The 57671-nt window shown below is 54.2% G+C and carries 50 protein-coding genes, 6 tRNA genes and 1 other RNA gene (1 of these 57 cut by a window edge); 29 read left to right on the forward strand and 28 right to left on the reverse strand.

The annotated features are described in order from the left end of the window. A protein-coding gene (gene acrD, locus MUU51_RS15270; protein WP_258968064.1) for a multidrug efflux RND transporter permease AcrD crosses the window boundary here: on the reverse strand, positions 1-2914 show its 5' portion. Its footprint begins 200 nt before the window's first position; the window shows 2914 of its 3114 coding nt (coding positions 1-2914); its start codon is at positions 2912-2914; its stop codon lies beyond the left edge, outside the window. Positions 2915-3132: 218 nt separating this feature from the next. On the opposite strand from acrD, the gene nudK reads away from it, so the two are divergent. Together nudK and MUU51_RS15280 are read left to right on the forward strand one after the other, a co-directional pair. Then, positions 3133-3708 (forward strand): GDP-mannose pyrophosphatase NudK, encoded by a 576-nt coding sequence (gene nudK, locus MUU51_RS15275; RefSeq protein ID WP_159769946.1) that lies wholly within the window; start codon positions 3133-3135, stop codon positions 3706-3708. Positions 3709-3784: 76 nt separating this feature from the next. Next, complete coding sequence (locus MUU51_RS15280; RefSeq protein WP_159769949.1) at positions 3785-4831, forward strand: DUF1176 domain-containing protein; 1047 nt, start codon at positions 3785-3787, stop codon at positions 4829-4831. Positions 4832-4917: 86 nt separating this feature from the next. Here the strand turns inward: MUU51_RS15280 and tkt are convergent, their stop codons facing one another. Both tkt and tal read right to left on the reverse strand, forming a co-directional pair. Further along, entirely contained in the window at positions 4918-6912 is a 1995-nt protein-coding gene (gene tkt, locus MUU51_RS15285) for a transketolase (protein WP_258968065.1), read from the reverse strand. 20 nt (positions 6913-6932) lie between these two features. Next, positions 6933-7883 (reverse strand): transaldolase, encoded by a 951-nt coding sequence (gene tal, locus MUU51_RS15290; protein ID WP_159769955.1) that lies wholly within the window; start codon positions 7881-7883, stop codon positions 6933-6935. 275 nt (positions 7884-8158) lie between these two features. Here tal and maeB point away from each other — a divergent pair, with 275 nt between their 5' ends. After that, entirely contained in the window at positions 8159-10438 is a 2280-nt protein-coding gene (maeB, locus tag MUU51_RS15295) for an NADP-dependent oxaloacetate-decarboxylating malate dehydrogenase (protein ID WP_159769958.1), read from the forward strand. 40 nt (positions 10439-10478) lie between these two features. On the opposite strand, the gene hemF is transcribed toward maeB, so the two are convergent. Both hemF and amiA read right to left on the reverse strand, forming a co-directional pair. Continuing rightward, positions 10479-11378 (reverse strand): oxygen-dependent coproporphyrinogen oxidase, encoded by a 900-nt coding sequence (hemF, locus tag MUU51_RS15300; protein ID WP_258968066.1) that lies wholly within the window; start codon positions 11376-11378, stop codon positions 10479-10481. After that, positions 11378-12247, reverse strand: coding sequence for an N-acetylmuramoyl-L-alanine amidase AmiA (gene amiA, locus MUU51_RS15305; RefSeq protein ID WP_258968067.1), 870 nt, complete (start codon positions 12245-12247; stop codon positions 11378-11380). The genes hemF and amiA overlap by 1 nt, the downstream gene beginning before the upstream one ends. A gap of 213 nt (positions 12248-12460) precedes the next feature. On the opposite strand from amiA, the gene MUU51_RS15310 reads away from it, so the two are divergent. From MUU51_RS15310 to MUU51_RS15325, 4 genes are all read left to right on the forward strand, one after another. Further along, complete coding sequence (locus tag MUU51_RS15310) at positions 12461-12886, forward strand: GNAT family acetyltransferase (protein ID WP_159760603.1); 426 nt, start codon at positions 12461-12463, stop codon at positions 12884-12886. Then, the gene (locus tag MUU51_RS15315; RefSeq protein WP_258968068.1) at positions 12873-13322 is read left to right on the forward strand and encodes a DUF2919 domain-containing protein; all 450 of its coding nucleotides are present in this window, start codon (positions 12873-12875) and stop codon (positions 13320-13322) included. The genes MUU51_RS15310 and MUU51_RS15315 overlap by 14 nt, the downstream gene beginning before the upstream one ends. Before the next feature lie 62 nt (positions 13323-13384). Next, positions 13385-13972, forward strand: coding sequence for an RpoE-regulated lipoprotein (locus tag MUU51_RS15320; protein WP_159769970.1), 588 nt, complete (start codon positions 13385-13387; stop codon positions 13970-13972). 106 nt (positions 13973-14078) lie between these two features. Further along, the gene (locus tag MUU51_RS15325) at positions 14079-14978 is read left to right on the forward strand and encodes a Dyp-type peroxidase (RefSeq protein WP_159769973.1); all 900 of its coding nucleotides are present in this window, start codon (positions 14079-14081) and stop codon (positions 14976-14978) included. 57 nt (positions 14979-15035) lie between these two features. Here the strand turns inward: MUU51_RS15325 and nudI are convergent, their stop codons facing one another. Further along, positions 15036-15461 carry a nucleoside triphosphatase NudI gene (gene nudI, locus MUU51_RS15330; protein WP_258968069.1) on the reverse strand — a complete coding sequence of 142 codons (426 nt, stop codon included), beginning with the start codon at positions 15459-15461 and terminating at the stop codon, positions 15036-15038. A 181-nt stretch (positions 15462-15642) separates the two neighbouring features. Between nudI and cysP the strand changes: the two genes are divergently transcribed. The 9 genes from cysP to pdxK all read left to right on the forward strand — a co-directional run bounded on the left by cysP (position 15643) and on the right by pdxK (position 26543). Beyond that, positions 15643-16656: a thiosulfate ABC transporter substrate-binding protein CysP gene (gene cysP, locus MUU51_RS15335; protein WP_258968070.1), complete on the forward strand. Its 1014-nt coding sequence runs from the start codon at positions 15643-15645 to the stop codon at positions 16654-16656. Then, positions 16656-17489, forward strand: a complete 834-nt coding sequence (gene cysT, locus MUU51_RS15340; protein WP_159760587.1) for a sulfate/thiosulfate ABC transporter permease CysT — start codon at positions 16656-16658, stop codon at positions 17487-17489. The genes cysP and cysT overlap by 1 nt, the downstream gene beginning before the upstream one ends. Further along, entirely contained in the window at positions 17489-18364 is an 876-nt protein-coding gene (cysW, locus tag MUU51_RS15345; RefSeq protein ID WP_258968071.1) for a sulfate/thiosulfate ABC transporter permease CysW, read from the forward strand. The genes cysT and cysW overlap by 1 nt, the downstream gene beginning before the upstream one ends. Then, positions 18354-19454: a sulfate/thiosulfate ABC transporter ATP-binding protein CysA gene (gene cysA / locus MUU51_RS15350; RefSeq protein WP_159769982.1), complete on the forward strand. Its 1101-nt coding sequence runs from the start codon at positions 18354-18356 to the stop codon at positions 19452-19454. The genes cysW and cysA overlap by 11 nt, the downstream gene beginning before the upstream one ends. Before the next feature lie 236 nt (positions 19455-19690). Next, positions 19691-20554: a helix-turn-helix domain-containing protein gene (locus MUU51_RS15355; protein ID WP_258968072.1), complete on the forward strand. Its 864-nt coding sequence runs from the start codon at positions 19691-19693 to the stop codon at positions 20552-20554. A 151-nt stretch (positions 20555-20705) separates the two neighbouring features. Next, positions 20706-22010 carry an MFS transporter gene (locus MUU51_RS15360; RefSeq protein ID WP_159770005.1) on the forward strand — a complete coding sequence of 435 codons (1305 nt, stop codon included), beginning with the start codon at positions 20706-20708 and terminating at the stop codon, positions 22008-22010. 27 nt (positions 22011-22037) lie between these two features. Beyond that, entirely contained in the window at positions 22038-24719 is a 2682-nt protein-coding gene (locus MUU51_RS15365; RefSeq protein ID WP_258968073.1) for a glycoside hydrolase family 78 protein, read from the forward strand. A 70-nt stretch (positions 24720-24789) separates the two neighbouring features. After that, positions 24790-25701: a cysteine synthase CysM gene (cysM, locus tag MUU51_RS15370; RefSeq protein ID WP_110509075.1), complete on the forward strand. Its 912-nt coding sequence runs from the start codon at positions 24790-24792 to the stop codon at positions 25699-25701. 5 nt (positions 25702-25706) lie between these two features. Beyond that, positions 25707-26543, forward strand: coding sequence for a pyridoxine/pyridoxal/pyridoxamine kinase (gene pdxK / locus MUU51_RS15375; protein ID WP_258968074.1), 837 nt, complete (start codon positions 25707-25709; stop codon positions 26541-26543). Positions 26544-26606: 63 nt separating this feature from the next. On the opposite strand, the gene crr is transcribed toward pdxK, so the two are convergent. The 5 genes from crr to cysZ all read right to left on the reverse strand — a co-directional run bounded on the left by crr (position 26607) and on the right by cysZ (position 31464). Next, positions 26607-27116 (reverse strand): PTS glucose transporter subunit IIA, encoded by a 510-nt coding sequence (gene crr / locus MUU51_RS15380; protein ID WP_110509079.1) that lies wholly within the window; start codon positions 27114-27116, stop codon positions 26607-26609. A 40-nt stretch (positions 27117-27156) separates the two neighbouring features. Beyond that, complete coding sequence (gene ptsI, locus MUU51_RS15385) at positions 27157-28884, reverse strand: phosphoenolpyruvate-protein phosphotransferase PtsI (protein ID WP_110509081.1); 1728 nt, start codon at positions 28882-28884, stop codon at positions 27157-27159. A gap of 44 nt (positions 28885-28928) precedes the next feature. Further along, positions 28929-29186: a phosphocarrier protein Hpr gene (ptsH, locus tag MUU51_RS15390; protein ID WP_110509083.1), complete on the reverse strand. Its 258-nt coding sequence runs from the start codon at positions 29184-29186 to the stop codon at positions 28929-28931. Positions 29187-29565: 379 nt separating this feature from the next. Continuing rightward, a complete protein-coding gene (gene cysK, locus MUU51_RS15395) occupies positions 29566-30537 on the reverse strand; it encodes a cysteine synthase A (protein WP_258968075.1) in 972 nt (323 codons plus the stop codon). A 171-nt stretch (positions 30538-30708) separates the two neighbouring features. After that, positions 30709-31464 (reverse strand): sulfate transporter CysZ, encoded by a 756-nt coding sequence (cysZ, locus tag MUU51_RS15400; protein WP_159770017.1) that lies wholly within the window; start codon positions 31462-31464, stop codon positions 30709-30711. Between the two features lie 230 nt (positions 31465-31694). Between cysZ and zipA the strand changes: the two genes are divergently transcribed. From zipA to MUU51_RS15415, 3 genes are all read left to right on the forward strand, one after another. Beyond that, complete coding sequence (zipA, locus tag MUU51_RS15405) at positions 31695-32732, forward strand: cell division protein ZipA (RefSeq protein WP_258968076.1); 1038 nt, start codon at positions 31695-31697, stop codon at positions 32730-32732. 69 nt (positions 32733-32801) lie between these two features. Next, entirely contained in the window at positions 32802-34817 is a 2016-nt protein-coding gene (gene ligA / locus MUU51_RS15410) for an NAD-dependent DNA ligase LigA (RefSeq protein ID WP_159770020.1), read from the forward strand. A 1-nt stretch (position 34818) separates the two neighbouring features. Further along, on the forward strand, positions 34819-35037 hold the full coding sequence (locus MUU51_RS15415) for a DUF3820 family protein (RefSeq protein ID WP_125353576.1): 219 nt from the start codon (positions 34819-34821) through the stop codon (positions 35035-35037). Here the strand turns inward: MUU51_RS15415 and MUU51_RS15420 are convergent. Continuing rightward, complete coding sequence (locus tag MUU51_RS15420; RefSeq protein WP_258968077.1) at positions 35034-36032, reverse strand: bile acid:sodium symporter family protein; 999 nt, start codon at positions 36030-36032, stop codon at positions 35034-35036. The two genes, MUU51_RS15415 and MUU51_RS15420, sit on opposite strands and share 4 nt — an antisense overlap. An 89-nt stretch (positions 36033-36121) precedes the next feature. On the opposite strand from MUU51_RS15420, the gene MUU51_RS15425 reads away from it, so the two are divergent. Then, positions 36122-37048, forward strand: a complete 927-nt coding sequence (locus tag MUU51_RS15425; protein ID WP_159770026.1) for a LysR family transcriptional regulator — start codon at positions 36122-36124, stop codon at positions 37046-37048. Here MUU51_RS15425 and MUU51_RS15430 read toward each other — a convergent pair. The 6 genes from MUU51_RS15430 to MUU51_RS15455 form a co-directional block, all read right to left on the reverse strand. After that, entirely contained in the window at positions 37039-37383 is a 345-nt protein-coding gene (locus MUU51_RS15430) for a FlxA-like family protein (protein WP_159770780.1), read from the reverse strand. The genes MUU51_RS15425 and MUU51_RS15430 overlap by 10 nt on opposite strands. A gap of 82 nt (positions 37384-37465) precedes the next feature. Beyond that, positions 37466-37602: non-coding RNA, RtT sRNA (locus tag MUU51_RS15435), on the reverse strand. A gap of 31 nt (positions 37603-37633) precedes the next feature. After that, positions 37634-37709 (reverse strand) — tRNA-Lys (locus MUU51_RS15440). A 4-nt stretch (positions 37710-37713) separates the two neighbouring features. After that, a tRNA-Val gene (locus MUU51_RS15445) sits at positions 37714-37789 on the reverse strand. A 39-nt stretch (positions 37790-37828) separates the two neighbouring features. Beyond that, positions 37829-37904, reverse strand: a tRNA-Val gene (locus MUU51_RS15450). A gap of 53 nt (positions 37905-37957) precedes the next feature. Next, positions 37958-38033: transfer RNA gene (locus MUU51_RS15455), tRNA-Val, on the reverse strand. 258 nt (positions 38034-38291) lie between these two features. Between MUU51_RS15455 and gltX the strand changes: the two genes are divergently transcribed. Next, the gene (gene gltX / locus MUU51_RS15460) at positions 38292-39707 is read left to right on the forward strand and encodes a glutamate--tRNA ligase (protein ID WP_159770029.1); all 1416 of its coding nucleotides are present in this window, start codon (positions 38292-38294) and stop codon (positions 39705-39707) included. Positions 39708-39749: 42 nt separating this feature from the next. On the opposite strand, the gene MUU51_RS15465 is transcribed toward gltX, so the two are convergent. Both MUU51_RS15465 and MUU51_RS15470 read right to left on the reverse strand, forming a co-directional pair. Continuing rightward, on the reverse strand, positions 39750-40145 hold the full coding sequence (locus MUU51_RS15465) for a YfeC-like transcriptional regulator (RefSeq protein WP_159770032.1): 396 nt from the start codon (positions 40143-40145) through the stop codon (positions 39750-39752). Then, positions 40145-40507 (reverse strand): YfeC-like transcriptional regulator, encoded by a 363-nt coding sequence (locus MUU51_RS15470; RefSeq protein ID WP_159770035.1) that lies wholly within the window; start codon positions 40505-40507, stop codon positions 40145-40147. Before MUU51_RS15470 ends, MUU51_RS15465 begins: the two co-directional genes overlap by 1 nt. A 219-nt stretch (positions 40508-40726) precedes the next feature. Between MUU51_RS15470 and MUU51_RS15475 the strand changes: the two genes are divergently transcribed. The 3 genes from MUU51_RS15475 to MUU51_RS15485 all read left to right on the forward strand — a co-directional run bounded on the left by MUU51_RS15475 (position 40727) and on the right by MUU51_RS15485 (position 43313). Continuing rightward, positions 40727-40802: transfer RNA gene (locus tag MUU51_RS15475), tRNA-Ala, on the forward strand. Between the two features lie 42 nt (positions 40803-40844). Further along, a tRNA-Ala gene (locus MUU51_RS15480) sits at positions 40845-40920 on the forward strand. Between the two features lie 212 nt (positions 40921-41132). Beyond that, the gene (locus MUU51_RS15485) at positions 41133-43313 is read left to right on the forward strand and encodes an EAL domain-containing protein (RefSeq protein WP_258968078.1); all 2181 of its coding nucleotides are present in this window, start codon (positions 41133-41135) and stop codon (positions 43311-43313) included. Positions 43314-43395: 82 nt separating this feature from the next. Here the strand turns inward: MUU51_RS15485 and MUU51_RS15490 are convergent, their stop codons facing one another. Beyond that, a complete protein-coding gene (locus tag MUU51_RS15490; RefSeq protein ID WP_159770041.1) occupies positions 43396-44598 on the reverse strand; it encodes a NupC/NupG family nucleoside CNT transporter in 1203 nt (400 codons plus the stop codon). Between the two features lie 317 nt (positions 44599-44915). Here MUU51_RS15490 and MUU51_RS22260 point away from each other — a divergent pair, with 317 nt between their 5' ends. Then, positions 44916-44972: a hypothetical protein gene (locus MUU51_RS22260; RefSeq protein ID WP_420805094.1), complete on the forward strand. Its 57-nt coding sequence runs from the start codon at positions 44916-44918 to the stop codon at positions 44970-44972. Then, positions 44953-46191 (forward strand): Nramp family divalent metal transporter, encoded by a 1239-nt coding sequence (locus tag MUU51_RS15495; RefSeq protein ID WP_159770044.1) that lies wholly within the window; start codon positions 44953-44955, stop codon positions 46189-46191. The genes MUU51_RS22260 and MUU51_RS15495 overlap by 20 nt, the downstream gene beginning before the upstream one ends. Positions 46192-46239: 48 nt before the next feature. Here MUU51_RS15495 and MUU51_RS15500 read toward each other — a convergent pair whose 3' ends face one another. Both MUU51_RS15500 and mgrA read right to left on the reverse strand, forming a co-directional pair. After that, the gene (locus MUU51_RS15500) at positions 46240-46596 is read right to left on the reverse strand and encodes a DUF2502 domain-containing protein (protein WP_159770047.1); all 357 of its coding nucleotides are present in this window, start codon (positions 46594-46596) and stop codon (positions 46240-46242) included. Positions 46597-46720: 124 nt separating this feature from the next. Continuing rightward, the gene (gene mgrA / locus MUU51_RS15505; RefSeq protein ID WP_258968079.1) at positions 46721-47719 is read right to left on the reverse strand and encodes an L-glyceraldehyde 3-phosphate reductase; all 999 of its coding nucleotides are present in this window, start codon (positions 47717-47719) and stop codon (positions 46721-46723) included. Between the two features lie 174 nt (positions 47720-47893). On the opposite strand from mgrA, the gene MUU51_RS15510 reads away from it, so the two are divergent. After that, positions 47894-49555 carry an alpha-keto acid decarboxylase family protein gene (locus MUU51_RS15510; RefSeq protein WP_258968080.1) on the forward strand — a complete coding sequence of 554 codons (1662 nt, stop codon included), beginning with the start codon at positions 47894-47896 and terminating at the stop codon, positions 49553-49555. 6 nt (positions 49556-49561) lie between these two features. Here MUU51_RS15510 and MUU51_RS15515 read toward each other — a convergent pair whose 3' ends face one another. Further along, positions 49562-50794 (reverse strand): ion channel protein, encoded by a 1233-nt coding sequence (locus tag MUU51_RS15515; protein WP_159770056.1) that lies wholly within the window; start codon positions 50792-50794, stop codon positions 49562-49564. A 204-nt stretch (positions 50795-50998) separates the two neighbouring features. Here MUU51_RS15515 and glk point away from each other — a divergent pair, with 204 nt between their 5' ends. Continuing rightward, a complete protein-coding gene (gene glk, locus MUU51_RS15520) occupies positions 50999-51964 on the forward strand; it encodes a glucokinase (protein ID WP_159770059.1) in 966 nt (321 codons plus the stop codon). Between the two features lie 43 nt (positions 51965-52007). Here the strand turns inward: glk and MUU51_RS15525 are convergent, their stop codons facing one another. Together MUU51_RS15525 and MUU51_RS15530 are read right to left on the reverse strand one after the other, a co-directional pair. Beyond that, entirely contained in the window at positions 52008-52742 is a 735-nt protein-coding gene (locus tag MUU51_RS15525) for a LytR/AlgR family response regulator transcription factor (RefSeq protein ID WP_258968081.1), read from the reverse strand. Between the two features lie 9 nt (positions 52743-52751). Continuing rightward, a complete protein-coding gene (locus MUU51_RS15530) occupies positions 52752-54449 on the reverse strand; it encodes a sensor histidine kinase (protein WP_159770065.1) in 1698 nt (565 codons plus the stop codon). 386 nt (positions 54450-54835) lie between these two features. On the opposite strand from MUU51_RS15530, the gene alaC reads away from it, so the two are divergent. Further along, positions 54836-56074: an alanine transaminase gene (gene alaC, locus MUU51_RS15535; protein ID WP_159770068.1), complete on the forward strand. Its 1239-nt coding sequence runs from the start codon at positions 54836-54838 to the stop codon at positions 56072-56074. 69 nt (positions 56075-56143) lie between these two features. Here the strand turns inward: alaC and ypdK are convergent, their stop codons facing one another. After that, positions 56144-56215 carry a membrane protein YpdK gene (gene ypdK / locus MUU51_RS15540; protein WP_110509655.1) on the reverse strand — a complete coding sequence of 24 codons (72 nt, stop codon included), beginning with the start codon at positions 56213-56215 and terminating at the stop codon, positions 56144-56146. Positions 56216-56644: 429 nt separating this feature from the next. Continuing rightward, positions 56645-57445, reverse strand: coding sequence for a hypothetical protein (locus MUU51_RS15545; protein WP_159770071.1), 801 nt, complete (start codon positions 57443-57445; stop codon positions 56645-56647). Positions 57446-57671 lie beyond the last annotated feature (226 nt).

The raw sequence follows: 57671 nt of genomic DNA on the forward strand, positions 1-57671 counted from the left end.
TGGGGCGCAGACGCTGGCGACAGGCATGCAGCGTGGCTTCCAGCAAATCCTGCCCTTTCTCATTCATCTCGTTGGCAAACTCGACGATAAGAATGGCGTTCTTCGCCGACAGCCCGATAACCGTCAACAGGCCGACCTGGAAGTACACGTCGTTTTCAAGCCCGCGCATCCAGGTAGCGAGTAGCGCGCCGATCACCCCGAGCGGCACCACCAGCATTACCGAGAACGGCACCGACCAGCTCTCATACAGCGCCGCCAGACACAGGAACACCACCAGCAGCGAAATCGCATACAGGGCAGGGGCCTGCGCACCGGAGAGACGCTCCTGATAGGACATTGCCGTCCACTCCAGGCCAAAGCCCGTCGGAAGCTGACTCACCAGTTTTTCCATCACGTCCATCGCGGTACCGGTACTGACACCCGGTGCGGCTTCACCGACGATTTCCAGCGCGGAATAACCGTTGTAACGCTCCAGGCGCGGAGAGCCTGTTTCCCAGCGCGAGGTGGCGAAGGCCGAGAACGGCACCATGCCGCCCTCGCTGTTGCGCACATACCAGTAATTAATGTCGTCCGGCAACATACGATACGGTGCGGCGGACTGGACGTACACCTTCTTGGTACGGCCACGGTCCATAAAGTCGTTGACGTAATCTGACCCCCACGCGGTTTGCATGGTGTCGTTAATGTCATCTATCGACACTCCAAGCGCCTGCGCTTTACGCTGATCGATATCGATTTGCAGCTGCGGGCTGTCGTCGAGACCGTTGTGGCGCACGCGGGTTAAGTCCGGTTCATTACTGGCTAAATCCAGCAGCTTATCGCGCGCCGCCATCAAGGCATCATGCCCGAGGCCTGCGTGGTCCTGAAGCTCCATATCGAAGCCCGCCGAGCTGCCGAGACCGCTGATTGCCGCCGGGCTGTTGGCAAACACCCGTGCTTCGTTAATTTTATTAAACGCTTTAGTGGCACGTTCGATAATGGCAAACGAGGTGCCGGTTTTGGTGTCACGATCGTCCCAGTCTTTCAGACGGATAAACATACGCGCGACGTTCTGCCCGTTGCCGCCCGGGCCGGAACCAATGGTGGCAAAAATCGACGCGATGTTGGTCTGCTCATTTTTGAAGAAGTAATCTTCAACCTTTTCCACTACTTTCAGCGTCTGCTGCTGCGTGGAGCCGCTTGGCAACTGGATGGAAGTCAGGAACATGCCGCGGTCTTCCTGCGGCAGGAAGGAGGTCGGGAGTTTGAGGAACAGGAACACCATGCCGCCGAGCAGCAGCACGTAAATCAGGATCCAGCGCAGGCTGCGGTGCAGAATTTTGCCGACGCGAGTTTCATAGCGCTGTGCGCTCTTATCGAACATCCGGTTAAACCAGCCGAAGAAGCCCCTTTGCCCGTGATGTTCGCCTTTGTGCAGCGGTTTGAGCAGCGTGGCGCATAGGGCCGGGGTGAGGATCATCGCTACCAGCACCGACAGCACCATCGCCGATACAATCGTTATCGAGAACTGACGATAAATCGCGCCGGTGGTCCCGCCGAAGAAGGCCATCGGGATAAACACCGCCGACAGCACCATCGCGATGCCGACCAGCGCACCCTGAATTTGTCCCATCGATTTTCGCGTCGCTTCCCGGGGCGAAAGCCCTTCGGAGCTCATGATTCGTTCGACGTTTTCCACCACCACGATGGCGTCATCCACCAGCAGGCCGATGGCCAACACCATGGCGAACATCGTTAGCGTGTTTATCGAATAGCCAAACGAGTACAGGATAGCGAAGGTTCCCATCAGGACGACGGGCACGGCAATGGTCGGAATAAGCGTGGCACGGAAGTTTTGCAGGAACAGGTACATCACCAGGAACACCAGGGCGATCGCTTCCAGCAGCGTTTTCACGACATCGTGAATTGAGGCTTTAACGAACGACGTGGTCTCGTAGGCAATCTTATATTCCAGCCCGTGCGGGAAGTAGTGCGACAGCTCATCGAGGCGAGCCAGCGTGGCTTCGGCGGTCTGCATTTCGTTGGCGCCGGATGCCAGCTGAATACCTAAACCGGACGCCGGTTTGCGGTTGTAGCGGCTCAGATAATCGTAGTTTTCCGCGCCGAGTTCGACTTTCGCCACGTCGCCAAGGGTGACCAGCGAGCCATCTTTATTGACCCGTAACGTGATATCGCGGAACTGCTGCGGTGTTTGCAACAGCGATTGGGCATTAACCGTCGCGTTCAGGGCCTGCTTATCGACCGACGGTGTACCGCCTAACTGGCCGACCGCCACCTGGGCGTTCTGCGAACTGACCGCGTCGGTCACATCCTGAGTCGTCAACTGGTAGCTGTTGAGCTTCGCCGGATCAAGCCAGATGCGCATGGAATACTGTGAGCCATAGGCAGAAATGTTCCCCACACCGTTCACACGGCTTAGAGGCTCCTGAACGTTACTGGCGACATAGTCGGCGATATCCTGTTTATCCATGCTGCCGTCCGTCGAGACGAAGGCGATGGTCAGAATGTTAGTATCCCCGGTTTTACGCACGGTCACGCCCTGATCCTGCACCGCCTGCGGCAGTTTTTTCAGCGCCGACTGCAGCTGGTTTTGCACCTGCTGCATCGCTTCGTTCGGATCGGTTCCGGCGGTAAATGTGATGGTGACGGTCGCTTGCCCGGCAGCACTGCTCTGGGAGGACATGTACATCATGTTGTCGAGCCCGGTCATGTTCTGCTCGATAACCTGGGTGACAGTATTCTCCAGGGTTTGCGCTGATGCTCCCGGATAGTTGGCGGTGATACGCACGTTAGGTGGTGCTAAATCGGGATATTGCTCAACAGGCAGTGATAAAATCGCCAGCGTCCCTGTCAGACACAACAGGATAGCCAGTACCCAGGCAAAAATGGGGCGATCAATAAAGAAATTCGCCATCGGAATCAGGACCTCATTACACGTATTTTTTTGTTATTACAGGCTTTGAACACTGTAGCGGCAAGGCCTGAACGAAACGTGGAGAAATTAAGGAGATAGTGTAAATTATCATGCCGCTTTCATGCATAATCATACATAACTCCATGTAAACATGCGTAACGACAAACCGCGCCACGACGGGTAGACTTGAAAACGAATTCTGACGCTGTGGAGCCGTAATGTCATTCAATATCGAAATCATCAAAGACAAAGTCCTGTCGGAAAATTACTTCGTATTGCGCAATATCACCTACGATTTGACGCGCAAGGATGGGGAAGTGGTGCGCCATAAACGCGAAGTCTACGATCGCGGTAACGGAGCCACCATTCTGCTTTATAGCCCGCCTAAGCAAACCGTGGTGCTGGTGCGCCAGTTCCGTGTCGCGACGTGGGTCAATGGCAATGCCGACGGCAGGCTGATTGAAACCTGCGCCGGGTTGCTTGATGACGATGATCCGGAAACCTGTATCCGTAAAGAAGCGGTAGAGGAAACCGGCTATCAGGTGGGCGAGGTCCGCAAAGTCTTCGAACTGTACATGTCGCCGGGCGGTGTAACCGAACTGGTCCATTTCTTTATCGCCGAATACCACGACAACCTGCGTGCTAACGCGGGAGGCGGTGTGGAAGATGAAGACATCGACGTGCTGGAAATGCCTTTCGAACGCGCGCTGGCGATGGTCAAAAGCGGTGAAATTCGTGACGGCAAAGCGGTTATCCTGCTTCAATATCTGCAAAACGCCGGTTTAATGGACTAATCTGATTGAGTAAAAGGTGGTCGCCAGGGGAGGATACGCCGCACTAATTGACGTTTTTTTCTTCTGGGGTCATCTCGTGTCTTTTCGTCTGCTTTTTCTTTTGTTGCTGGCCGGGTTACCGTCGACGCTGACGTGGGCGGCGCCTGTGCAACAGGAATTCAGCGACTGGCAGGTGACCTGCAATAATCAGAATTTCTGCATAACGCGTAATATTGGCTTACACCACGGGCTGGTGATGTCGCTGACGCGCAGCGCGGGTGCGCACAATGATTCGACCCTGCGCATCGAGCTGGGTGGCCCGGAAAACCAACTGCCCAAAATTCCCCCTATCGCCCCACGTTTGCTGCTGGACGGCTCGCCGTTAAAACTGGCCGGTGAACGCTGGCAGATTACGCCGTGGCATCTCAGCACTGGCGACAGTCCAGCCATCAACACTTTCCTCCAGCATATTCAGGATGGACAGGCGCTAACGCTTGAAAAAGGCACGCAGAGCATCTCTTTGCAGGGACTGAAAGCGGCGCTGCTGTTTATTGACGATCAGCAAAAGCGCGTCGGCAGTGAAACTGCGTGGATTGGCAAAGGCGATGAGCCACCGCTGAGTGTGCCGCCCGCTCCGGCACTGAAAACGGTGAAAAAAGTGAATCCGACGCCGACACCGTTCAGTCGCGAAGAGTTTAACGATCTGCTCGATTATGGTACCTGGCGCATGAATAACAGCCAGTGCTCGCTGGATCCCCTACGGCGCGAAGTGTGGGTTACACCGCTCACCGACGATAAAGCGCTGCTGATGCTGACCTGTGAATCGGGGGCCTACAACACCATTTATCGTGCGTGGCTTGTCTCGCGACAGAAGCCTTTTGTCGCACAGCCCATAAGGCTGCGCCTGCCGTTTTTGCCGCAGGAAAGTGACGAGCGTGAAATCGAACTGGTCAATCTGACCTTTAATGATAAAACGCGTGAGCTGGAGACGCTCGATAAGGGGCGCGGTCAGGGCGACTGCGGCGTACAAACGCGTTGGCGTTATGACGGCCAGCGCTTTCGTCTGGTTCGCTATGCCGGACAACCGGCCTGCGATAACTGGCAGGGGCCAGATGCCTGGCCCACGTTGTGGATAACAAGATAGTCTTATCGCCTGATGGCGACGCTGTGCGCCTTATCAGGTCTACACTTTGGTAGGCCCGATAAGCACGCGTCATCGGGCATTTCTCTCTACTTATGCATAACCTTCTTCGCTTTCTCGACAACGTTCTCCACCGTAAAGCCAAAGAACGGGAACAGCTTCTCGGCGGGCGCTGATTCGCCATAGGTAGTCATGCCGACAATCGCCCCTTTCAGGCCCACGTATTTGTACCAGTAATCCGCAATCCCGGCTTCGACCGCCACGCGAGCGGAGACGTCCGACGGCAATACGGATTCACGATACGTCTCATCCTGCTTATCAAACACATCGGTAGAGGGCAGGGAAACCACCCGCACGCTATGCCCATCAGCCACCAGTTTTTCCGCTGCCAGCACGGTGATTTCCAGTTCTGACCCCGTCGCAATCAGGATAAGGTCCGGCTTGCCGCCCGAGTCTTTCAGCACATAGCCGCCGCGGGCAATGGCTTTCACCTGGTCCGGCGAGCGTTCGATTTGTGCCAGATTCTGTCGGGACAAGATCAACGCCGTTGGGCCGTCGTGGCGTTCAATGGCGGCTTTCCACGCCACTGCCGTTTCTACCTGATCGCAAGGACGCCAGGTGCTGAAGTTTGGCGTCAGGCGCAGGCTGGCAAGCTGTTCAACCGCCTGGTGCGTCGGGCCGTCTTCCCCAAGGCCGATCGAGTCATGGGTGTACACCATAATTTGTCGCGCCTTCATCAGCGCCGCCATACGCGCAGCGTTGCGGGCGTATTCCACGAACATCAGGAAGGTCGCGGTGTAGGGCAAAAAGCCGCCATGATGGGCGATACCGTTGGCGATGGCGGTCATACCGAATTCGCGCACGCCGTAGTGAATGTAATTCCCGGCCGGATCCTCTTTTAGTGAAACCGATTCTTTCCAGATAGTCAGGTTACTCGGCGCAAGGTCAGCCGAACCGCCTAACAGCTCTTTCAGATATGGGCCATAAACGTTAAGCGTATTTTGCGATGCCTTACGGGTGGCTATCTTCGCCGGTTCCGACTGCAATTTCTCAATATACTTTTGAGTCACGTTCTGCCAGTTATCCGGCAGTTTGCCACTCATGCGGCGCTCGAATTCTGCCGCCAGATCTGGGTGTGCCTTTTTATACGCCGCAAGTTTATCATTCCAGCTGCGCTGGGCTTTTTCACCTTTCTCGCGTGCGTCCCAGCCCTGATAAATCTCTTTCGGAATGTCAAACGCCGGGTACTTCCAGCCTAACTGTTTGCGCGCCAGCGCCACTTCTTCTTCTCCGAGCGCCGAGCCGTGCGACTCCTCTTTCCCGGCTTTATTTGGCGAGCCAAAACCAATCACCGTCTTACAGATAATCAGCGACGGTTTGTCCTTCACGCTTTGCGCTTCGATGATCGCTTTTTTCACCGCCTCCGGGTCGTGCCCATCGATTTCATGCACCACGTGCCAGTGATAGGCCTCGAACCGTTTAGCGGTATCATCGGTAAACCAGCCTTCGGTATGACCGTCAATCGAGATGCCGTTGTGATCGTAAAAGCCGATAAGTTTGCCGAGGCCCAACGTTCCGGCCAGCGAACAGGCTTCGTGCGAAATGCCTTCCATTAGACAGCCATCGCCCATAAACACATAGGTATAGTGATCGACGATGTCGTGGTCCGGCTGGTTAAACTGCGCCGCCAGCGTGCGCTCGGAAATCGCCATCCCGACGGCGTTCGCCAGCCCCTGACCGAGCGGGCCGGTGGTGGTTTCGATGCCCGGTGTGTAGCCCAGTTCCGGGTGTCCCGGCGTTTTGGAATGCAGCTGACGGAAGTTTTTCAGCTCATCCATCGGCAGGTCGTAACCGGTCAGGTGCAGCAGGCTGTATTGCAGCATCGAGGCGTGACCGTTGGATAAAATAAAACGGTCTCGATCGTACCAGTGCGGGTCGGTCGGGTTGTGCTTGAGGAAATCATTCCACAGAACTTCGGCAATATCCGCCATCCCCATTGGGGCACCCGGGTGGCCGGAATTGGCTTTCTGCACAGCGTCCATACTCAGGGCGCGGATTGCGTTGGCTAGCTCTCTTCGGGACATAGCATTCTCCGTGGCAAAAGTTACAGTTTGGCGGCGAGTAAATCTTCCAGCTTGCGCTGATCAACGGCGAACAGTCGAATACCTTCCGCCAGTTTGTCCACCGCCATCGGGTCCTGATTATGCTCCCAGCGGAACTGCGCTTCGGTGAGCGGGGCCGGGCGGTTGAAGAATTGTGCGGCCGGAATGAGTTTGCGGGTAACCGCTTCGTCTTTTTCCTGCAGCTCCTTCAGCAGTGGCGGGGCGATGGTCAAGCGGTCGCAGCCAGCCAGCGCCAGAATTTGCTCCGTGCGGCGGAAACTTGCACCCATCACTACCGTGTTGTAGCGGTGCTGTTTGAAGTAATCGTAGATATTACGCACCGACTTCACGCCCGGATCTTCTTCCACGACGTACGGGTCCATTGGCTCGCGTTGCTGATACCAGTCGTAAATGCGCCCGACGAACGGAGAAATCAGGAACACGCCCGCTTCGGCGCAGGCGCGGGCCTGAGCGAAGGAAAATAGCAGCGTCAGATTGCAGTGAATACCTTCTTTCTCCAACACCTCGGCGGCGCGGATGCCTTCCCAGGTCGAAGCCAGTTTGATCAGAATTCGGGATTTATCCACACCCTGATCGGCATACAGCTGCACCAAATGTCGCGCTTTGGCGATGCTTTTGTCTTTATCAAACGATAGCCGGGCGTCCACTTCGGTGGAAACGCGTCCGGGGATGCTTTTCAGAATTTCTGCACCGAAATTAACCGCCAGTTTGTCGCAGGCATCGATAACCTGCTGTTCGCGGCTGCTGCCCTGCTTTTTGGCAAACGCCACCGCGTCGTCAATCAGATGTGTGTAGTGTTCGAGGCCTGCGGCTTTCAGCAACAGGGAAGGGTTAGTGGTGGCATCTTCCGGCTGATAATGGCGGATGGATTCGATATCGCCGCTGTCGGCGACCACCGTGGTGAACTTCTTGATACCGTCTAGCTGGTTCATGAAAAGAGACTCCTTAAAAAGCAAAGTGTTATACGAAGGCTCTCGCTCGCACTTCGGGGGAATTCAGGTCATGCCTAACTCAAAAGCATAGCAGACGGGCTCGCCTTGGTTTACGACACTGCTTAACGGGAGTGTTAAAAATTAATAACAAAATTGCGTTTTTGATGACGAGAGTATGGCAGCCTTCAAAGTTTACGAGACCGTGAAAGGGGATACTCACGGGTTAGCACCGGGAACACATATCTCCTAATTCTGTGACGTAAAAGGAATCTAAAATGGATGACCAGTTAAAACAAAGCGCCCTCGATTTCCACGAATTCCCAACGCCAGGCAAAATTCAGGTCTCTCCGACCAAGCCACTCGCTACGCAGCGCGATCTGGCCCTGGCCTATTCACCGGGCGTGGCCGCCCCGTGCCTCGAAATCGAAAAAGACCCGCTGGCGGCATTTAAATACACCGCCCGTGGCAACCTGGTGGCGGTAGTCTCGAACGGCACCGCGGTACTGGGCCTCGGCAATATCGGTGCGCTGGCCGGTAAGCCCGTCATGGAAGGAAAAGGGGTTCTGTTCAAAAAATTTGCCGGGATTGACGTCTTCGATATCGAAATCGACGAGCTTGATCCAGACAAGCTGATTGACGTGGTCGCCGCGCTGGAGCCAACGTTCGGCGGCATCAACCTTGAAGACATCAAAGCACCAGAGTGCTTCTACATCGAGCAAAAGCTGCGCGAGCGGATGAAAATCCCGGTCTTCCACGATGACCAGCACGGCACGGCGATTATCAGCACTGCCGCCATTCTCAACGGTTTGCGCGTGGTTGAGAAAAATCTCTCCGACGTGCGGATGGTGGTGTCCGGTGCGGGTGCGGCGGCAATCGCCTGCATGAACCTGCTGGTGGTGCTGGGGATGCAGAAGCACAATATCGTGGTTTGCGATTCCAAAGGCGTTATCTACAAAGACCGCGAACCCAATATGGCGGAAACCAAAGCTGCATATGCGGTGGATGACGATGGCAAGCGCACGCTGGATGACGTAATTGACGGCGCAGATATCTTCCTCGGCTGTTCTGGCCCGAAAGTGCTGACTCAGGAAATGGTCAAGAAAATGGCGCGGGCGCCGATGATCCTTGCCCTGGCAAACCCGGAGCCGGAGATTCTGCCGCCGCTGGCGAAAGAAGTGCGCCCGGACGCTATCATCTGCACCGGCCGTTCCGATTACCCGAACCAGGTGAACAACGTGTTGTGCTTCCCGTTCATCTTCCGCGGCGCGCTGGACGTGGGTGCTACCGCAATTAACGAAGAGATGAAGCTGGCAGCGGTTCACGCCATTGCCGAACTGGCGCACGCCGAGCAGAGTGAAGTGGTGGCGTCGGCGTATGGTGATCAGGATCTGAGCTTCGGCCCGGAATACATCATTCCAAAACCGTTCGACCCACGGCTGATCGTCAAGATAGCACCTGCGGTGGCCAAAGCGGCGATGGATTCCGGCGTGGCGACGCGTCCGATTGCAGATTTTGCCGCTTACGAAGAGAAGCTGAGCGAGTTCGTCTACAAAACCAACCTGTTCATGAAGCCAATTTTCTCTCAGGCGCGAAAAGAGCCGAAACGCGTTGTGCTGGCGGAAGGGGAAGACACCCGTGTACTGCATGCGACTCAGGAGTTAATCACGCTGGGTCTCGCGAAGCCGATTCTGATTGGTCGTCCGAACGTGATTGAAATGCGCCTGCAGAAATTGGGGCTGCAAATGAAGCCGGGCGTCGATTTCGATATTGTGAATAACGAATCCGATCCGCGCTTTAAAGAGTACTGGATGGAGTACTACAACATCATGAAGCGCCGCGGGATTACCCAGGAGCAGGCGCAGCGTCATGTCATCAGCAACACCACGGTGATTGGTGCGATCATGGTTCAGCGCGGCGAAGCGGATGCGCTGATTTGCGGGACTATCGGTGATTATCACGAGCACTTTAGCGTGATTCAGCAACTGTTCGGCTATCGTGACGGCGTACATACCGCCGGGGCGATGAACGCGCTGCTGCTGCCGAGCGGCAACACCTTTATCGCTGATACCTACGTAAACGACGATCCGACGCCGGAACAGCTGGCGGAAATCACGTTGATGGCGGCTGAAACCGTGCGTCGTTTCGGGATTGAACCGCGTGTGGCGCTGTTGTCGCATTCGAACTTTGGTTCGTCCAACTGTGTGGCGGCGACCAAAATGCGCCAGACCCTCGACCTGGTGCGCGCCAGTGCGCCAGAGCTGATGATCGACGGTGAAATGCACGGTGACGCCGCGCTGGTGGAAAGCATCCGCCACGATCGTATGCCGGACAGCCCACTGAAAGGCGCCGCGAATATTCTGGTGATGCCGAATATGGAAGCGGCGCGTATCAGCTACAACCTGCTGCGCGTGTCGTGCTCGGAAGGGGTGACCGTCGGGCCGGTACTGATGGGCGTGGCGAAACCGGTGCATATTCTGACGCCGATCGCGTCGGTGCGTCGTATCGTCAATATGGTCGCGCTGGCGGTGGTTGAGGCCCAGACCGAGCCGCTGTGATTTCACTTTGCGTAGGCCCGGTTAGGTGGGGTGAGGGGAACTAAATCCAGTCTCTGACTTTTATAAACTCATTCAAGGCAGCCTCAGGGCTGCCTTCTTCTGTCTGGTAGTTATACTCCCAGCGCACCAGCGGCGGCATCGACATTAAAATCGACTCCGTACGCCCGCCGGTCTGCAAACCAAACAGCGTACCGCGATCCCACACCAGATTGAATTCCACGTACCGGCCCCGCCGATAAAGCTGGAAGTCGCGCTCGCGCTCGCCGTAAGCCAGCGCTTTGCGGCGTTCGACAATCGGCAGATAGGCTTCGGTATACCCGTCGCCCACGGCTTGCATAAACGCAAAACACTGGTCGAAATCAGGCGTATTCAGGTCGTCAAAGAACAGGCCGCCGATGCCGCGCTGTTCGTTGCGGTGCTTGAGGAAGAAGTACTCGTCGCACCATTTTTTGTAGCGCGGATAGACGTCGTCGCCGAACGGCTGACAGAGATCCCGGGCGACGGTGTGCCAGTGTACGGCGTCTTCGTCAAAACCGTAGTACGGCGTTAAATCAAAACCGCCGCCAAACCACCACACCGGATCGGCGTCCGGTTTTTCAGCAATGAAGAACCGCACGTTGGCGTGGCTGGTGGGCACAAAAGGATTGCGGGGATGAACGACCAGCGAAACGCCCATCGCTTCAAAACGACGACCCGCCAGCTCCGGGCGGTGCGCCGTCGCTGACGCAGGCATGGCGTCGCCGTAAACGTGAGAGAAATTCACGCCTGCTTGTTCGAACACGCAGCCGTCTCGTAGCACGCGGCTACGCCCGCCGCCGCCGGCATCGCGCTGCCAGTTATCTTCAACAAATGCGCAGCCATCGACCGCCGCAAGCTGCTGGCAGATGCGGTCCTGGAGCGTCAGTAAAAAAGCTTTTACCTGTGCGGCATCCGGTTTCATTAACGTCTCTTCACGTGTGCTTTCTGGTTATCGAACCAGCTGAAATAACTGATGATGCCCGAAGCAATCGCGTTGGCAATTTTCTGACGAAACGCGGTGGTGCCCAGCAGCTTCTCTTCACCCGGGTTGGTGATAAACGAGGTCTCGACCAGCACGGACGGAATTGACGGTGACTTCAGCACCACAAATGCGGCCTGTTCAGTGCTGCGGCTGTGCAGGCGATGCACCGGTTTAATCTGCTTCAAAATGTGCGAGCCGAGCGTCAAACTGTTCTTAATCGTGTCAGTTTGCACCAGATCGAACAGCACCTGCTGTAACAGGTGATCTTTATCCATCGCTTTTTTACCTGCCAGCTCATCGGCGGCGTTTTCCTTATCGGAAAGGTATTTCGCCATGGCGCTACTGGCTCCGCGATTGGACAGGGCAAACACCGATGCTCCGGCGGCACTCGGGTTGGTGAAGCCGTCAGCGTGGATCGACATAAACAGATCCGCCCCGTGTTTGTGCGCGATTTCCACGCGGTCATAGAGGGGAATAAAGGTGTCGCCGGTGCGCGTCAGGTGGGCATCAATGCCGTGACTGCGCAGAATGGAGCGTACGTTTTTGGCTATCGCCAGCACCACGTGTTTTTCTTTCGAACCGCCGTGACCGATGGCGCCGGTGTCAATGCCACCGTGACCCGGATCGAGCATCACGACGCGACGCGCGCCGGATTTTTTAGTCGCAGGTTTACTGTGACCATTGCTGGTTTTCAGCGTTCCATCTTTGGCAATAGCGTTTGACATGCCGGATAGCGTCAGCGCGGCCAGTCCAGCTTTTAGCACCTGGCGGCGAGATGCGAGTGTCTTTAGGGGTTTAAAAGTGCTCATGCGGCCCGATTTGTAAAAATAAATATTCCATGTGTTATATCGTATCGTGTTTTCCGTTACGACAATCTGGGATGAGAATTGTTTTACTTTTCATTTCAATACGTGACAATGCAACATTATGCCATTTTTTTGACCGTTATCGGCAAGTTATTGGATAATTAAGACGTTCACGCCATAATCACTGTTTTTAAACCTGAAAAAATGGGCAATACCATGGAGATACGCGTTTTTCGCCAGTCCGATTTCGAAGAGGTCATTACGCTCTGGGAGCGCTGTGACCTGCTACGCCCATGGAATGACCCGGAAATGGATATCGAACGTAAGCTAAACCATGACGTTAGCCTGTTTTTGGTGGCGGAAGTGAATGGCGAAGTGGTCGGCACCGTAATGGGGGGCTACGACGGCCACCGCGGTTCGGCATATTATCTCGGCGTGCATCCGGAATATCGCGGACGCGGCATTGCCAATGCGCTGCTAAATCGTCTCGAGAAAAAACTGATTGCCCGCGGCTGCCCGAAGTTACAGATAATGGTCCGTGAAGATAACGATATGGTGCAGGGCATGTACGAGCGCCTGGGTTATGAGCATGCGGATGTGGTCGTGCTCGGGAAGCGTTTGATAGAAGATGAAGAATACTGATTTTTTGCCGTCGGCATACGATGGTCATGGGCGGCTCCGGCTGCCTTTTGTATTTTGGTGTGTCCTGCTATTACAGGCGCGAACCTGGGTGGTGTTTGTGATGGCCGGGGCATCGCGTCAGCAGGGTGGGACGCTGCTGGATCTGTTTTATCCCGATCACGATAATTTCTGGATTGGCCTGCTGCCCGGCGTACCTGCGGTACTCGCCTTTCTCCTGAGCGGCCGACGACACCAGCTTCCACGTTTGTGGCCGCTGATGCGCTGGATACTTATTCTCGCGCAGCTGGGGCTGTTATTCTGGCAGCCACTGCTGTGGTGGCAGGGCGAACCGCTGAGCGGTATTGGTCTGGCGCTGGTTATTGTGGACGGTTTTGCGCTCTGGTGGCTGCTCAGCAACCGCCGTTTACGCGCCTGTTTTTCCCCGCAAGAGGATTAATGGCACTTTTTTGCCATTCTGGACTCCAACAGGCGTTGTGTTGACATACAAAGGATCCTCGAATGAAATCAATGCGTTTATTGCTCTGCGCGCTGCCCCTGGCCTTAACCGGCTGTGCCACCGTCAGTAATGGCTTTAATTCTGTGCACTGGTCGGCGGCGTATCCGTGGAACTGGTTTGGTTCCTCAACGGAAGTGACGGAGCAGGGCGTCGGTGATTTGACCGCCTCCACACCGCTGAATGAAGAGGCCATCAACGATGCACTCGACGGCGATTACCGCGTGCGTAGCGGCATGAAAACCGATAAGGGCACCATCGTTAAATATTTCGAAGCACTGAAAGACGACAAGGTCGCACTGGTGGTGAATGGCGAGGGCGGAAGTATCAGCCGGATTGACGTCATGGACAGTGACGTCCCGGTAGCCGATGGTGCGAAAGTCGGTACGCCGTTCAGCGAGGTGTACAGCAAAGCGTTTGGCAACTGTGAAAAAGCCAGCGGTGAGGACAGCGCCAACGTTGAGTGTAAAGTCAAAGATAGCCAGCATATCAGCTATATATTTAGCGGTAGCTGGGGTGGCCCGCAGGAACTGATGCCGCCGGATGACTCCCTGAAATTCTGGAAAGTCAGCAAGATTATCTGGCGCCGTTAATTTGCGTCTGAACAAGCCGCCGCCTGAAAAATGCGGGTATAATGCCCGCCATCAATAATGCCACGAGTTCGTGGCATCTTTTTTCAGCTTTTCAGGAGAAGCAGCGATGTCTCAGGTTCAGAGCGGCATTTTGCCGGAACATTGCCGGGCGGCGATTTGGATTGAAGCCAATGTCAAAGGGGACGTCAACGCCCTGCGTGAATGCAGCCGGGTTTTTGCCGATAAGCTGGCAACCTTTGAAGCTAAATTCCCCGACGCCCATCTCGGCGCTGTGGTGGCGTTTGGTCATGACACCTGGCGCAGCCTGAGCGGCGGTGTGGGCGCGGAAGAGCTGAAAGATTTTCCCCTTTACGGCAAAGGCCTTGCACCATCCACCCAACATGATGTGCTGATCCACATTCTCTCCCTGCGCCATGATGTGAATTTCTCTGTCGCTCAGGCCGCACTGGAAGCGTTTGGTGGGGCTATCGACGTCAAAGAAGAAACCCACGGTTTCCGTTGGGTGGAAGAGCGTGATCTCAGCGGTTTCGTTGACGGGACTGAAAACCCGGCAGGCGTTGAGACGCGTCGTGAAGTGGCGGTGATTGCTGACGGCGTGGATGCCGGCGGCAGCTATGTGTTTGTCCAACGCTGGGAACATAATCTCAAGCAACTGAACCGGATGAGTATCCCGGATCAGGAAATGATGATGGGTCGCACCAAAGAAGCTAACGAAGAGATCGATGGTGATGAGCGTCCGGAAACGTCACACCTGACCCGCGTCGATCTGAAAGAAAACGGTAAAGGGCTGAAGATTGTGCGCCAGAGCCTGCCGTATGGCACCGCCAGCGGCACGCACGGTCTCTACTTCAACGCTTACTGCGCGCGGTTGTATAACATCGAACAGCAACTGCTGAGCATGTTCGGCGACACTGACGGTAAACGTGATGCAATGTTACGTTTCACTAAGCCGGTGACTGGGGGCTACTACTTCGCGCCGTCGTTGGATAAATTACTGACGTTGTAATGTTTGAGTGCCCGGTGGCACTGCGCTTACCGGGCCTACAGACGCCATCGACAATGATTACAACAATCCCTTATCGATAAACGTCTGGCGCGTGGCGACGTTTAAATCATACTCGCCGAGCTTGTCCGGGCTGACCCACGCAATTTCCTGAAACTCCTCGTTAAACGTCACTTCACGATTGGCACTGATGCAGTCAAACATCAGGTAAATCATGTAAATTTGTTCTTTGCTGCCGTCGGCGTAGGTTTTGATGCGGGTGTCGTCACGGAAATGCCACGGGGTGATTTTCTCGATGCGCATCGCTTCACCCAGCTCTTCGCCTATTTCGCGCAGTAGCGCCTGTTCCATTGTTTCACCGGGTTCCATACCTCCGCCCGAAAGCGCCCACTGGCCAGGAAATACACCGCGGTCATCGGCCATTTTGCACAGTAGATACTCACCGTTATTCTGAATAATCGGGCAGACAATCGTCCTTTGGCGCATCAGTTCATCCTCATTGCGGGTTTCGTCGAGTGTACCAAATTGGCTGGCTGATGAACGCCGAAAAACCCTTATTCTGTTTTCAACTTCCAAAGCACCAAACGGTATATAAAACCGTTACTGCTTTCATCCTCGTTATAAATATTATGACAGTCGATAGTCATCACATTTATAAGGGTGCGCAATGGCCGTTAAATCACTGAAAAAAGGAACGCTGGTGCTGGGAGCCTTGCTGCTGGCGGTTCAGGCACAGGCAACCGAGTTGCTGAACAGTTCCTATGATGTTTCCCGCGAGCTGTTTGCTGCCCTGAATCCCCCGTTTGAACAACAGTGGGCGAAGGACAATGGCGGTGACAAGCTCAACATTAAGCAATCCCACGCCGGTTCTTCCAAACAGGCGCTGGCGATTTTGCAGGGTCTGAAGGCCGATGTGGTGACCTACAACCAGGTGACGGACGTGCAGATCCTGCATGACAAAGGCAATTTGATCCCGGCGAACTGGCAGAGCCGTTTGCCGAATAACAGTTCTCCATTCTATTCGACCATGGCGTTCCTGGTGCGTAAGGGCAACCCGAAGAATATTCACAGCTGGAACGACCTGGTGCGCCCGGACGTACAGCTGGTATTCCCGAATCCGAAAACCTCCGGCAATGGGCGTTATACCTATCTGGCCGCCTGGGGTGCAGCGGCCAAAGCCGACGGAAATGATAACGCCAAAACCGAACAGTTCATGACTCAGTTCCTGGAAAACGTTCAGGTGTTTGATACCGGCGGGCGCGGCGCGACGACCACCTTCGTTGAACGCGGGTTGGGCGACGTGTTGATCACCTTCGAATCCGAAGTGAACAACATCCGTAAACAGTACGCGGACCAGGGCTTCGAAGTCGTGGTACCGAAAACCAATATTCTGGCCGAATTCCCGGTGACGTGGGTCGACAAAAATGTGAAAGCCAACGGCACGGAAAAAGCGGCGAAGGCGTATCTGACCTGGCTCTACAGTCCGCAGGCGCAAACCATCATTACCGATTACTACTACCGTGTGAACAATCCGGCGGTGATGGAGAAACTGAAAGACAAATTCCCGCAGACTGAGCTGTTCCGCGTGGAAGACCAGTTCGGCTCCTGGCCGGACGCGATGAAAACCCACTTCGCCAGCGGTGGCGAGCTGGATAAGCTGTTAGCGGCGGGGCACAAGTAATGTTTGCTGTTTCTTCCAGACGCGTGCTGCCGGGCTTTACCTTAAGCCTCGGCACCAGTCTGCTGTTTGTATGCCTGATTTTGCTGCTGCCACTCAGCGCGCTGGTGATGCAGCTGGCGCAAATGAGCTGGGCGCAATACTGGGAAGTCATCACCAATCCTCAGGTGGTGGCGGCCTATAAAGTGACGCTGCTGTCAGCATTTGTGGCCTCGATTTTTAACGGCGTGTTCGGCCTGCTGATGGCATGGATCCTCACACGCTATCGTTTCCCGGGCCGCACGTTGCTCGATGCGCTGATGGATTTACCGTTCGCACTGCCGACGGCGGTGGCGGGTTTAACCCTTGCATCGCTGTTTTCTGTCAACGGTTTCTACGGTGAGTGGCTGGCGAAATTTGATATCAAAGTGACCTATACCTGGCTCGGCATTGCCGTGGCGATGGCGTTCACCAGCATTCCGTTTGTGGTGCGCACCGTTCAGCCGGTGCTGGAGGAACTGGGGCCGGAATACGAAGAAGCGGCAGAAACGCTCGGCGCAACACGCATTCAGAGCTTCTGCAAAGTGGTGTTGCCAGAGCTTTCTCCGGCGCTGCTGGCGGGCGTGGCGCTGTCATTTACCCGCAGCCTGGGCGAGTTCGGCGCGGTGATTTTCATCGCCGGGAACATCGCCTGGAAAACGGAAGTGACGTCGCTGATGATTTTTGTACGCCTACAGGAGTTTGATTATCCGGCGGCGAGCGCGATTGCGTCCGTTATTCTCGGTGCGTCACTGCTGCTGCTGTTCTCCATCAACACCTTGCAGAGTCGCTTTGGTCGACGTGTGGTTGGTCACTAATGGCGGAAGTTACGCAATTGAAACGCTATGACGCGCCCCGCATCAACTGGGGAAAATGGTTTCTGATAGGTACCGGCATTCTGGTGTCAGCCTTCATTCTGCTGGTGCCGATGATTTATATCTTCGTCGAGGCGTTCAGCAAAGGGTTGATGCCCGTGCTGCACAACCTGGCGGACCCGGACATGCTGCACGCCATCTGGCTGACGGTGATGATTGCGCTGATAACTGTGCCGGTTAACCTGGTGTTCGGCACGCTGCTGGCCTGGCTGGTGACGCGCTTTAACTTCCCGGGCCGTCAGCTGTTGCTGACCCTGCTGGATATCCCGTTTGCTGTATCGCCGGTGGTCGCGGGCTTGGTGTATCTGCTGTTCTACGGCTCGAACGGCCCGCTAGGCGGCTGGCTGGATGAACATAACCTGCAAATTATGTTTGCCTGGCCGGGCATGGTGCTGGCGACGATTTTCGTGACCTGTCCTTTCGTGGTGCGCGAGCTGGTGCCAGTCATGCTGAGTCAGGGCAGCCACGAAGACGAGGCGGCGATCCTGCTTGGCGCGTCTGGCTGGCAGATGTTCCGCCGCGTAACGCTGCCGAACATCCGTTGGGCGCTGCTGTACGGCGTGGTGCTGACTAACGCCCGCGCGATTGGTGAGTTTGGTGCGGTGTCCGTCGTATCCGGCTCTATTCGCGGTGAAACGCTGTCGCTGCCGCTGCAAATTGAATTACTCCAGCAGGATTACAACACCGTCGGCTCGTTCACCGCCGCGGCCCTGCTGACGTTAATGGCTATCGTGACCCTGTTTTTGAAGAGTGTGGTGCAGTGGCGCCTGGAGAATCAGGAAAAACGCGCGCATCAGGAGACGCATCATGAGCATTGAAATTGCCAGCATTAAGAAATCGTTTGGACGCACTCAGGTGCTGAATGATATCTCCCTGGATATTCCGTCCGGACAGATGGTCGCGCTGCTGGGGCCGTCCGGTTCGGGTAAAACGACACTGTTGCGGATTATTGCCGGGCTCGAACATCAGACCAGCGGGCAGATTCGCTTCCAGGGCACGGACGTGAGCCGTCTTCATGCCCGTGACCGTAAGGTCGGTTTCGTGTTCCAGCACTACGCGCTGTTCCGTCACATGACCGTGTTCGACAACATTGCGTTTGGCCTGACGGTGCTTCCCCGTCGTGAACGTCCGAATGCGGCGCAAATCAAAGCCAAAGTGACTAAATTGCTGGAAATGGTACAGCTGGCGCATCTGGCCGACCGTTTCCCGGCGCAGCTCTCCGGCGGGCAAAAGCAGCGCGTGGCGCTGGCCCGTGCGCTGGCGGTTGAACCACAAATTCTGCTGCTCGATGAACCGTTTGGCGCGCTGGACGCACAGGTGCGTAAAGAGCTACGTCGTTGGCTGCGTCAGCTCCACGAAGAGCTGAAATTCACCAGCGTGTTCGTGACCCACGATCAGGAAGAAGCGATGGAAGTCGCGGACCGCGTGGTGGTAATGAGCCAGGGTAATATCGAGCAGGTTGATGCGCCGGAACAGGTGTGGCGCGAGCCTGCGACCCGTTTCGTACTGGAATTTATGGGCGAAGTGAATCGTCTGAAAGGCACCCTCCGCGGCGGGCAGTTCCACGTCGGCGCGCACCGTTGGCCGCTCGGCTATACGCCTGCGTATCAGGGGCCGGTCGATTTGTTCCTGCGCCCGTGGGAAGTCGACGTCAGCCGTCGCACCAGCCTCGATTCTCCGCTGCCGGTACAGGTGCTGGAAGCGAGCCCGAAAGGGCACTACACCCAGTTGGTGGTGCAGCCACTCGGCTGGTATGACGAACCGCTGACCGTGGTGATGCGCGACGAAGTACCGCAGCGCGGAGACCGCCTGTTTGTCGGGCTTCAGCATGCGCGCCTTTATAACGGCAACGAACGCATCGAAGGGATCGATGAGGTCTCGTCGCTGGTGCTGGCTGAAACGGCCTGACCTTATCTGACCATTCGAAAAAGGCCTATGGATAACATAGGCCTTTTTTATTTCTGCTGATTTAATCGTCTGCGACAGTAATGAATAAAAGTGACGGGAAGGTCACAGAGAATTACGTGTGGCTGCCATTCTGGCGTAATGACTTGTCACCCTTGTTGCTGTTTAATGGAAATGCGGCACAGGAAATTTAAGTCATATTAAACGTAAGGATATAACCACATTCTCGTGAGGTAGGCATGGTCGATATTAAGCAGTGTGAAGATTTCTTCCCCTCCGATGCCCATGCGTTTTGTGTGTTTATGCTGAACAATCAGGCGATGGCCGATCTTCATGGGCATGAATTTGATGAACTGGTGATTGTGCGCAGCGGTAGCGGTTTTCATATCGTGAATGACCACGCGGAAATGATCCGTCGAGGTGATTTCTTTTACGTCACCGCGAATGATATTCACTATTATGAAGCCACCAGTGAACTATCCCTGATTAATGTGTTAATTCATCGGGAGCGCTCATTTAATTATATTAAGAATATTGAGGGGATGATTCAGTCGATCAGCGATGATACCCGTCCGTTCACTATTCGCTATCAGTCACTGTCAGAATCATCGTTAAACAAGATTATTACACTGGCTGAAAATATCAGCAGTCGGCGGGATGATGTTTTTGATAGCTGCTATTTTTCCAGTACCGAGTCGTCACTTTTGCAGATCCTGACGGTTTTGTGTGAGGGAAATCAGGCCAGTAAAATGCCAGCCGCAGAAGCAAAAGGCAAAGTGTATCTGTTGGATCATATTCGACAGAATTATGCTCAGGAGATTAACTGGAAAGGGGTTTGCGAAGAGGGGGGCATTGCGCTGCGCACACTGTACCGCTTCTTCCATGAGATGACAGGAAAAACGCCGGAGAAGTTTCAGCAATTATATCGTCTGCTAAAAGCGCAGGAGTTGTTGCGAACGACAGATATTCCCGTGAGTCGAATTGCCACGACCTGTGGGTTTATGAATCCTCCGAGATTAACTGAAGCCTATCGTCGTCATTTTTCACGCACGCCTTCGCAAGAGCGTCAACGAAGCACCTCTATTCAACAGGAGAGTGAATAAGGTTTATTGGTTGTAATTGTATCGCATGAATTTAATTCAGCCATTGTTACGCTATCTGGCTGGCGATTTTTTATTTTTAAAAAACTGATGTCCAATATTTTTAATTCAGGAATCCGTGCATTATTCCAATAACATAAATGGAGTGTCTGTTATGCCTGATATTAAACAACCGAACCCCTGGTATGTCGGGGTGGTTTCCGGTATGGCTTCTTATATTGATTCGGCAGCGATTGTTTCTAATGGCACTGCGCTGGTTATTTATCAAAAAACGCTCGGAACAACTGCCGCAGAAATTGGCGTGCTTTCCGGGGTGCTGACTCTGTGTATTGCGCTGGGCGCATTTTTTGGCGGTCGCCTTGGCGATTATTACGGCAGGCGCAGGGTGTTTATTATTACGATGGCAATGGTGGCGATTGGCACATTGCTTTTGGCTTTCAGTTCGTCTTTTTCCGCATTACTTATCGGCACGATTTTTGTCGGGTTAGCAACAGGGGCTGATCTTCCCGTTTCCCTGGCGACGATTTCAGAGGCTGCGACGGATAAAAATCGCGGCAAAATTATCGGCCTGTCGAATTTGCTGTGGTTTGCGGGTATTTGCACCACCATGGCGATTTCAGCCGTGGCGGGTGGCTGGGGTAAAACCGGGGCGCAAATTCTCTATTTACATGTCGGCCTCGTGGCCGGAGTGCTGCTGATATTACGCTGGTCGCTGCCGGAATCACCGATGTGGCTCGTGGCTCATAAAGAACGCCTTGGCGGAAAAGCCACCGTGCGTGCGCAAAAAAATTCTTACGCCGACTTGTTTCGCGGCAAATATCTGTGGCCCTTTATCGCGCTATGCCTGTTTTACATGTTCACCAATCTGGCGGCCAATACCGGCGGGCAGTTCGGGGCATATGTCGCGGTGAACGTGGTGGGGATCAGCGTTGAAAAAAATGCGCTGTGGAACCTGCTGGTTATGCCGGTGGGCGTGCTTTCAGGCCTGCTGTTTATGAAGATGGTGGACACCAAAAATCGAATGCCGGTGTTTATCATCGGAGCCTGCTTTTTCGCCGGCGGATTCCTTATGCCGGTGCTGTTGCACTTTTCTCCTGCTTCCTGGCTGTGCTTTTTACTGTTTACCGCCATTGGCAGCGGGATGGCCTTTGAAGGGATGATGAAAGTCTGGTCGCAGGAGTCCTTCCCGACCATGTTGCGAGCCACGGCGCAGGGCGCGATTGTTGGGATTGCTCGTTTAACCTGCGGCATTCTGGCGTTTGTTACACCGGTTCTGCTCGATGCCGGACCGACCGTTCTCTACACCCTTCTGACTGCCATCGTGGCATCGGGCATGTTTATCGGCTGGCTGTGCTTCCACGGTAAGCCGCGCAATGAGTTTTCCAGCGAGGCCGACATTGTCGCTTCCCGGCAGCCTGACGCGTTGTCCGCTGCGGCGCAAAGCTCAACGACGAATTAATCTCACTTACCTCAGGAGTCTTTGATTATGCTTTCAGTCAGTCATATCACGCTGGACGGTGAAGCCACATTATGCGGCGTCGATCGCTTTCCCGTTGTCGGCTGGAAAATTGACAGCGACAGACGCGATGTTCTGCAACGTTCATGGCATCTGCAGTGCAGTACGTCGGCTGATTTTTCAGCGCTGATTTTTGACAGCGGGGAGGTTATCAGCGCGCAGTCCAGTAACCTCGAGCTGGAGGTTACGCCGCTGTTGTCTTCCACCCGCTATTATCTGCGGGTTCGCATTAGCGATAATCAGGGCGAGTCCAGCGGCTGGAGCCCTTCCTCGGAGCTGGTCACGGGCCTGCTCGACACGCCGTGGCGGGCGGAATTCATCTCTGCTGAGTCGCTCAGTGACAAGGCGGAGTCGAAAGCCACATTGCTGCGAAACGCGTTTTCACTGTCGCCGACCAAAGCGATTGCCGCTGCCTGGGTACACGCGACAGCGCTTGGTATCTATCAGTTATTCCTGAACGGTGCACGCGTCGGCAACGATGAACTGACGCCGGGATGGACCAGCTATCGTCATCATTTGCTGTACCAAACCTATGATGTCACCGGTATGTTGAATCAGGGTGAGAACGTTATCGGCGCGGAGCTGGGCGCGGGTTGGTTTAAAGGCGATATGGGCTTTAGCCGCCACCGTAACTATTACGGCGAACAAACCGCGCTGCTGTGCCAACTGGTGATTCAGTATGACGATGGCTCACGGCAGGTTGTTGGGTCGGACCGATCATGGCGAGGCAGCGATTCCGCGCGTGAGTTTGCTGAGATTTATGACGGAGAGCGGTTCGATGCCCGTCGGGTTCAGGTGGGCTGGAGTCAGACTGATTTTAACGATGCGTCATGGCGGGCGGTCAGCATCGTCGATTGGGATAATCATACGCTGAAGGCACAGGGGGCGGGGACGGTTCGCCAGATGGAACGGCTGGCGGCGAAGGCGCTGATAATTACCCCGCAAGGCGATAAGGTTCTCGATTTCGGTCAGAACATGAGTGGTTGGGTGGCGTTTCGCGTGCGTGGCAAAGCGGGCGATAAAGTGGTGCTGCGCCACTTTGAAACGCTGGATGCCAACGGCAACGTGTACCTCGATAACCTGCGCACCGCCAGACAGACAACGGAATATTTTCTGAAAGGCGAAGGGGATGAAACCTGGCACCCGCGCTTTAGCTGGCAGGGCTTCCGCTATGTGAAGGTGGAAGAATTTCCGGGCGAGCTGGACCTGAGCCAGTTTACCGCCATTGTTATCCATTCCAATATGGCCGCCACTGGGCATTTTTCCTGTTCAAATCCGGAGTTAAATCAGCTACACCACAACATCCTCTGGGGACTGAAAAGTAACTTTGTTGATGTGCCGACTGATTGCCCTCAGCGTGATGAACGCCTGGGCTGGACCGGTGATGCGCAGATATTTTGCCGGACGGCGAGCTATCTGATGCAAACCCAAACTTTCTTTGCCAAGTGGCTGGTTGATCTGAAAGCCGATCAAACACCGGAAGGCGGTGTGCCGCACGTCATTCCGGACATTCTCACCGGACACTGTGACCAGGATAAGTTTCTCGCGGAAGGGGGCACGCATTCCGCGACGGGCTGGGCCGATGCTGCAGTGGTCAATCCGTGGACGATGTACCTGATGTACGGCGATAAACGGGTGCTGGAAAATCAGTATGCCAGCATGAAAGGCTGGGTCGATTTTATGCAGACCCATTCGGATAACGATATCTGGCGCTACAAGCTACAGTTTGGCGACTGGGTGGCGCTGGATGCGCAAGAGGGCAGCTATTTCGGCGCCACGCCGGAAGATCTGATTTGTACGGCCTGGTACGCCAATTCCACCCAGCTGTTGGCGAAAACGGCAAAGGTACTCGAACGCACAGACGATCATCGTTATTACGATGCTTTGCATGAACGGATTGTGGAACGCTTCCGCCAGCGATTCTTTACCGCCGATGGGGATATGACTGCCCGGACCCAGACGGCGCATATTCTCGCGCTCTGTTTCAACCTGGTGCCGGACGCGTTGCGTGAGCGCACGGCAAATACGCTAGTGGAACTGCTTCACCAACATGACGGGCATCTGGTTACCGGTTTCCTCGGCACGCCGTATTTCTGCCACGCGTTGAGCCAGAATCAACATCCAAAAGAAGCCTGGTCGCTGTTGCTGAAGGACGATTTCCCGTCGTGGCTATATCAGGTAAAAGCCGGGGCCACTACTATCTGGGAGCACTGGGACGGCATCAAACCCGATGGTTCGATGTGGAGCCCGGACATGAATTCGTTCAACCACTATGCCTACGGTGCTGTGGGTGAATGGCTGTATCGCACCGTGGCGGGCATGGAGGCGGACGAAACGGCTCCAGGGTTTAAGCATATCGTTATTTCACCCCTACCCGGTGGTGGCCTGAGCTGGATGGACGCGCGCTATCAGTCGATTTATGGCGATATCGCGGTGAACTGGCAGGCGCAAAAGGGGCGTGTGGTGCTGACATTCCGCATTCCGGCGAACACCACGGCGACCGTTAAGCTCCCTGCGGCCAGGGAAATTATCACCGGCGGCTCGTTGAATTTTGCTCATGATAACGGTGAATGGTCGGCGCACTGCGGATCAGGAGAATATCGCGTTGAGTATTTGCCTGATGAATCGGTAGACCTGACTTACACAGACTGATAGCTTAACGACATCACACTGAGCAAGCGGCCCGCGTGGCCGCTTTTTCTTTGCAAGTCTGGACCGGAACGTGAATACATTAGAACAAACCATTGGCAACACACCATTAGTTAAACTCCAGCGCCTCACGCCTGATAATGGCAGTGAAATCTGGGTCAAACTGGAAGGCAACAATCCGGCGGGGTCGGTGAAAGACCGTGCCGCGCTATCAATGATTGTGCAGGCGGAAAAACGCGGTGAAATCAAACCGGGCGACGTACTGATTGAAGCCACCAGTGGCAACACCGGTATTGCGCTGGCGATGATCGCCGCGCTGAAGGGTTATCGCATGAAACTGCTGATGCCCGACAACATGAGCCAGGAGCGCCGGGCCGCGATGCGCGCCTACGGGGCTGAGCTGATTCTGGTCAGCAAAGAGCAGGGCATGGAAGGCGCACGCGATTTAGCACTGGAAATGGCCACCCGTGGCGAAGGTAAATTGCTCGACCAGTTTAATAATCCGGATAACCCGTTTGCACATTACACCACCACCGGGCCGGAAATCTGGCAGCAAACTGAGCAACGGATGACGCATTTCGTGTCCAGCATGGGCACCACCGGCACCATTACCGGGGTGTCGCGTTTTCTGCGCGAGCAGGATAAAAGCGTGACTATTGTGGGGCTACAGCCGGAAGAGGGCAGCAGCATTCCGGGCATTCGCCGCTGGCCTGCGGAATACATGCCGGGAATTTTTAATGCTTCTCTGGTGGATGAGGTCATGGATATTCATCAGCGTGATGCGGAAAATACCATGCGTGAACTGGCGGTGCGGGAAGGTATTTTCTGCGGTGTGAGTTCCGGTGGCGCGGTTGCCGGTGCGCTGCGGGTGGCGAAAGCCAATCCGGGCGCGGTGGTGGTGGCGATTATCTGCGATCGCGGCGATCGGTATTTATCGACCGGTGTGTTCGGTGAAGAGAGTTACAGTCAGGGGGCGGGGATTTAACGGTCATGGAAATGATTCTATTCCGGGATAAAACCCGGGCGCAGCAGGCCGATATTGTGGCCGTGCAGTCTCAGGTCGTGTACGGCAGCGTGGGTAACAGCGTAGCGGTACCGAATATCAAACAGCACCATCTGAACGTACTGGCGGTGCCAACGGTACTGTTCAGCAATACGCCGCATTACGATACCTTTTACGGTGGCGTGATACCTGATGAATGGTTCAGCGGTTATTTGCGTGCGCTCGAAGAGCGTGATGCGCTGCGTGAACTGAAAGCGGTGACCACAGGTTACATGGGCAGCGCCAGCCAAATTGCGATTCTGGCCCAGTGGCTGAAAGCGATGCGCGAAAAGCATCCACAAATGATGATTCTGGTGGACCCGGTGATCGGCGATACCGACAGTGGCGTGTACGTGAAGCCAGAAATTCCGGCAGCGTACTGCGAACATTTGCTGCCGCTGGCGCAGGGCATTACGCCAAACGTGTTCGAGCTTGGCGTGCTGAGTGGCAAACCGTGCGAGACGCTGGACGAGGCGATTATCGCAGCTAAAAGCCTGCTGTCAGAGACGCTGAAATGGGTGGCCATTACCAGCGCACCGGTCGCGGATGATAATGACATTCACGTGGTGCTGGTGACAGCAGACAGCGTGGACATCAGCGGCTGGCCCCGCGTGGCGACTGATTTGAAAGGAACGGGCGATTTGTTCTGCTCGGAGTTAATCAGCGCGGTAGTGCAGGGGAAAACGTTGCAGGAGGCAGTGCATTTAGCGGGCAGTCGTGTCGTTGATGTGATGGCTTACACCCTTGAGAAAGGGTATGACGAACTGATTCTTCCGCCGCGATAATTCTCCACGACAGAAACAAAAATGGCGCCCGAAGGCGCCATTTTTCTATCCATGCGGCATCAATTATTTTTTGATGCGGATAACCGGAGTTTCACCCACGGTCACGCTACCGGACAGTTTGATAAGCTCTTTGATCTCGTCCATGTTGGAGATAACAACCGGAGTCAGGGTAGACTTGGCTTTCTCTTCCAGCAGTGCCAGATCGAACTCGATGACCGGATCGCCAACTTTGACACGCTGGCCTTCTTCCGCGATACGTTTGAAACCTTCGCCTTTCAGTTCAACGGTATCGATACCGAAGTGAACGAACAGCTCAATGCCACTGTCGGACTCGATTGAGAACGCGTGGTTGGTTTCAAAGATTTTACCGATAGTACCATCAACCGGCGCAACCATTTTGTTGCCGGTCGGTTTGATAGCAATGCCATCGCCCACGATTTTCTCAGCAAAAACAACATCCGGCACGTCTTCGATGTTGACGATCTCGCCAGAGAGCGGGGCAACAATCTCAATAGTTCCGGTGTCTTTCTTATCATCAGAAACCAGAGATTTCAGTTTATCGAACAAACCCATGATCTTCTCCTAAGCAGTAATTTGGGCCGCATCTCGTGGATTAGCAGATTGTTTTTTCTTCAATGAACTTGTTAACCAGCGTCATTAACTCGTCCGTTGTCGGTTGAGCAAGAGCCTGCTCTGCTAAAACCTTCGCATCTTCGAAGTTCGTGTTACGGATAATCTTCTTAATGCGCGGGATGGAAATGGCGCTCATAGAGAATTCGTCCAGACCCATACCCAGCAACAGAAGTGTAGCACGTTCATCGCCTGCAAGCTCACCACACATGCCAGTCCACTTGCCTTCAGCATGAGAAGCATCAATAACTTGCTTGATAAGCGTCAGGACAGAAGGAGACATTGGCTGGTAGAGATGCGAAATCATATCATTACCACGGTCAACCGCCAGGGTGTACTGTGTTAAATCATTGGTTCCGATACTAAAGAAGTCAACTTCTTTGGCCAGATGACGGGCAATAGTCGCCGCCGCAGGTGTTTCCACCATCACGCCAACTTCGATTGTTTCGTCAAATGCCTTACCTTCGTCACGCAGTTCCTGTTTGAAGATTTCGATCTCTTTGTTCAGTGCACGCACTTCTTCAACAGAGATGATCATCGGGAACATGATGCGCAGTTTACCGAAAGCGGAAGCACGCAGGATGGCACGAAGCTGATCACGCAGGATCTCTTTACGATCCATAGCGATACGGATTGCACGCCAGCCCAGGAATGGGTTCTCTTCTTTCGGGAAGTTCATGTACGGCAGCTCTTTGTCGCCGCCGATGTCCATGGTACGGACGATGACCGCCTGAGAGCCACAGGCTTCAGCTACGGCTTTATATGCAGCGAACTGTTCTTCTTCAGTTGGCAGCGAGTCACGGTCCATGAACAGGAATTCTGTACGGTACAGGCCGACACCTTCAGCGCCATTGCGCTCTGCACCGTCGACATCACGAACGGTACCGATGTTGGCACAGACTTCAACCTGGTGGCCATCGAGAGTGATTGCTGGCAGGTCTTTCAGTTTTGCCAGTTCAGCTTTCTCTTCAGCAACCTGAGTCTGAATTTTACGCAGCGCTTCGATCTCGTCGTTAGTCGGGTTAACGTAAACTTTGTTGTTAACCGCATCGAGGATCAGATAGTCGCCGGTTTTCACGTCAGTGGTGACGCTGCCGGTGCCCACGATCGCTGGCAGTTCAAGGGAACGCGCCATGATTGAGGTGTGGGAAGTACGGCCACCGATATCGGTGATGAAACCCAGCACCTTGTTCAGGTTCAGCTGTGCGGTTTCAGAAGGCGTCAGATCTTTCGCGACCAGGATAACTTCGTCCTGAATAGCGCTCAAATCGATAATTGCCAGACCGAGGATGTTGCGCATCAGGCGCTTACCGATGTCACGTACGTCTGCCGCACGTTCTTTCAGGTATTCATCATCAAGCTCTTCCAGAGCAGTCGCCTGACCTTCGATAATCTCATGCGCTGCTGCATCAGCAGTCATGTGCTTATCTTTAATCAGGGCTATGATTTCCTGCTCCAGCTCCTCATCTTCCAGCAACATAATGTGGCCTTCGAAGATGGCTTCTTTTTCTTCGCCGAACGTTTCGCCAGCCTTCGTTTTAATCGCTTCCAGCTGCGCGGACGCCTTAGCGCGACCACTCAGAAAGCGTTCAACTTCCTGGTCGACGCTATCGGCAGAAATTTTCTTCCGGTCGATGACAATTTCATCTTCTTTCAACAACAATGCCTTGCCGAAAGCGATACCCGGGGATGCTAAAATGCCTGAAATCATAACCCTACCTTACTTGTGACTGATTTTAAAAAGAACTCTTGAACTTACTCGAGTTCAGCCATCAGCTTAACTAAATGCTCAACTGCTTTCTGCTCGTCTTCGCCTTCTGCAGAGAGGGTCACTACGGTGCCCTGGGTCAGACCCAAAGTCTGCAGTTTGAACAGGCTCTTAGCGCTAGCGCTTTTGCCGTTGGAGGTCACGGTGATCTCAGAAGCGAAGCCTTTAGCTTCTTTAACAAACTGAGCGGCAGGGCGAGTGTGCAGACCGTTCGGAGCGGTAATGGTAACTTCTTGCTGGAACATTATATTTCCCCAACTTATAGGTTTAGTGTTGTGGAACTAAAGTCTAGCCTGGCGGCTACACTTTAGCCTGTATAGATTAGCGCCGGCGGATACGAAAGCGATACAGAAGGTCTGACGCGATCCTGGCAGGCACTTCTGGCCGGTGACGTTTAGCTCGTCATTAAACATTATGCCGCGAAAGCAAGATTTGAACCAAATCATAAAATCGATTCAGCAAGCGGAAATCCTGAATTGAATAATTTCGCGCATCAAAATAATTGTGATGGTTAAATACCAGACCCGACGGGGGGAAGCAATGCCGGGCGGACCAAAAGTATGACCTGTGCCACAAAAAAGCACCCTATCGGGTGCTTTTTTCGTCATATTTTTACATTTGGCATTACTGTTGCAATTCTTTATCCGTAAAGAGATCTGCAAACAATGCGGTACTTAAATAACGCTCACCTGAGGACGGTAGGATAACCACAATGTTCTTATTGGTAAAGGTTTCATCTTCCTGCAGTTTCAGCGCTGCTGCGACCGCTGCACCTGAAGATATGCCTGCCAGAATGCCTTCTTCTTCCATCAAGCGACGTGCGGTAGAGATGGCTTCTTCGTTGGTGATGGTGACGACACGATCGATAAGTTTCAGATCAAGGTTGCCCGGAATGAAGCCCGCGCCGATACCCTGAATTTTGTGCGGACCTGGTTTGATCTCTTCGCCCGCCAGCGCCTGGGTGATAACCGGTGAGTCGGTCGGTTCAACCGCGACGCTAATCAAGTCGGTTTTGCCTTTGGTGCCCTTGATGTAGCGCGTGACGCCTGTCAGGGTGCCGCCGGTGCCCACACCCGAGATAAAGACATCGACCTGACCGTCGGTGTCTTCCCAGATTTCTGGGCCGGTCGTTTTTTCGTGGATTTCCGGGTTGGCCGGGTTGCTGAATTGCTGCAGCAACAGGAATTTTTCAGGATTGTCCGCCACAATTTCTTCAGCTTTCTGAATGGCACCTTTCATGCCTTTCGCACCTTCGGTCAGAACCAGATTCGCCCCCAGCGCTTTCAGCAGCTTGCGGCGTTCAACGCTCATGGTTTCTGGCATGGTCAGCGTCAGCTTGTAGCCACGCGCAGCGGCAACGTAAGCGAGCGCAATCCCGGTGTTACCGCTGGTCGGTTCAACCAGTTCGATACCCGGTCTCAGCACGCCACGTTTTTCGGCATCCCAAATCATGTTGGCCCCGATTCGGCATTTGACGCTGAAGCTCGGGTTGCGTGACTCCACCTTCGCGAGGATGCGTCCATTACCGATTCGGTTCAGTCGAACCAGCGGCGTATGACCGATTGTCAGCGAGTTATCTTCAAAAATCTTACTCATAGCCCGTCCTTAACTGTATGAAATTTGGGAACGACACCAGCATACGCGGATGGTCATGATGCGGAAGGAAAGTTTTCGTATATCGATATGCTGATGTGAAATAAAGGTTATCAGTATGGAATAAGGGATGGCACACGCCACCCCTTTTTTACTTTTATATACAGATGACAATCATTTCCAGACGGCGTGCTTGTCGCGATAGCAATCCACCCACATGGCGGTGGCCCCGCAAATGGCGACGGGCAGAATAACCAGGTTTAGCACCGGGATCATCGTGAACAGGCTGGTCAGCGCACCAAATTGCATATTGGTGACTTTGCGTGCGCGCAGTGCTTCACGCATCGTTTTGAATGGTACTTTGTGGTTATCGAATGGATAATCGCAGTACTGAATGGCCATCATCCAGGCGCTGAACAGGAACCACAGTACCGGAGCGACGGTCTGGCCGATGCCCGGAATGAAGTACAGCACCAGCAGAATCAACGCTCGCGGTAAATACCATGCCAGTTTTTGCCATTCGCGCTTCATGATGCGCGGCACGTCTTTCATCACGCCCAGCACGCCGGTATCGGGCGGAGTGGCTCCCGTCAGACGCGCTTCGAGCTGTTCAGCCAGCAGGCCGCTGAACGGGGCGGCAATCCAGTTGGTGATGGTTGAGAATAAGTAGCCAAAAACAAGCAGAACGGAAAGCACCACAATCGGCCACAGCAAATAGCTTAGCCACTGCAGCCAGTCAGGAACGTGGCCCATTAACGCCGGGATCCAGTTACCGAGTTCGCTAAACAGCCACCAGAACGCGCCGCCCATCAGCACGATGTTCACCAGCAAAGGCAGGATCACGAAACGGCGAATGCCCGGCAGGGTGATCAGTTTCCAGCCCTGTGAAAAGTAGTAAACCCCACTACGGGGTGCAGAGGTTGAAACCATGGTCAGGTGATACTCCTTTTAGAAAAGTCCTGGTCATTGCGCGCCTATATTATCGGCTTGCCAGACGATATCCAGTTAGGAAATGTTCGAAAAAACAGCAAAAAGCACGATTTGGTTCATCTTTATGCTCCGAATTCCTGGTACGCACTTGCACTTGACGTAATGGGCAAATACTCTTAGTGAGTAAATGTTTGCCGTGGTGGCAAGGTGTTAGAACAACAGAGAATATAATGATGCAGGATTTGCGTCTGATATTAATCATTGTTGGCGCGATCGCCATAATTGCATTGCTGGTTCACGGTTTCTGGACCAGTCGCAAAGAACGTTCTTCTATGTTCCGCGATCGCCCAATGAAACGCATGAAATCGCGTAACGACGATGAGTCGGATGACGACAGCTTCGATGACGAGGTTGAAGGCGTAGGTGAAGTTCGTGTTCACCGGGTGAACCCTGCCCAAAACGTACATGCCGGTGAGCAAGACGCTAACCGGCAGGCGCCGCAGCATCAGTACCAGCCGCCTTACGAGCGTCAGGTACCGCAGCAGCCCGTTAGCCAGGAAGAGCCGTTACGTCAGCCACCTCAGCCGCAGCAACAGCCAGTGCGTCAACAGCCGCCGGTTCATCAGGCACCGGAGCAGCAGCAGCCTGTGCAGCAGCCTGTTGCCGCGCAGCAGCCTGTTTCACAACAGACGATTGTGCCTCAGTATCAGCAGCCGGAGCAGCCTCAGGTGCCACAGCAGCCTGTACCGCAGCCGCATGCCCATCAGCCTGCGCCGGTAGAGCAGCCTGTCGCTCAGCAGTCAATTGCTCAGCCTGTTGTAGAACCGCAGCCGGTGAAACAGGAGCGCAAAGAGACGGTTATCGTCTTGAGTGTTGCCGCGCATCAAGGGTCGCATATCAATGGCGAACTGCTGCGTAACAGCGTTGAGCAGACCGGTTTCGTCTTCGGCGACATGAATATTTACCATCGCCATCTGAATCCTGGCGGCGGTGGCCCGGCGCTGTTCAGCCTCGCGAACATGGTGAAGCCGGGGACATTCGACCCGGAAAACATGGTCGACATGCAAACGCCTGGCGTGACCATCTTCATGCAGGTGCCGTCTTACGGTGACGAGCTACAAAACTTCAAGTTGATGCTGCAATCTGCGCAGTACATCGCGGATGAAGTCGGTGGTGTGGTGCTGGACGATCAGCGCCGAATGATCACCCCGCAGAAGGTGCGTGAGTATCAGGATCGTATCCGCGAAGTGAAAGACGCCAACGCATAAACGCCCGGCGTATCACACCCCTTCCTGAACCCCCGCCTGTCGGGGGTTTTTTATCATTGATGGTGGGATATGGAACCAATCGAACAACAACTTACTGAACTGCGAACCACGCTTCGCCATCACGAATACCTCTATCACGTAATGGATGCGCCGGAAGTGCCGGACGTCGAATACGACCGCTTGATGCGCGAACTGCGCGAGCTGGAACAGCAACACCCCGAGCTGATTACCCCTGATTCACCAACGCAGCGCGTAGGCGCCGCGCCGCTGACTTCGTTCAGCCAGATTCGGCATGAAGTGCCTATGCTGTCGCTGGATAACGTCTTCGACGAAGAGAGTTTTGTCGCCTTTAACAAGCGCGTGCAGGACCGACTGAAAAGCACTGATGCGTTGACCTACTGCTGCGAACTGAAGCTCGATGGCCTGGCCGTCAGCATCCTGTATGAAAACGGCGTACTGATTCAGGCGGCAACGCGCGGCGATGGTACTACCGGCGAAGATATTACGGCCAACGTGCGCACCATCCGTGCGATTCCGCTGAAGCTGCGTGGCGACAATATTCCTGCGCGTCTGGAAGTGCGTGGCGAAGTGTTCCTACCGCAAGCGGGCTTTGAGAAAATCAACGAAGACGCGCGTCGGACCGGCGGCAAACTGTTTGCTAACCCGCGTAATGCAGCGGCAGGTTCTCTGCGCCAGCTTGACCCACGCGTCACCGCGAAGCGACCGCTTACTTTCTTCTGCTACGGCGTGGGCGTTCTGGAAGGCGGCGAACTGCCGGGCAGCCATCTTGGCCGCTTGCAGCAGTTTAAAGCCTGGGGCCTGCCGGTCAGCAACCGCGTTAAGCTGTGCAGCTCTCCGGAGGAAGTACTCGCTTACTACCATAAGGTTGAAGAAGACCGCCCAACGCTCGGGTTTGATATCGACGGCGTGGTTATCAAGGTTGATTCGCTGGAGCTTCAGGAACAGCTGGGCTTTGTGGCGCGTGCGCCGCGCTGGGCGGTGGCGTTTAAATTCCCTGCGCAGGAGCAAATGACCTTCGTACGCGATGTGGAATTTCAGGTCGGACGCACCGGGGCTATAACGCCCGTGGCGCGTCTGGAGCCGGTGCAGGTTGCTGGCGTACTGGTGAGCAATGCCACGCTGCATAACGCCGACGAAATTGAACGTCTGGGCCTGCGTATTGGCGATAAGGTCGTTATCCGCCGCGCCGGGGATGTCATCCCGCAGGTGGTCAACGTGGTGCTGTCAGAGCGGCCGGATGATACGCGTGCCGTTGAGTTTCCAGCACATTGCCCGGTCTGCGGGTCTGACGTCGAGCGTGTGGACGGTGAAGTCGTTACTCGCTGCACCGGCGGTTTGATTTGCGGGGCACAGCGTAAAGAAGCGTTAAAGCACTTTGTCTCGCGTCGGGCGCTGGATGTCGACGGCATGGGCGACAAAATTATCGATCAGCTGGTCGAGAAAGAGTACGTCCAGACCCCGGCGGATCTGTTCCGTTTAACCGCAGGCAAGCTAACCGGACTCGATCGCATGGGGCCGAAATCGGCGCAGAATGTGGTCAGCGCGCTGGAAAAATCGAAAGAAACGACTTTCGCGCGTTTCCTGTATGCGCTCGGTATCCGTGAAGTGGGTGAAGCGACAGCCGCAGGCCTGGCGGCGCATTTCGGCACGCTGGATGCACTGATTGCCGCCTCCATCGAGGATCTGCAAAAGGTGCAGGACGTCGGGATTGTCGTCGCTACCCATGTGTTCAACTTTTTTGCTGAAGAGAGCAACCGCGACGTGATTCAACAGCTTCAGGCTGAAGGCGTTCACTGGCCTGCGCCGGTGGTCATCAATGCCGAAGAGATTGACAGCCCGTTCGCCGGGAAAACTGTAGTGCTGACCGGCAGCCTGAGTCAGATGTCACGTGACGATGCCAAAGCGCGTCTGGTTGAACTCGGGGCGAAAGTGGCGGGCAGCGTATCGAAGAAAACAGATTTGGTGATTGCCGGTGAGGCCGCGGGCTCGAAGCTTGCGAAAGCTCAAGAGCTAGGCATTGACGTCATCGACGAAGCGGAAATGCTGCGCCTGTTAGGAGTGTAACGTGGAAAAAGAGCAGCTGATTGAAATCGCCAACACTGAGATGCCGTTTGGTAAATACAAAGGCCGGATGCTGATTGATGTGCCGGAGGAATATTTGCTGTGGTTTGCCCGTAAGGATGAATTTCCCGCCGGGCGGCTCGGGGAACTGATGGCCATCACGCTGCTGATTAAAACGGAGGGGCTGACCCATCTGGTTCAGCCCCTCAAGCGCAGCCGTTAAGCTTTCGCCTCGTCAACGGCGTTTTTGGCCAGCAGTTCATCCGTCTGGCGTTTATAGCGACGCGCCAACACCGCACAGACCATCAGCTGGATCTGATGGAAAATCATCAGCGGCAGCACCATCATTCCGATCATTGCGGTCGGGAAGAGAATATTGGCCATCGGAATACCGTTGGCCAGGCTCTTTTTCGAACCACAGAATACAATCGTAATCTCATCGGCTTTGTTAAAACCGCATTTACGTGCCACAAACGTGTTCACGACAATCACAATCGCCAGCAGCACAATGCTCACCACCACGATAAACAGCAGCGACCCGACGCCAACCTTGTGCCAGATTCCGTTGACCACCGCTTCACTGAAGGCGGAGTAAACGACCAGCAGAATCGATGTCTGGTCCGTTTTGGAAATCCACTTCTTGTTACGCGACACCCAGGCGGCGGTCCACGGCCGGGACAGATGGCCCAACACGAACGGCAGCAGAAGTTGCAGCATGATTTTGCCGACCTGCTCCAGACTGCCTTCCGCACCGTGCAGATTCATCAGCAGCCCAACCAACAGCGGCGAAACGAAAATCCCGAGCAGGCTGGATGCCGACGCGGAACACACCGCCGCCGCGACGTTACCGCCCGCCATCGACGTAAACGCAATGGCAGACTGCACGGTAGCGGGCAGAATGCACAGATAAATGAAGCCGTTATAGAGTGTCGGATCGACATTGATGGGCGCCCAGAGAGCAAAAAGCACACCGAGTACGGGGAACACCACGAAGGTGCTGCACATTACCCAGAGATGTAGTCGCCAATGGCTGCCCCCAGCGATAATCGCTTCGCGGGAGAGTTTGGCACCGTGCATAAAGAACAGCAGTGCAATGGCGGCAGTGGTCAGGCCTTCAAAGAAAGGCACGTATCCGCCGCGAGCGGGAAACAGGGAAGCCAGCAGAACGACGCTAATCAGCGTCAGTGTAAAAGGGTCGAGAATGCGGAAAAGTTTCATAAACGCTCCTGAAAGTCGATGCCGCTATTGTGCTTTCTCTGCTTTGAGAAATAAAATTGATTTATTGCATCCATTGATGAATTAAACAGATGAATTATTCCCTGCGTCAGCTGAAAGTGTTTATTACCGTTGCCCGGGCCAAAAGCTTTAGCCGGGCAGGGGAGATGATTGGCCTGAGCCAGTCGGCGGTGAGTCACAGTGTGAAAGAGCTGGAGCATCAGACCGGCGTGAAGCTGCTCGACCGCACCACGCGAGAAGTGGTGCTGACCGAAGCCGGGCAGCAACTGGCAATTCGGCTTGAGCGTTTGCTTGACGAACTGAACAGTACTCTGCTTGAAGCCGGGCGCGTCGGCCAGCAGCTCGCGGGCACCGTGCGGGTGGCGGCGAGCCAAACCATTTCGGCACATCTGATCCCGCAATGCATCGCGGCCAGTAATCAGCGTTATCCTGAAATTGATTTTGTGCTTCACGACCGACCGCAGCGGTGGGTGCTGGAGAGTATTCGTCAGGGTGAAGTGGATTTTGGGATTGTGATAGACCCGGGTGCAGTGGGGGACTTGCAGTGTGAGCCGATTCTGTCAGAGCCGTTTTTTGTGTTGTGCCGGGGCGATCATCCTTTTTCCGGGCTTCAAAGCGTTGAGTGGCAGGCGTTGCAGGGGACCAGGATGGTGTTGCAGGATTATGCGTCAGGCAGCCGACCTCTGATCGACGCCGCACTCGCGTATCATGCCATCGAGGCCAATATTGTGCAGGAGATTGGGCATCCGGCGACGCTTTTCCCGATGGTCGAAGCCGGAATTGGGATCAGCATTTTACCCGCGCTGGCGCTGCCGTTGCCGCAGGGCAGTCAGCTGATGGTTAAACGCCTGACACCAGTTGTTGATCGGCAATTGATGCTGGCGAGACGTAAAAACCGTTCGCTTTCGACCGCGGCACAAGCTTTGTGGGATGTCGTCGGACAACAGGCCCAGGCGCTTACTGCTGCCCGTGCCCACGACCCGCTGTATCAGACATAAATATCAATCTGATGGTCATCCGACGGGTTGTTTACTCCGGTGGCTGGAGTTGAAGGCGTCGCTTGCAGCTGCTCTTTTTCGGCCTGCTGGCGTTGGATCTGCGCCAGCTGCGCTTCAAGCATCGTGATTTGTTCCTGAATCATCTCCGCCTGCTTCTGTTTTTCATCCGCATCACCGCTGCCGTCAGCAATGGTTTTCAGCTGTTGGGTCAGTTTGGTTATTTGCTGAGTGATACGAGTGATTTGAGAAGACGCGTCAGTGCCCTGCGGACTGGCGGTAACGGTTGTCGTTTGCAGACCGGGTGCAGAAGAAGAGGGTAACGAAATTGCCGCCATCATGCGTTCCTTTCAATACGGAAAACAGAGTTATCGGCAGAATGGTGTTGGGCTTGAGGAAAAAGAATTGAGAGGGGAAGTCTGGAGAGACGTGCAGGATATCACTCGTCTCATCCTGAGACTCGCCCTGCGGGTCACCGCTAGCGGTGATGCAAAATCGTTCCCGACGATTTTGTCGAACCTGCAGCAGGTTCTCATCCTGCCCGAATCGCATATAGCAAAAAGGCGCCTTTAGGGCGCCTTTTTACATTGGTGGGTCGTGCAGGATTCGAACCTGCGACCAATTGATTAAAAGTCAACTGCTCTACCAACTGAGCTAACGACCCGAAGTGGTGGGTGATGACGGGATCGAACCGCCGACCCCCTCCTTGTAAGGGAGGTGCTCTCCCAGCTGAGCTAATCACCCACTTCGGTACTTCATGTAAGAAACGCGCTGGCGAGAAATTGGTGGGTGATGACGGGATCGAACCGCCGACCCCCTCCTTGTAAGGGAGGTGCTCTCCCAGCTGAGCTAATCACCCACTTCTCAATTTCTTACATTTACTGCTTCACACGGCGGAGACTACAAAAGTAGTGGTGGGTGATGACGGGTTCGAACCGCCGACCCCCTCCTTGTAAGGGAGGTGCTCTCCCAGCTGAGCTAATCACCCCCGCTGTGTTGGAGTCGCATTATAGGGAGAGTTGAAAATGAGTCAACGCCTTTTCCAAAGATTTTTTTCGTTCGTCGTAAAATTAAACAAAACGATCGCGAATCGTTCCGTGGCGCATGATTTATAAACAAAATCAGCTAAGCGCAGTGATTCACAGGGATGAACGTTGAGGATTCAGGCGGGAGTGATAGAATATCAGCATTATTTTTATTGAGGATCCGCCGGCTGTCGGCAACGTCCTAAACGTAAGGCCATTTCATGAAAATCAAAACTCGCTTCGCGCCAAGCCCGACAGGCTATCTGCACGTCGGCGGTGCGCGTACTGCTCTTTACTCCTGGCTTTTTGCTCGCAACCACGGCGGTGAGTTCGTGCTGCGTATTGAAGACACCGATCTCGAGCGCTCTACGCCGGAAGCCATCGAAGCAATTATGGATGGCATGAACTGGCTGAGCCTGGAGTGGGACGAAGGCCCGTATTTCCAGACCAAACGTTTCGATCGCTATAACGCGGCTATTGACGAGATGCTGGTCGCGGGCACTGCATATAAATGCTATTGCTCGAAAGAGCGTCTGGAAGCCCTGCGTGAAGAACAAATGGCTAATGGCGAGAAGCCACGTTACGACGGCCGCTGCCGCCACGGTCATGAGCATCATGCTGATGATGAGCCGTGCGTGGTGCGTTTTGCTAACCCGCAGGATGGCTCCGTCATTTTTGACGACCAAATCCGTGGCCCAATCGAATTCAGCAACCAGGAGCTGGATGACCTGATCATCCGCCGTACCGACGGTTCCCCGACTTACAACTTCTGCGTTGTGGTTGATGACTGGGATATGGAAATCACCCACGTTATCCGTGGTGAAGATCATATCAACAACACCCCGCGTCAGATTAACATTCTGAAAGCGTTGAACGCGCCGGTACCGGTGTATGCGCACGTGTCGATGATTAACGGCGACGACGGCAAAAAGCTTTCCAAGCGTCACGGCGCGGTGAGCGTAATGCAGTATCGCGATGACGGTTATTTGCCGGAAGCACTGCTGAACTACCTGGTGCGTCTGGGCTGGTCCAGCGGCGATCAGGAAATCTTCACCCGTGAAGAGATGATCAAACTGTTCTCTCTGGGTGCAGTAAGCAAATCTGCCAGTGCATTCAATACCGAAAAACTGCAGTGGCTGAACCACCACTACATTAATTCGATGGCGCCGGAATATGTTGCGACCCATCTGCAGTGGCACATCGAGCAGGAAAACATCGATACCCGCAATGGCCCGCAGCTGTCTGAGTTGGTGACTCTGCTGGGCGAGCGTTGCAAAACGCTGAAAGAAATGGCGGCGAGCTGCCATTACTTCTATGAAGAGTTTGATGCGTTCGATGCCGATGCGGCGAAGAAACACTTGCGTCCGGTGGCACGTCAGCCGCTGGAAGTGGTGCGCGATAAACTGGAAGCCATCACTGAGTGGACCGCAGAAAACGTGCATCACGCGATTCAGGCAACCGCTGATGAGCTGGAAGTGGGCATGGGTAAAGTCGGGATGCCGCTGCGTGTGGCCGTCACCGGCGCAGGTCAGTCTCCGGGCCTGGATGTCACCGTTCATGCGATTGGTAAGAGCCGTAGCGTAGCGCGTATCAACAAAGCGCTGGCGTTTATTGCTGAGCGTGAAAGCCAGCAGTAACAGGCTGGAATAAGAAACGGCAGGCTCAGGCCTGCCGTTTCTTTATGCGCTTTCGTCCGCTATGCTAAGTCGTTGTAGAAAACCGCTTAACCCTTCCCGAACCAGCAGCGTTTGCAAACGCTGTTTCTCATCAGGCTCCATCATTACTAATACATCCTGTATTTTCCGCCAGACGGGATCGTTGTCCTGCGTGTGGTAGATGTAATCGGGTTCGGCTGCCTGCAAGGAAAGCTTGAGGTGACGCAGTTTTGGCGTGGTGGCGAGAAAATCTCTGACCTCTGGCGTGATATGAATCAGACGCGCTCTGCCGCCCTTCACGCCAGGGATCGACTCCGTAATCCAGTTTTGTTCCCGGATCCAACGATTGATTGTCTGTTTGGCCACACCCACACAGTTCGCCAGCTCCTGCGTAGTCATTTTGCTGTGAAGTATGTTCATCACTGTCCTTGCGTACGGATACCCAGGCGGAGAAGCAGACCGGTGATGCCTTCACGCAGTAGCAGGCTGGTCAGCTCTTTTTGCTCGTGGTCTGACATTTCTTTTGCGAGCGACAGCAGAAGGGAATCAAAGCTGTCTTCTGCAGGATAATGTACTGCGGCCGGGTAATCAGCGGCGCGCTGGGCGCTGCGTATAAATTCACGGACGTCATCACTGACGTGCACAAGACGTGCTTTGCCGCCCTGAACACCCGGACGAGGTGACGTTTGCCATCCTTCTTTGCGTACCCATTTATTGATTGTTTGTCGGCTATAACCGGTTAGATGGGCAAGTTCCTCCGGTGTCATTCGTTCCTTGAGCATGCTATTTCCTGAGTGCCTGTGTGGGAATTAAAGGTTCATGTTATAGCATCCTTTAACGTGAAACCGTGACGCGTTTAACTCCTGATTGCGAGAACGTACGCAATGTCATTTAGTTGCATGCTTTTTCATCGATTGAAATAGAGGTGAACATTTTGCCGTTGACACCTGGCAAGGGAATTCATATTATGCCGCCCGTCAACACGACACGCTTTACGTTACGGGGCTATAGCTCAGCTGGGAGAGCGCTTGCATGGCATGCAAGAGGTCAGCGGTTCGATCCCGCTTAGCTCCACCAAATTCTGCACCCAACAGATTTGGAACGTGAAGTAAAAATTGTGGGGCTATAGCTCAGCTGGGAGAGCGCTTGCATGGCATGCAAGAGGTCAGCGGTTCGATCCCGCTTAGCTCCACCAAAATTCAAACCCTCGCCTCGGCGGGGGTTTTTGCTTTTCTGCGCCCGTGAAACTTAAGAAAGCGACCTGCTGATGTTAAAACGCATCTGGATGTTAAATCCCATATAAACAATGGGATTTTTCTTGCGGCGGGAACTTGATTCGCTCAATTACTAAACATAATATTTCCCTGTTGCAGTTATATGCCCAGCCGGAATCCTCCCCAAACCAATATGATGTTGAAAAATAACGCTTCTGCCAAAAAATTTTTGCTGGCGCTGATCTTAAGTATATTCTCGATCCCAGTGGCCCGTTTTCTGGCGCCGGAAACCGTAATAGATGGCAACGCCATTTACCTTGCCTGGCTACCGCTGTGCGTCATTCTGTCGATGCTTCTGCTGTTTGGGCGCCACGCGGTGCTGCCGCTGATTCTGGCGTTTACCGTAACAAATCCCTGGTTTATGTCGTTGCCCTTTGGGCAAAACCTGGTGCTGGTGTTCTGCCAGCTGTTTTCTCCGATATTTTCCTGCGGCATTTTGCGCATGCTAATAGGTAAGCGCTGGCGCTTCGGGCTGCCTAACCGTTACATGGGGCAACGTATTTTCTGGGCCTGTTTCTTTGCGCCGTTGATGCTAAAAGGGTCGATGCATCTGGCGGGATTGTGGCTGGACTTCCCGATATCGGTTTCCGGTTATTTTGTTTCCGCCTTGGTTATCTACAGCCTCGTCGATATTCAGAGTCTGATTTGCGCCGGGCTCATTTTCACCATGCTGTTTTATTACCCGCTACGGATGATCATCAACCCACAGTACGCGCGGAAGTTCTGGCTGCGTAACATCCGGCCTGCGCTGAGCCGCCAGCAGTGGCTGTTTACGGTGAACTGGCTGGTGGCGCTGACCGCATTTCTGCTGATTCTCTGCGTGCCATTTGAGTCGGACTATATCGCTGGCTATCTGGTGCCTGTTATTTTCATCCTGTTCTTCCTCGTTATTAACCGCTTTAACTATCCGCTGATCTGCTTATTGTGGGGCATCAGCACTTTTTTCCTGGTGGTCTACAACGACAACTTCTTGCAGGGCGTGAACACCGAATATGCGCTTTCGTTTGTGATGTCAGTGCTTATCTCATTCACCATATGCATGCTTTACATGTCGCAATTACAGGCCCGCAGCAACGCTCTCCGGCGCAAATGGCACAACCAGGCGTGGCAGGATCCGCTGACCGGTCTGCCAAATCTGCGCGCGTTTGAAAGCTATCTGGAGAATCATCCTCAGGCCAGCGTATGCTGCCTGCGGATGGATAATATGGAGTTCTTAAGCCGCCACTACGGGATGATGATGCGTGTGAACTGTAAGCGGATGGTCGCCCGGGCTTTGCAGCCGCTGCTTGGCCGGGAAGAACAGCTTTTCCAGTTGCCGGGGAGTGAACTGCTGCTGGTACTGCACGGCTCTGAAACCGCCGGGAGGCTCGCGTATATCGTCGATTTTCTCAACAGCCAGACGTTTAACTGGCAGGGCGATGCGTTGGATCTGGAGTTTGGCGCGGCCTGGGGCGTGATTGAAGGGGAGGGAGAAAATCTGCACCACACGCTTGGTCAATTGAGCTGGCTATCAGAGCAGGCCTGCGCAGCACGGCGGGTACTGGCGCTTGATAACAGTCTGGCGACGGTCTCTGACAACACCACGGAACGTGTGATACAGCTGAACCGTGTGAAGAAAGCGCTGGCTGAAGGCGGTTTAACGCTTTACGCGCAGCCGATTGTTAGCCAGTCCGGCGACCGCTATCACGAGATTCTGGCGCGAATGAGCTGTAATGGGCAAATTATCCCCCCCGATCAGTTCATCCCGGTTATTGCGCAGTTCAACCTCAGCAAGCGCTTTGATTTGCTGGTGGTAGAGACGCTGTTCAAAGCGATGAAGGCGCTGCCGGGCGAGCGTTTCTCCGTCAATCTGATGCCGTTCACGCTGATGCAAAAGGAGATCGCCACTAAAATTCTCGCGCTGTTTAAGCAGTACGACGTTTCCCCGGAATTGGTCACTATTGAAATCACCGAACAGCAGGCGTTTTCCAGTTCTGAAATCAGCGTGCTGAATATTCAGCGTCTGCGCGATTACGGCTGTTTGATAGCGATTGATGACTTCGGTACCGGCTATGCGAACTATGAGCGTCTTAAGCGACTGGAGGCGGATATCGTTAAGATTGATGGCTGCTTCGTGCGTGACATTCTCACCGACCCGGTGGACACGATGATCGTCAAATCTATTTGTGAACTGGCGCGGGTGAAAAACCTGACGCTGGTGGCGGAATATGTTGAAACCGAGGCACAGCGAACGCTGTTGTATGAAATGGGCGTGGATTATCTGCAGGGGTATTTCATCGGCAAACCCCGTCCTCTTGCGGAACTACAGGCATAAAAAAGCCGGGAATTTCTCTAATGCTGGTCACATTAAACGACCTGTATTAGGCATTTCCCGGCCTTTATGTATACCTGATGACTTACAGAACCAGTGCGGCGATGGATGCAGACAGCACGCTCACCAGTGTAGAACCGTAAACCAGTTTCAGGCCGAAGCGTGAAACCACATTACCCTGTTCTTCGTTCAGGCCTTTAATCGCACCGGCGATGATGCCGATGGAAGAGAAGTTGGCGAAGGAAACCAGGAAGATGGACAGAATGCCTTCCGCGCGCGGAGAGAGCGTGCTGGCAATTTTCTGCAGATCCATCATTGCAACGAATTCGTTAGACACCATTTTGGTTGCCATGATGCTGCCGACTTGCAGAGCTTCATGAGCAGGAACGCCCATCACCCACGCAACAGGCCAGAAGATATAGCCCAGAATGCCCTGGAAGGAGATACCGTGGCCAAACCAGCTGGTCACGGTGAAGAACAGTGCATTCAGCGCAGCAATCAGAGCGATAAAGCCAATCAGCATAGCGGAAACGATGATCGCCACTTTGAAGCCAGCCAGAATGTACTCGCCCAGCATTTCGAAAAAGCTCTGGCCTTCGTGCAGATTGGACATCTGCAGGTTCTCTTCACTCTTATCAACCTGATACGGGTTGATGAGCGAAAGAACGATGAAGGTACTGAACATGTTCAGCACCAGTGCTGCAACCACAAATTTTGGGTCGAGCATGGTCATGTACGCGCCGACGATGGACATCGAAACGGTAGACATTGCGGTCGCCGCCATGGTGTACATGCGGTTGCGTGACATCTTGCCGAGAATGTCTTTATAAGCGATGAAGTTTTCGGACTGACCAAGGATCAGGGAGCTAACCGCGTTGAATGACTCCAGTTTCCCCATACCGTTGATTTTAGACAGCACGGTACCGATAGCGCGAATAACAATCGGCAGAACACGGATGTGCTGCAAAATACCAATCAGAGCGGAAATGAATACAATCGGACAAAGCACCTTCAGGAAGAAGAATGCGAGGCCTTCATCGTTCATTTTACCGAAGACGAAATTTGTCCCTTCATTAGCGAATCCGAGAAGTTTTTCGAACATCTCGGAGAATCCTTTCACAAATCCCAGGCCGACATCAGAGTTCAGGAAGAACCAGGCCAACAGAACTTCAATGACAAGCAATTGAATAACATAGCGAATGCGAATTTTTTTACGATCGTGGCTGACCAGCAAAGCCAAAATCGCAACCACAGCAAGCGCGAGGACAAAGTGTAGAACGCGGTCCATATTTGCTCCAAATATGAGGCAGGTTAAATTTCCGTGCACATTCTATGCAACAAGATAAAAGAAAACGAGATCTACACCGCACTATCAGTGAATCCTGTGAGCAAACTCAAAAAAGGTGATCAACCATACAAAACTGTTATGTTATGTAAAGGTGTTAAAAGTTGAGTTAATGTACTAATCTGACGATTGAATCATCCTGACGTTACTCTACCCGATAACATGGCTGATATTTGTTCCCCCGGCTATCGTTCCTGTCTATCAAAGAAATTATTATCACCTTGCTAAATGAACTTGATAATCATTCTCATTTTGATAGCATGAAACATAGCAAAGGCTATATTTCTGAGGCAGAAAATGACAAACAGTCGCGTTGAGAGTAGCAGCAGTCGCGCAGCGCGCAAGATGCGGTTTGCATTAATGGGGCCTGCGTTCATTGCTGCCATCGGCTATATCGATCCGGGGAACTTCGCCACCAACATTCAGGCAGGGGCCAGCTACGGCTATCAGCTGCTGTGGGTGGTGGTGTGGGCAAACCTGATGGCGATGCTGATTCAGGTGCTGTCGGCCAAACTCGGGATTGCCACCGGTAAAAACCTGGCGGAACAAATTCGTGACCACTACCCGCGTCCGCTGGTGTGGTTCTACTGGGTGCAGGCGGAAATTATCGCCATGGCAACCGATCTGGCGGAATTCATTGGTGCGGCGATTGGTTTCAAGCTGATCCTCGGCATCTCGTTATTCCAGGGCGCGGTCCTGACCGGGATTGCGACCTTCCTGATTTTAATGCTGCAACGGCGTGGTCAAAAACCGCTGGAAAAAGTCATCGGCGGGCTGCTGCTGTTTGTGGCGGCCGCGTACATCGTCGAGCTGATTTTCTCGCAGCCCGCTCTGGCACCGCTGGCGAAAGGGATGATTATCCCATCGTTACCGACATCTGAAGCGGTGTTTCTCGCGGCGGGCGTGCTGGGTGCAACCATCATGCCGCACGTAATTTACCTGCACTCTTCGTTAACGCAGCACTCGCACGGCGGTTCGCGGCAGGAGCGCTACAGCGCGACGCGATGGGATGTGGCGATCGCTATGACCATTGCCGGGTTTGTGAATCTGGCGATGATGGCCACGGCAGCGGCGGCGTTTCACTTCCGCGGTCACACCGGCATTACCGATTTGGATCAGGCGTACCTGACGCTTGAACCACTGCTCAGCCACGCGGCAGCGACTATTTTCGGTCTGAGTTTAATTGCCGCCGGGCTGTCATCCACCGTGGTCGGCACGTTGGCCGGGCAGGTTGTCATGCAGGGTTTTATTCGCTTTCACATTCCGCTCTGGTTCCGACGCGCGGTCACCATGCTGCCGTCGTTTGTGGTCATCTTTCTGGGGCTGGACCCGACACGTATTCTGGTGATGAGTCAGGTGCTGCTGAGCTTCGGTATCGCCCTGGCATTGGTGCCGCTGCTGCGGTTTACCAGTGATGCGAAACTGATGGGCGATCTGGTCAACACGCTCTGGGTAAAACGGACTGGCTGGGTGATTGTGGCGCTGGTGGTAGCGTTGAATGGCTGGCTACTGGTAGGCACACTGCTTGACCTGTAATTTAGCGATGAAGCAGACGATAAAAAAGCAGCCCGCAGGCTGCTTTTTTTAATGGTGATGCCCGCCGCCGTGACCGTGACCGCCACGACCCGGACCGCGACCCCTGCCGCCACGATGGTCATTCCTGTCGTGCCAGCCTTCACGGTAGCCGCGTTCGTAGGCGTTACGTTTGTCCCAACCGCGATGCCAGCCGTTGTCATGTCGATGCCAGCGCGCGTTGCGCCACTCGTAATTACGGCGCCAGTAGTCACGGTCGCGCCAGCGGTCTCCGTCCCAGTGATTACCGTAATTATCCTGATCGCCAATTTGTAATTTTACCGATGGGATCAGGGTGAGTTCGCCTGCATTCGCCACTATCGGGGCGCTCGCCAGTAAAACTGCAGCCAGAATCAGTGACCTGAACATGAATCTCTCCTTACGATCGGGGCCTAATTGGGCCTGTTAACGCAATCTTACGAGGTGTTACAACCTCGCAGCATTGGAGCAACTCCTAAATCCCAGATCACAGCACTATTTGCTAAAAGTGGCGTTATTTTGTTCCGTTCAAAATGGCGTCGATAGCCGCAATTTCCTGCGCCGAAAACTGGCGGCTATTGAGCATACCCACCGCGTCATCAAGCTGCGCTGTCTTGCTGGCCCCGATCAGCACCGAGGTGATTTTGTCATCACGCAGCACCCAGGCCAGTGCCATCTGCGACAATTTCTGCCCACGCTGCTGCGCGATTTCATTCAGCTTGCGGGCCTTATCGACTTTCTCGTCGGTAATGCTATCCGCGTTCAGGAACTTACTCCCGCTGGCGGCGCGGGAATCCGCCGGAATGCCGTTCAGATAGCGGTCTGTCAGCTGCCCGCCGGCCAGCGGGGAAAAAGCAATCGAGCCGACGCCCTGTTCTTCAAGTAGATCCGTCAGGCCGTCTTCTACCCAGCGCTCGAACATTGAGTATTTCGGCTGGTGTATAAGACACGGCGTGCCGAGATCCTGCAAAATTGCAAACGCCTCGCGGGCGCGGTCTGCCGGGTAATTGGAAAGGGCGACGTACAGCGCTTTACCCTGACGTACCACGTGGTCCAGTGCGCGCATGGTTTCTTCCAGCGGCGTTTCCGGGTCAGGACGGTGGTGATAGAAAATATCCACGTATTCCAGACCCATGCGCTTCAGGCTCTGGTCGAGGCTTGAAATCAGGTATTTGCGCGAACCCCAGTCGCCATACGGGCCATCCCACATGGTGTAACCGGCTTTACTGGAAATAATCAGCTCATCGCGATAAGGCAGAAAATCTTCGCGCAGGATGCGACCGAAATTGCTTTCGGCAGATCCCGGTGGTGGGCCGTAGTTGTTAGCGAGGTCAAAATGGGTGATCCCGAGATCGAACGCATGGCGCAACAGCTGACGGCTGGTTTCCAGTAATGTTTCATCGCCAAAGTTATGCCACAAGCCCAGCGAAATCGCCGGTAACTTCAGCCCGCTCCGGCCGCAGCGGTGATATTCCATGGCCTGATAGCGTGCCGCATTTGCCTGATAAACCATTAAAACCTCCAATGAGGAAAGGGTGTGTATACGTTTACACTAATCAATGTTGCTACGAAGGTACACCCTTAAAATCTGTAAATTTAACTTTCCACTAACAAATTCTTATCCTTCTGGACAGACTTCGCGCATCTCTAATACTCAGAATATCTACGCGGCAAAAGGAAGATGGCTATGCAATCGAATTACACAATCGCGGATTATTTGGTGGATCGTCTTGCCGAATGCGGTATTGACCATATGTTCGGCGTGCCGGGCGATTATAATTTGCAGTTTCTCGACCATGTCATCGATCACCCAAAGCTGTGCTGGGTAGGTTGTGCGAACGAGCTTAACGCGGCCTATGCCGTCGATGGTTATGCCCGGATACACGGCGCGGGCGTCCTGCTCACAACCTACGGTGTCGGGGAGCTCAGCGCGCTGAACGGCATTGCCGGGAGTTTTGCCGAATACGTGCCTGTTTTGCATATCGTTGGCGCGCCGGGTACGGGTAGCCAACAGAAGGGCGAACTGCTGCACCACACCCTGGGCGATGGTAATTTCGGCCATTTTTTCGAAATGAGCATTCCGCTAAGCGTCGCCAGAGCGAAACTGACCGCCAGCAACGCCTGCCATGAAATCGACCGCGTGCTGCGGGAAATGCTCACCGAACGCCGTCCGGCGTACCTGATGTTACCGGCGGACGTCGCCAAAGCCCCGGCTACTGCGCCTGTAAACGTTCTCACTCTAGCGCCTATGAAGGCGGATAACAACGCGCTCGAGGTGTTTACGATGGCGGCCCGGCAGATGCTCATGCCCGCGAAGCGGGTTGCGATGCTGGCTGATTTTTTGGCCCAGCGTTATGGCCTGCAATCAATGCTCAGAAACTGGGTGGCGTCGCAGCCGCTGGCACATGCCACGCTGCTGATGGGGAAAGGGCTGTTTGACGAGTATCAGGCAGGCTACGTCGGCACCTACAGTGGAGCCGCCAGCGCCGATGACACCCGCGCGGCGATTGAAGATGCCGACGCGATTTTGTGCATCGGTACTCGCTTCACCGACACCATCACCGCCGGGTTTACGCAACGTCTTCCGGCAGAGAAAACTATCGAACTGCAGCCGTTTTCGGCCCGCGTAGGTAAGCGCTGGTTCAGTAGTTTACCGATGGAACAGGCCGTTCAGGCGCTGCAATCGCTGTGCGAGGAACTCTCATCAGGCTGGACGGCACCGGCTTCGCAGAAGAAACCTGCGACGGGAAAATACAGCGGAGCGCTGAGTCAAAACAGTTTCTGGCAGGCGTTACAAGATGCGCTGCAGCCGGGGGACATCATTCTGGCGGATCAGGGCACGGCGGCTTTTGGCGCGGCTTCGCTCACGTTGCCTGCTGATGCCACGCTGATTGTGCAGCCGCTATGGGGTTCAATTGGATTCACGCTGCCCGCCGCGTTTGGCGCGCAAACAGCGGCTCCGTCACGGCGCGTGGTGCTGGTCGTGGGCGATGGTGCGGCTCAGCTGACGGTGCAGGAAATTGGGTCGATGCTGCGCGACGGGCAGAAGCCGCTGATTTTGCTATTGAACAACGAAGGCTACACGGTGGAGCGGGCGATTCACGGGCCGGGACAGCGTTACAACGATATCGCTCTGTGGAACTGGACCCAAATTCCGCAGGCGCTGAGCCTGAATTGTCAGGCACAAAGCTGGCGTGTGACGGAGACCGTGCAGCTCCGTGAAGTGCTGGAGTTGGCTTCTCGTTGCCAGCGGCTGACGTTTGTCGAAGTGGTGCTGCCGAAACTCGAAATTCCTGAACTGCTGCGGGCCGTAACCCAGGCGCTGGAGGCCCGCAACAATACGCAGTGACGGAGATTAACGCGGCGGCTTGGCGATCATAATCGGTTTGCCCGCCAGCAGTAGCCAGGCGGGCAGCATCACAATGCACAGCAGCGGCAGTAGGGTCGTGTCCGGCACAACCACGGCGGCCATAAACAGGCTCAGCCAGCCATCGCGGGTCACCACCAGAACCAGGCCAAGGATGGCACAGGAAATGGTGATCGCCGCCGGAACCGCCTCAACGTGCGCATGCAGCATCAGGCCAAGCGCCACGGCGACAAACACTGCCGGGAAAATACGCCCACCACGGAAACCGCTGGCGGCAGCAACCACCAGCGCCGCCAGTTTCATCACCGCAATCAGCATGAAATCGGTCGACGTGAGCGTCTGACTAAAGGCCAGCTGTTGCATTTCATCCAGCCCTTTAAACAGGGTAATCGGCCCGCCAAAGGCACCGATCACCCCCAGCAGAAAGCCGCCCATTCCGAGGATCAGCACCGGATGTTTGAGTTTGTGCAAAAGGGTATGCAGGCGTGGCAGGCACCAGACCGCCACCATGCCGACGGCAATGGCGATGGCCGCGACGACAGCGCCGCTGAAAATGTCCACCAGGCGCATCTGGCTGTAATGGGCCACCGGTAAGGAAAATTGCGGATGGAAGAACAGGCTGGTGGTCAGTGCACCGGACGCGGCGGCAATCAGCGGGGCGAACAGTCGGTCCCAGAGGGGGATTTCGTCGTTGCCGCTCAGCATCTGCGAGAAAATGAGTGCGGCAGCGATAGGCGTGCCGAACAGGGCGCCGATAGTGCCGGAGGCGGCCAGAATGGTCCAGTCCATGGCCCCAACGCGTGGGAAAAAGCGGGCGCCGAGGGCGACGGCGAGTGCCACGTTCACCGACATAATCGGGTGTTCCGGGCCGAGGCTCACACCGCCTGCCAGGCCGAGGATCAGCGCGAGAATAAGGCCAGGCAGCGCCGATGGCAGCACCGGGGCGCCAATTAACGGCTCGGTTGCCGGGTCAGGGCCTGCGTGACCCGGGCTATAACGAATCACTAATCCAACGGCGATACCGGTGGCGGTCAGCATGAAAATTATCCAGGTCGTGGAATCGACGTTCACGCCGAAACTCGTGGGAAGCGTGGACCACAACAGCCGTTGCAATACGGCAGCAATTTTCATGATAACCACCAGAATCAGACTGGAGGCAATACCAATTATCAAGGCGGGAACCGATAACAGCAGCATGGTTCTGGCTCGCGGGTGGAGCATAGTGATTTCCTTTTAACTCTGAGCGCGCAACACTTTGCCGCCAAATGATGAAACCTTCATTGCAATTGGTGCTGAAACGGTAAAGTTATTGTGTGACCGGGATCGATAAATCGTGGGCACTACTGTGTTGATCGTTGTTGTTATGTCGCCATGAATTTACAGTGTGCCAAAGACTTATTCAGACTTTAGCGGAGCAGTAACAGAATGACAAAGTTTGCGTTAACGGGTGATGTCGGCGGGACGAATGCCCGACTGGCACTGTGCAATCTGGCCAACGGCGAGATTACACAAGCGAAAACCTATTCCGGGCTGGATTATCCAAGCCTTGAAGCGGTAGTGCGGGTTTACCTTGATGAACAAAAGGTTGACGTAAAAGAGGGCTGCATCGCAATAGCCTGTCCAATTACCGGCGACTGGGTGGCAATGACCAACCACACCTGGGCGTTCTCCATCGAAGAGATGAAGAACAATCTGGGCTTTACGCATCTGGAAATTATTAACGACTTTACCGCTGTTTCCATGGCGATTCCGATGCTGAAAAAAGAGCACCTGATTCAGTTCGGCGGTAAAGAGCCGGTGGAAGGTAAGCCGATTGCCGTGTACGGCGCGGGAACGGGTTTGGGCGTTGCGCACCTGGTTCACGTGGACAAACGCTGGGTGAGCCTGCCGGGCGAAGGCGGCCACGTAGACTACGCGCCGAACAGCGAAGAAGAGGGCATCATTCTGGAAGAGCTGCGCGCCGAGCTGGGGCATGTTTCCGCCGAGCGCGTGCTGTCTGGCCCAGGGCTGGTGTATCTGTACCGTGCGATTGTTAAATCAGACGGTCGTTTGCCGGAAAATCTACAGCCGAAAGACGTCACCGAACGCGCGCTGGATGCTTCCTGCATCGACTGCCGTCGAGCGCTGTCGCTGTTCTGCGTGATCCTCGGCCGCTTTGGCGGCAACCTGGCGTTGACGCTCGGCACCTTTGGCGGCGTGTATATCGCCGGGGGCATCGTGCCGCGTTTCCTCGAATTCTTTAAATCGTCCGGTTTCCGCGGTGGGTTTGAGGACAAAGGGCGTTTCAAATCTTACGTGCAGGACATTCCTGTGTTCCTGATCGTGCACGACAATCCCGGTCTGATTGGTTCCGGGGCGCACCTGCGCCAGTCGCTGGGGCAAATTCTCTGAGTGGATTTTCCTGAGATGAATAAGGCGCCATTGGCGCCTTTTTTTACAAATGCATCAGCTGGCGAAACTCTTTCACTTTGCTGCGACTGACCGGCACCTGAAAATCGAGATCGCGTAATCTGAGAATGTAGGTGTTATTAAACCACGGCTCGATTTCTCGGATTTTATTCAGATTAACGCAGTACGAGCGATGGCAGCGGAAGAAATGCGCCGCCGGAAGCTTGCTGCAAAACTCGGTAATGTTCATCGGCATCACCCACGACTCGCGTCGGGTATACACGAAGGTCATTTTCTCGTGCGCTTCGGCGTAATAGATATCGTGGATAGAGGTCACGAAAATCTTCTCATCACGGATCAGGTTGATGGTGTCGTTTTCTCGCTGAGGACTCGCTGCGCTGCTATTGCTCCCCGACTGCTGTTGCCAGGCGTTTTCCAGCTTTTGCAGCATCGTGACGATGCGCGATTCCTGATACGGCTTGAGAATGTAATCGAAGGCTTCCAGTTCAAACGCTTCCACCGCATGTTCTTTCCACGCGGTGATAAACACGATAAAAGGCTTATGGGCGAACTGGCTGATGTTCTGCGCCAGCAGCACGCCGTCGAGCGACGGTATATTGATGTCGAGAAAAATGGCATCGACCTTGTTGTGCTGCAAAAACTTCAGCACGTCCAGCCCATCATCAAACGTGCCGACAATCTCCATCTGGCTGTGTTCTTTAACCAGCCAGGTCAGCTCCTGCTGAGCAAGCACTTCATCTTCAACAATGATGACTTTCATATTCCGTCCTTATGACAGCAGGCTTGCAGTGGAGGGGGACGGCGTGCGCTGGTTTGGCACATAAAACGCAATCTCGGTGCCGGGCTCAAGACGGCGAATATGCAGACCTTCGCCATACAGCAGCGTCACGCGGTGATGCACATTGAGCAGGCCAATTTTATTGCCTGGCATCTCGTTCGCCTCAACGCGGGCAATCACCGCCGGGTCGATGCCGTGCCCGGTATCCCGCACGCTGATTCGCACGCGGTTCCCGCTTTCACTGATGCTGATGGTCACCACGCCTTTCCCTTTGCAGGGCTGGATGCCGTGCACAATCGCGTTTTCGACCAGCGGCTGGATCAGCAGGCTTGGGATCATGCAGTTTACTTCATCGTCGATGTCGTAAATCACCGTCAGCTTGTCACCAAAGCGCGCCTGTTCGATGGCGATGTAATCCTTAATTTGGTACAGCTCTTTGCGAATATCGATCTGCTCGTCGTCCTTCAACTCAATGTTATAGCGCAGATAACGCGACAGATTGAAAATCAGCTGCCGGGCGGTGTCTGGATTGAGGCGAATCGACGACGAAATGGCGTTCAGCGCGTTAAACAGGAAATGAGGATTAATTTTACTTTGCAGCGCCCGCAGCTCTGCCTTATTTGCCATTTCACGTAATTGCTCGGTGCGGGACACTTCGAGCTGAGTCGAGATTATCTGTGACAGGCCCACCGCCATTTCCTGTAGCGAGGACGTTATCTGGTGCGCGGGGCGGTAATAGATTTTTAGCGTGCCGGTGACCACGCCTTTTTCCCACAGCGGGATGATCATGATTGAATGGATCTCCGGTGTGCGGTAGGCCACGTCGTCATTGCGGATAATGATTTTTCCGTCGCTCAGCGCCTGGCGGGTTCGCGGGCTTATCCCCAAATCATTCTTTTTGTAATTGGTTTCTCCGAGGCCGACGTAGGCCAACACTTTCTCATTATCGGTAATCGCCACCGCATCTGCGTCAATATCCCGGCGAATAATGTCGCAGACCTGGCGCAGGGATTCGCTATTCACGTTACGAAACAGCGGAAGCGTTTTGTTGGCTATTTCCAGAGCGAGCTTGGCCTGCCTTGCGGCGATGGCCTCTTTTTCCCCTTCAACGCTGCGTACCAGCAGTACGATAAAACCGATACACACGCTGCCGAGGATCATCGGCACGCCAATTTTTGAAACGATATCGAACCCGAGTTGCATCGTCGGCGCCCAGACGATAACGAGGATCATGGTCAGCGTTTCGCACAGCATCCCGGCGAGGATCCCGACGCGCCAGTGTTGCACCTTGGGGACTTTGCAGTGTATCCAGCCGGAGAGCAGACCGGCGATAATGCTGGTTATAAAGCAGGGCACGGCGGTGACGCCGCCGATATCTATCAGATAGCGGTGCGTACCGGCGATAAGGCCGGTAATGGCGCCGACCCACGGGCCAAACAGAATGCCGCCGGACATCACCGCAATCACCCGCACATTCACCAGCGAGCCTTCCACATGCACGCCAGACCATGTGCTGAATAGCGCGAACAGCGAGAAGATGGCAGTGACGGCGAGCAGCTCCTTCGGCGTATGGGCAGATTTATGCAGCAGCTCGCGGAACAGGCGGATGCGGATAAGGAAAAACAGGCAAATCAGCATCAGGGCGGCTCTGTCAAAGACCGCCAGCAGCATAGTAAAGATTTCGTGCATGAGTGCGCCGTATGTATCACTGAAAGTAATATGATAAAAAACCTGGCGAGGGATAGCCAGCAATCACGTGGATTAGGGAACGGGGAAAAGACTCACTTTTAAAAGGGGATTGTTGTTTCGGTCTCAGCACAGGGGGAAATACGGGGCAAGTGCGCGCTCTGAAGTAAACCAATTGATATCACTGTGTAAATAGTATTTTGCTGTAAAGCAGATATCAGGCAGCGGGCATTGCCTCTTATCGGATATCACTTCCTCATTTTAGCTGCATGAATTATTTTTCCCAAACCCTCTCGACAGCAGGAAAAACTTCGGGTTATTTTCATTCATGCCACACAGGTGGCAGCGTCGCTCGGACGGTCCGGGCGCTCACGTTATCCGAGGAAATTATGGCTGACTCCAGTCCTGAACGTCGTTTTACCCGTATCGACAGGCTTCCCCCTTACGTATTCAATATCACAGCTGAGCTGAAAATGGCTGCGCGTCGGCGCGGCGAAGACATTATCGACTTCAGCATGGGTAATCCCGACGGGGCTACGCCGCCGCATATCGTCGAAAAACTCTGTACCGTGGCTCAGCGCCCGGATACCCATGGCTACTCCACGTCTCGCGGGATCCCACGCCTGCGCCGGGCGATTTCGCGCTGGTATAAAGACCGTTATGACGTTGAAATTGACCCCGAAAGCGAAGCTATCGTCACCATCGGTTCGAAAGAGGGGTTGGCGCACCTGATGCTGGCGACGCTGGATCACGGTGATACCGTGCTGGTGCCGAACCCAAGCTATCCGATTCATATTTATGGCGCTGTGATTGCCGGGGCGCAGGTGCGTTCCGTGCCGCTGGTGGAAGGCGTCGACTTCTTTAACGAACTCGAACGCGCCATTCGTGAAAGTTACCCGAAACCGAAGATGATGATCCTCGGCTTCCCGTCGAACCCGACCGCGCAGTGCGTTGAGCTGGATTTCTTCGAGAAAGTAGTCGCGCTGGCGAAGCGCTACAACGTGCTGGTGGTGCATGATTTAGCCTACGCCGATATCGTTTACGACGGCTGGAAAGCGCCGTCGATCATGGAGGTTCCTGGCGCACGTGATGTCGCTGTGGAGTTCTTCACGCTGTCGAAAAGCTACAACATGGCAGGCTGGCGCATCGGTTTCATGGTCGGCAACAAAGAGCTGGTTAACGCACTGGCCCGTATCAAAAGCTATCATGATTACGGTACCTTTACGCCGCTGCAGGTGGCGGCGATTGCTGCACTGGAAGGCGATCAGCAGTGCGTGCTGGATATCGCTGAGCAGTACCGTCGCCGTCGTGACGTGCTGGTTAAAGGCTTGCATGAGGCCGGATGGATGGTCGACATGCCGAAGGCGTCGATGTACGTCTGGGCGAAAATACCGGAACAGTACGCCGCAATGGGCTCGCTGGAGTTTGCGAAAAAGATGCTGCAGGACGCGAAAGTCTGCGTTTCACCGGGGGTTGGTTTTGGCGACTACGGCGACACGCACGTGCGCTTTGCGTTGATTGAAAACCGGGACCGAATCCGTCAGGCCGTTCGTGGAATTAAAGCGATGTTCCGCGCCGACGGTCTGCTGCCGGTTTCCGGCAAGTCCGCGACGGAAAGTACCGAGTAATTCTCTGGTCGTCACGCTTTAGAAATGCAAACAGGAGCCAAATGGCTCCTGTTTTTTGCATGCTCAGGTTTAAACCATCAGGGCGAAAGTGCCGGCCCAGACGATGACCATAAAGGAGATGCCCATAATAAAATATTTCACGTCACATCACTCCGCGTATAGCTCGATACGCCCAAATGAAAACAATCCTGACTGAGTATAGAGAGTTGACACCGCCTCGAATAAAAATTGGGATTTGTCCCTTTTTACCCTTCGGCACAACCTCAAAATTCTGTGCTTCTTGTGCTCCAGACGGCGCTAATGTACGCTTAAAAAAGGGGGGTGACAAGCTTGATTTTTTTATTAATTTTTAGTTACTTACGGGTGTCGTGAAACGGCGACACAATGATTTCAGTACGCAATAAATGCCTGCACAGCGACGGCAAAACCATCGTCGAATGAGGGGGTAGTACCGCATTGAAATTATAGGGGTTTTACCAAGTGAGTTCTCAGGGGACAGTGCGACACTGTGGCTCACCTGAGAAATTACAGCGTAGAGTGATATCTTAACAACGGTCTCAGGCTGGCCTATTAGAATTGATACTTATACGAGACTTTTATTTTTTTCTCGGCGTCATCAATATAGGTATTGTTGTCCTGAACGTAGGTAAACGCGCTGACAGAGTTGTGCTTGTCGAATGAGTAGCCCAGTCCCACGCCGGCAAAGTAGCCTTTGTAGTTATCCCCATCATCGTTTTTCGAGCCGTACGAGCCGCCAGCAACGCTCAGTAAGCGCAGATTGGCTGTCAAAGGTTTGATCATAAAGACACCCAGGTACCCGCTGCTACCTGAACTGTCTACCAGACCGAAGCCGTTTTCTTCGGAAAGATCGCCGCTAAAACCTGGTTGAGAGCAAGCTTTATGCTTGTCTTTATCGCAGCCAAAGGTGTCACCTGTGTTGTAGGAGTAGCCTGCCATTGGGAAAAACTGGAAACCAGCGGGTTCAAAACCAAAATAGCTCAGGGGGAGAAATGTCCCGATTGAGTAGTTGGTCTGGGAAGCGCCATTCGGAAATTCATTCTTACCGAAGTTGAAGTTGAAAATCCCGATCGGGAAGAGCCATGACCCCCCAACACGCCACTCAGAAGCATCGGTATTGATTTTAACGTTAATTTTGCGCGCTTCGTCCAGCGCCAGCGAGCCTGAAAATTGTACATCGCTGTCATTCATATCGTAGTTATCAGACCATGCAACGCCCACTTTTGTGGTGACTCTGGTTGGGTCATCATCCGATTTTTCTTTGTTGGTTTTAACGATACCGGATTGCGCAAACGCGAGTGCCGGCAGGAGCCCCAGAGTGAAGAGGAACAATGAACGTGTTCTGCTATGCATGTATGGTCCGAAGTATATAAAGGGCTGAAAATAAGCGAAAGCCCACGATCCTACATTGGATGGGCTGGGGACTCGCATATTTAGATTTAAAAAATGGTTTAATTTTGAATTTTGTCGCTGAGCTCGGTATGTTAATTTAAATATTCTGCAGTTCTATATTTTCGAGAGCGGACCATAGATGAATTGCGACAAAGAAGGCAACTGAGTCACCCCTCTGCGCTTCGTT

It is taken from the genome of Scandinavium manionii, from assembly GCF_024764775.1.
Classification (GTDB): domain Bacteria; phylum Pseudomonadota; class Gammaproteobacteria; order Enterobacterales; family Enterobacteriaceae; genus Scandinavium; species Scandinavium manionii.

What these genes read in the sequence shown, in the direction of transcription:
- pdxK (WP_258968074.1), top strand. Translation starts at nt 25,707, where the DNA reads ATGGAAATGATTCTATTCCGGGATAAAACCCGGGCGCAGCAGGCCGAT.
- cysP (WP_258968070.1), top strand. Translation starts at nt 15,643, where the DNA reads ATGGCCGTTAAATCACTGAAAAAAGGAACGCTGGTGCTGGGAGCCTTG.
- nudK (WP_159769946.1), top strand. Translation starts at nt 3,133, where the DNA reads ATGTCATTCAATATCGAAATCATCAAAGACAAAGTCCTGTCGGAAAAT.
- MUU51_RS15420 (WP_258968077.1), bottom strand. Translation starts at nt 36,032, where the DNA reads ATGAAACTTTTCCGCATTCTCGACCCTTTTACACTGACGCTGATTAGC.
- zipA (WP_258968076.1), top strand. Translation starts at nt 31,695, where the DNA reads ATGATGCAGGATTTGCGTCTGATATTAATCATTGTTGGCGCGATCGCC.
- ptsI (WP_110509081.1), bottom strand. Translation starts at nt 28,884, where the DNA reads ATGATTTCAGGCATTTTAGCATCCCCGGGTATCGCTTTCGGCAAGGCA.
- MUU51_RS15495 (WP_159770044.1), top strand. Translation starts at nt 44,953, where the DNA reads ATGACAAACAGTCGCGTTGAGAGTAGCAGCAGTCGCGCAGCGCGCAAG.
- tkt (WP_258968065.1), bottom strand. Translation starts at nt 6,912, where the DNA reads ATGTCCCGAAGAGAGCTAGCCAACGCAATCCGCGCCCTGAGTATGGAC.
- ptsH (WP_110509083.1), bottom strand. Translation starts at nt 29,186, where the DNA reads ATGTTCCAGCAAGAAGTTACCATTACCGCTCCGAACGGTCTGCACACT.
- cysA (WP_159769982.1), top strand. Translation starts at nt 18,354, where the DNA reads ATGAGCATTGAAATTGCCAGCATTAAGAAATCGTTTGGACGCACTCAG.
- MUU51_RS15545 (WP_159770071.1), bottom strand. Translation starts at nt 57,445, where the DNA reads ATGCATAGCAGAACACGTTCATTGTTCCTCTTCACTCTGGGGCTCCTG.
- gltX (WP_159770029.1), top strand. Translation starts at nt 38,292, where the DNA reads ATGAAAATCAAAACTCGCTTCGCGCCAAGCCCGACAGGCTATCTGCAC.
- MUU51_RS15360 (WP_159770005.1), top strand. Translation starts at nt 20,706, where the DNA reads ATGCCTGATATTAAACAACCGAACCCCTGGTATGTCGGGGTGGTTTCC.
- amiA (WP_258968067.1), bottom strand. Translation starts at nt 12,247, where the DNA reads ATGAGCACTTTTAAACCCCTAAAGACACTCGCATCTCGCCGCCAGGTG.
- MUU51_RS15485 (WP_258968078.1), top strand. Translation starts at nt 41,133, where the DNA reads ATGATGTTGAAAAATAACGCTTCTGCCAAAAAATTTTTGCTGGCGCTG.
- MUU51_RS15510 (WP_258968080.1), top strand. Translation starts at nt 47,894, where the DNA reads ATGCAATCGAATTACACAATCGCGGATTATTTGGTGGATCGTCTTGCC.
- MUU51_RS15310 (WP_159760603.1), top strand. Translation starts at nt 12,461, where the DNA reads ATGGAGATACGCGTTTTTCGCCAGTCCGATTTCGAAGAGGTCATTACG.
- mgrA (WP_258968079.1), bottom strand. Translation starts at nt 47,719, where the DNA reads ATGGTTTATCAGGCAAATGCGGCACGCTATCAGGCCATGGAATATCAC.
- MUU51_RS15365 (WP_258968073.1), top strand. Translation starts at nt 22,038, where the DNA reads ATGCTTTCAGTCAGTCATATCACGCTGGACGGTGAAGCCACATTATGC.
- nudI (WP_258968069.1), bottom strand. Translation starts at nt 15,461, where the DNA reads ATGCGCCAAAGGACGATTGTCTGCCCGATTATTCAGAATAACGGTGAG.
- hemF (WP_258968066.1), bottom strand. Translation starts at nt 11,378, where the DNA reads ATGAAACCGGATGCCGCACAGGTAAAAGCTTTTTTACTGACGCTCCAG.
- MUU51_RS15530 (WP_159770065.1), bottom strand. Translation starts at nt 54,449, where the DNA reads ATGCACGAAATCTTTACTATGCTGCTGGCGGTCTTTGACAGAGCCGCC.
- cysT (WP_159760587.1), top strand. Translation starts at nt 16,656, where the DNA reads ATGTTTGCTGTTTCTTCCAGACGCGTGCTGCCGGGCTTTACCTTAAGC.
- cysZ (WP_159770017.1), bottom strand. Translation starts at nt 31,464, where the DNA reads ATGGTTTCAACCTCTGCACCCCGTAGTGGGGTTTACTACTTTTCACAG.
- MUU51_RS15515 (WP_159770056.1), bottom strand. Translation starts at nt 50,794, where the DNA reads ATGCTCCACCCGCGAGCCAGAACCATGCTGCTGTTATCGGTTCCCGCC.
- crr (WP_110509079.1), bottom strand. Translation starts at nt 27,116, where the DNA reads ATGGGTTTGTTCGATAAACTGAAATCTCTGGTTTCTGATGATAAGAAA.
- MUU51_RS15470 (WP_159770035.1), bottom strand. Translation starts at nt 40,507, where the DNA reads ATGCTCAAGGAACGAATGACACCGGAGGAACTTGCCCATCTAACCGGT.
- MUU51_RS15465 (WP_159770032.1), bottom strand. Translation starts at nt 40,145, where the DNA reads ATGAACATACTTCACAGCAAAATGACTACGCAGGAGCTGGCGAACTGT.
- ligA (WP_159770020.1), top strand. Translation starts at nt 32,802, where the DNA reads ATGGAACCAATCGAACAACAACTTACTGAACTGCGAACCACGCTTCGC.
- cysW (WP_258968071.1), top strand. Translation starts at nt 17,489, where the DNA reads ATGGCGGAAGTTACGCAATTGAAACGCTATGACGCGCCCCGCATCAAC.
- MUU51_RS15425 (WP_159770026.1), top strand. Translation starts at nt 36,122, where the DNA reads ATGAATTATTCCCTGCGTCAGCTGAAAGTGTTTATTACCGTTGCCCGG.
- MUU51_RS15315 (WP_258968068.1), top strand. Translation starts at nt 12,873, where the DNA reads ATGAAGAATACTGATTTTTTGCCGTCGGCATACGATGGTCATGGGCGG.
- MUU51_RS15325 (WP_159769973.1), top strand. Translation starts at nt 14,079, where the DNA reads ATGTCTCAGGTTCAGAGCGGCATTTTGCCGGAACATTGCCGGGCGGCG.
- MUU51_RS15490 (WP_159770041.1), bottom strand. Translation starts at nt 44,598, where the DNA reads ATGGACCGCGTTCTACACTTTGTCCTCGCGCTTGCTGTGGTTGCGATT.
- MUU51_RS15525 (WP_258968081.1), bottom strand. Translation starts at nt 52,742, where the DNA reads ATGAAAGTCATCATTGTTGAAGATGAAGTGCTTGCTCAGCAGGAGCTG.
- glk (WP_159770059.1), top strand. Translation starts at nt 50,999, where the DNA reads ATGACAAAGTTTGCGTTAACGGGTGATGTCGGCGGGACGAATGCCCGA.
- MUU51_RS15430 (WP_159770780.1), bottom strand. Translation starts at nt 37,383, where the DNA reads ATGGCGGCAATTTCGTTACCCTCTTCTTCTGCACCCGGTCTGCAAACG.
- MUU51_RS15500 (WP_159770047.1), bottom strand. Translation starts at nt 46,596, where the DNA reads ATGTTCAGGTCACTGATTCTGGCTGCAGTTTTACTGGCGAGCGCCCCG.
- alaC (WP_159770068.1), top strand. Translation starts at nt 54,836, where the DNA reads ATGGCTGACTCCAGTCCTGAACGTCGTTTTACCCGTATCGACAGGCTT.
- tal (WP_159769955.1), bottom strand. Translation starts at nt 7,883, where the DNA reads ATGAACCAGCTAGACGGTATCAAGAAGTTCACCACGGTGGTCGCCGAC.
- MUU51_RS15320 (WP_159769970.1), top strand. Translation starts at nt 13,385, where the DNA reads ATGAAATCAATGCGTTTATTGCTCTGCGCGCTGCCCCTGGCCTTAACC.
- cysK (WP_258968075.1), bottom strand. Translation starts at nt 30,537, where the DNA reads ATGAGTAAGATTTTTGAAGATAACTCGCTGACAATCGGTCATACGCCG.
- MUU51_RS15355 (WP_258968072.1), top strand. Translation starts at nt 19,691, where the DNA reads ATGGTCGATATTAAGCAGTGTGAAGATTTCTTCCCCTCCGATGCCCAT.
- maeB (WP_159769958.1), top strand. Translation starts at nt 8,159, where the DNA reads ATGGATGACCAGTTAAAACAAAGCGCCCTCGATTTCCACGAATTCCCA.